This window comes from Pseudomonas sp. IT-P171 (genome assembly GCF_949767765.1).
Classification (GTDB): Bacteria; Pseudomonadota; Gammaproteobacteria; order Pseudomonadales; family Pseudomonadaceae; genus Aquipseudomonas; species Aquipseudomonas fluorescens_B.
Window position 1 is genome coordinate 1 of the sequence record NZ_CATKQN010000033.1, and the last position, 55,240, is coordinate 55,240.

Sequence of the window (55,240 nt, forward strand, 5' to 3'; positions counted from 1 at the left end):
CCGAATATCAAGATCAAAAGATCGCAGCCTTCGGCAGCTCCTGCATGAGTTTTGTATTCCCTTGCAGGAGCTGCCGAGTGAAACGAGGCTGCGATCTTTTGCTTTTTGCTTTATTTCAGGTGTTGCTTGAGCTCTTCAGACGCTTGCAACATCGCCGAACGCACCGCAGGCACCTGGCTCACCACATTCAACAAGCCGTAGTCGTGAATCATGCCGTTGTAGCGAACCGCCGTCACCGGCACGCCGGCCTCGTCGAGTTTGCGGGCGTAGGCCTCACCTTCATCGCGCAGCACATCGGCGCCGGCTGTTTGCACCAGCGCAGGTGGCAAGCCTTTGAGCTGGGCAGTGGTCGCGCGCAGTGGCGAAGCGTAGATCTCGTTACGTTGCTTGGCGTCAGTGGTGTAGTTGTCCCAGAACCACTTCATCATGTTCTTGGTGAGGAAGTGCCCCTCGGCAAACTGGTTGTAAGACGCCGTTTCAAAGTTTGCGTCCGTCACCGGCCACAGCAGCACCTGGAACCTGATCGCCGGGGTGCCTTTGTCTTTGGCCATCAGCGCAACCACGGCCGCCATGTTGCCGCCGACGCTGTTGCCGGCCACGGCCAGGCGCTTGCCGTCGACATTGATTTCTTTACCGTGCTCAGCCACCCACTGGGTCGCGGCATAAGCCTGGTTGATCGCCACCGGGTAATGCGCTTCCGGCGAAGGGGTGTAATTTACGAACACCGCGGCCGCACCCGAGCCCGTGACCAGATCCCGAACCAGGCGTTCGTGGGTCGGGAAATCCCCCAGCACCCAGCCGCCGCCGTGGAAGAACATGAACACCGGCAGCTCGCCTTTGACCCCGGCCGGACGGACGATGGTCAAGCTGATGGGTTGGCCGTCGACTTGAATGGTCTTCTGGCTGACATCCGCTTTTGGCAGCGTCAATTTCACCCCGGCTTGCGCGCCGACCAAGATGGCCCGGGCATCTTTCGGGGAAAGCTGTTCCATCGGTTTGCCGGTGCCGGCATTCAGAACATCGAGGAACGCCTGGGTGTTGTGCTCAACCCCGTCGCCCGCGAATGCACTGTGGATGGACAGGGCGAGAAGGGTACCGGTCAAGACTTTGCTGAAAGTGTTCATGTTCGTTTCCTGTTCGGTCTAGGAATCAGCAGTTAGACGGTAACGTGCAGGCGCACATCGACGTTGCCACGGGTGGCGTTGGAGTACGGGCAGACCTGGTGGGCAGCATCGACCAGGGATTGCGCATCGGCTTGTTCAAGACCTGGCAGGCTGACGTGCAGATCGATGTCCAGACCGAAACCACCAGGAATCTGGCCGATACCGACATGGGCGGTGATCGATGCGTCGGCCGGGATGCTGCGTTTGGTCTGGCTGGCGACGAATTTCAGCGCGCCGATGAAGCAGGCCGAGTAACCGGCGGCGAACAGTTGTTCAGGGTTGGTGGCTGCGCCGCCAGCACCGCCGAGTTCTTTCGGGGTAGCGAGTTTGACGTCGAGGATGTTATCGCTGGAAACCGCACGACCGTCACGGCCACCAGTGGAAGTTGCGATTGCGGTGTAGAGAGTTTGCATGGTGTACGCCTCGTTTGGATTTGTTTGTTTGCGCTAAATGTTTGCGCGCTAAGTAAGTGCGAAGTGAATGTATCGCGCTAATATCTTGCGCGCAAGATAAATTTTGAAAAAAGTTTGGCAAGCATGGTGAGGCCCACGAGTGATTGCCGGCAAGACTATGGAATTAGAGCGGTTCAGGCAGGATTTTCGGGCAGTAAATTTTTTCGAGGCGAGGGGCAGATGAAGCGGAGTCCCGAGGTCACCACAAAAAAATGTGGGAGCGGGCTTGCTCGCGAATGCGGTGTGTCAGTCAACACATGTGCTGAATGTCACACCGCATTCGCGAGCAAGCCCGCTCCCACAGTGGATGTGTGATGGTTTGAAGATTACAGGCTGTCTTGCAGATTGCTCCGCAGCACTTGCAGCTCTGCCTGCAGTTTCTGCAGTCTCTCCAGTGTCATCCCGCTGGCGCCGAGGATGCACTGGGGAACTCCGCGAGCCTTGTCCCGCAAGGCGCGACCCTGTTCGGTGAGTTCGACAATCACAACTCGCTCGTCTTCGCGGCTGCGGGTGCGGCTGAGCAAGCCTTCGGCTTCCAGGCGTTTGAGCAGTGGCGTCAGTGAGCCAGGATCGGTCAGCAGGCGCGTGCTGATTTCGCCTACGGTCAAACCGTCCTGTTCCCACAACACCATCATCGCCAGGTATTGCGGATAGGTCAGGCCCAGCGCTTGCAACAGCGGCTTGTAGACCTTGGTCATCAGCAGCGAGGTGGAATGCAGGGCGAAGCAGGCCTGATTATCCAGCAGCAGGGCGTCGCAGTTATCGGAGGTGTTGCGCTCGGTGTTCATTTCGAAGCCTTGATCAGTGATCGTCATAAATCTAGCGGGCGAATCTTTAATGCGCCAGACAATTCTGGACTAGTGCCGGTCCAGGTCGGTTTGCAGCGCCAGGTCCCATGGCGGAATCGGACTGAATCGGGTTTTCAGGTATTCCAGCAACAAACGACTGCGGGAATTGGGCTGCTGCTCCAGGCGCAAGGCATAGATGCCGGTGGTGTCCGAAGGTGGCAGACCATTTTCGCAAAACAGGGGCAGTAGCTCACCACGCAACAAATATTCGCTGGTCAGCCAGGTCGGCAGATGCGCGACACCCAACCCGGCCAATGCCCCGCAGGCCAGCGCCTCGGCATTGTTGGCGCTCATGCGGATGCGCGACGGGCGGTGCGTTTGCATTTGCCCATCCCGCTCGAAACGCCAGGCGAAGGGTGGGGCGAGGCCATCCCAGTCGAGGCCGTCGTGTTCAATCAACTGCGCCGGGTCGGTCGGTACGCCGCGACGCTTCAGATAGTCGGGGCTGGCGCAGGCGATGCGCACCATGCTCGCCAGCGGTGTGGCCACCAGGCGGGTGTCGGCCATTTGCCCGGTACGCAGCACCAGATCAACCTTGCCCAGGTTCAAACCCTGCATGTCGACAAAACTGTCGATCAAGTGCAGTTGCACATCGAGACCGGGGTAGAGCACCAGAAAATCAGCGATCACCGGCGCCAGGTGCCGCCGGCCGAACGCGGCGGGGGCGTCGATCCGTATCAGGCCTTCCGGCGCACTGCTCAGGGACACCGCTTCGGCCCGCGCCAGTTGCAGTTCGGCCACAATCCGCCGCGCTCGTTCGGCGAATGCCAACCCGGCCGGCGTCGCGCGCACGGCATGGGTACTGCGGATAAACAACTGGCTGCCGACGGCGTTTTCCAGGCTGTCGATGCGCCGCGCCACGGCCGACGGTGTCAGCGGATAACGGCGGGATGCGCCGGAGAAACTGCCGGTTTCCAGTACATCGAGGAACAGGCCCAGTTGTTCGGTTAACTGATTGGGGTTCATGGCGTAGTCAGTGCTTATGCAAAGTTGGCACAGCCATTGTGCGTTGCTATGCGTTTCCCCGCCAGCGCCGACTGCGTAGGATGGATCGCCTGAGATGAGAGGACATTGGCCGTGATTGAATTTTTGATGTATCTGGTATTCGGTGCCGCCCTGGGAACCCTGGGCGGGTTGTTTGGGATTGGCGGAGGGCTGATCGCCATTCCGTTGCTGGGGGTGTTGTTCGGGCTCGATCAGCAGATTGCCCAAGGCACTGCGCTGGTCATGGTGGTGCCGAATGTGATGCTGGCGCTGTGGCGCTATCACCAGCGCAATAAAATCGAGTTGCGTCACGCGCTGCCGCTGGCGTCGATGGGTTTTTGCTTTGCGTGGATCGGGTCGATCTGGGCGGTGGGCATCGATGCGGAAACCATGCGCGTAGGATTTGTCGCATTCCTGATCGCACTGTCGGCCTACAACCTGGTGCGAATGTTCTACGCCAATGTGTCGGTCAGTTCGCAGATGAATTACTCATGGCCATGGCTGGGCGTGCTCGGCGCGGCTTCCGGGACCACGGGTGGATTGTTCGGTGTGGGTGGGGCGGTAGTGGCAACGCCCGTGCTGACCAGCCTGTTCGGCACCAGCCAGGTGGTTGCCCAAGGCTTGTCGCTGGCACTGGCGTTACCCAGCACGGGCGTCACGCTGGTGACTTATGCCGTGCATCATCAAGTGGACTGGATGATCGGTGTGCCGTTGGCCATCGGCGGTCTGCTGAGCATCAGTTGGGGCGTGAAGATCGCCCACACCATACCGGAGCGGCTGCTGCGCGCGCTGTTCTGTGGCTTCCTGGTGCTGTGTGCGGTGATGCTCGCCTTTAAAGTTTGAACCCTTCGACGATGTGTTCGGCCAGGCACTCGGTAATCGGCGACGGGTTGTGCAGGTTGCGCACCAGCATGATGCTCGCCTCGGGCAAAATCGGCAGATCTTCGGCTTCACCGAGAATGCGCATGTCGGGGGTGATCAGGCTTTCCAGTTGTGCGGTCACGGCCAGGCCGGCACTCACCACCGCCATGATCGCCGACAGGCTTGAACTGTTGTAGGCCACGCGATAATCGCGGCCCATGGCATCGAGGGCATTGCAGGCCCATAAACGGCAGAAGCAATCGCTGTTGAACATCGCCAGCGGCAGCGGCGTTTGCTCATGGGCACTGAAGCATTGCGCTTCGGCCCAGACAAAACGTTCCTTGCGCAGCAGTTGCCCGATCTCGTTGCCCGGCTCACGGGTGACGATGGACAGGTCCAGGTCCTGGCGCAGCAGCAATTGTTTTGATGATTCACAGTGGACTTCGATCTGGATCAGCGGATACGACTGGGCAAATCGCCGCAGGATGCCCGGCAAAAAACGCATCACGTAATCGTCGGGTGTGCCGATGCGTACCATGCCGACCATGTGCGGTTCGCGCAACGTGTTGAACACTTCGCTGTGCAGCTTGAGGATGCGCCGCGCGTAGCCCAGCAACACCTGGCCTTCAGCGGTGAGGCGCACCTGACGGCCGTCGCGCTGAAACAACTGGCGCTGCAACACATCCTCTTCCAGCCGTTTCATCTGCATGCTCACGGCGGACTGCGTGCGATTCACCAGCTCGCCGGCGCGGGTAAAGCCGCCCTGATCGGCGATGGCAACGAAGGTGCGCAGCACTTCGGTATCGATACTTGGGAAGGCGGACATTGATCAATCTCCGAGATGTATTGCATCAGAAACATTCGTTGGATTGATCTTAGCTCCGGCGCGACACTTGAGCCATCCCAAACGGAGGGCAACAAGATGAAAGGTCAAAAAGGCTATGTCGAAGTAGAAAAACATTCCATCCATGTGGTGACAGATCTGTTGCACAAAATCAGTCGCTGGTACGAATTGCACCGTGAACGCGAGTTGTTGGCGGGCATGAGCGACGAAGCACTGAAGGACATAGGGCTCAGTCGTGCGGATGTCGAGCACGAAACCATCCGCCCATTCTGGGATGACCCGATGCACAAATGAGTAACCCACAACTACACAAACCGTCTCCCGGTAAGGTAGGTTGCGAGCAGACAAGGAGATGTTCATGCCCGCAACGCTGTCCTTTTCCATCAAACAGGCTCGACGCCTGGCGCTGGCCGCCCAAGGGTTCAACGGGCGCCAGCCGCCGGCGACGATCAAAGCGGTCCAGCTCAATCGCCTGATCGAGCGGCTGGGCATTTTGCAGATCGACTCGGTCAATGCGTTGGTGCGTTCGCACTACCTTCCTTTGTTTTCCCGCCTCGGCAACTACTCATCCGACTTGCTCGACCAGGCTGCCTGGAGTTCGGGCCGTCGACGCACGTTGTTCGAATACTGGGGCCATGAAGCCTCGTTGCTGCCCCTGTCGATGTACCCGTTGATGCGCTGGCGCATGCGGCGGGCGACCCGGGGTGAAGATATCTATCAGCAACTGGCGCGATTCGGGCGTGAGCAGCAGGACACCATTCGCCGTGTGCTGGCCTCGGTTCAGGAACTCGGCGCGCTGGGTGCCGGGAGTCTGTCGACGCGCCAGGAGCGGGCAGGACCTTGGTGGGACTGGAGCGCGGAAAAGCATGCGCTGGAGTGGTTGTTCGCCGCCGGTGAGGTGACCGTGGCTGGACGACGTGGATTCGAGCGGCTTTATGATTTGCCGGAGCGGGTCATTCCCTCCGCGATTCTGCAGCAGCCGTTGCTCTCGGAGGACGAGGCCCAGCGCGGGCTGTTGCTGCATGCCGCGAATGCCTTGGGGGTGGCGACGGAGAAGGACTTGCGCGACTACTTTCGCCTGAGCCCCGGTGATGCGCGTCCACGCTTGGCAGAATTGGTGGAAACGGGGCAATTGCTGACTTGCGAGGTTCAGGGTTGGCGGCAACCGGCATTTTGTCTGCCGGAGCCCAAAGTGCCGCGCAAGGTCGAAGCCAGCGCCTTGCTTTCACCGTTCGACTCGCTGATCTGGGAGCGCAGTCGCACTGAGCGCTTGTTCGATTTTCGCTATCGGTTGGAGATCTACACGCCGCCGGACAAGCGGGTCTACGGCTATTACGTACTGCCTTTTTTACACAACGAGCGGATTGCCGCACGGGTGGATTTGCGCGCGGAACGGGCATTGGGGCGGCTCGCAGTGCATGCCGTGCATGAGGAAGAAGCGGGGCTGGACGAGGAGGGGATGCTGGCGTTGGCGGTCAATTTGCGGCGGATGGCGGATTGGTTGGGGTTGGAGCGGGTTCAGTTGAATTGTCCGCGGGCGAGTGCGGCGCGGTTGCGGGTGGCATTGGCACAGATAGATGGGTGACTAATCTGGGCTAATCGCCAGCAGGCTGGCTCCCACATGGTTTTGTGTACGACACAGATCCATTGTGGGAGCCAGCCTGCTAGCGATAGCGGTACATCAGGCGATCAAAAACTACCGTCGAACCTGCTTTAAAGTTTCGGCAATCAAAAACGCCAGCTCCAGTGACTGATCAGCATTCATTCGCGGATCACAATGGGTGTGATACCGGTCCGACAACCCGTCCTCGGTAATCGGCCGCGCACCACCAATGCACTCGGTGACATTCTGCCCGGTCATCTCGATATGGATGCCACCGGCATAACTGCCTTCCGCTTCGTGAACCTGGAAGAACTGCTTCACCTCGCCAAGAATCTGCGCAAAGTCGCGGGTCTTGTAGCCGCTGCTGGCCTTGATGGTGTTGCCGTGCATCGGGTCGGAACTCCAGAGCACCTGTTTGCCTTCACGTTGCACTGCGCGGATCAGTGCCGGCAAGTGATCGCCGACCTTGTTTGCGCCCATTCGCGCGATCAGGTTCAAGCGGCCTGGATCGTTGTCCGGGTTGAGCACGTCGATCAGGCGGATCAGGTCTTCCGGGTTCATGCTCGGGCCGACCTTGACCCCGATCGGGTTGTTCACTCCACGCAGGAATTCGACGTGCGCACCGTCCAGTTGGCGGGTACGGTCGCCGATCCACAGCATGTGCGCCGAGCAGTCGTAGTAATCGTTGGTCAGGCTGTCGCGACGCACGAAGGCTTCTTCGTAGTTCAGCAGCAGCGCTTCGTGGGCGGTGAAGAAACTGGTTTCGCGCAATTGCGGCGAACTGTCCATGCCACAGGCGCGCATGAAGGCCAGGGTTTCATCGATGCGGTCGGCGAGGTGGCTGTATTTTTCCGCCAGCGCCGAGTTGGCGATGAAGTCCAGGTTCCACTTGTGAACTTGATGCAGGTCGGCAAAACCGCCCTGGGCAAAGGCGCGCAGCAGGTTCAGGGTGGCGGTGGACTGGTGGTATGACTGGAGTAGCCGCTCCGGATCCGGAACGCGGCTTTTTTCGTCGAAACCGATGCCGTTGACGATATCGCCCCGGTAGGCCGGCAGGGTCACGCCGTCGATGGTTTCGTCGTTGGCCGAGCGCGGCTTGGCGAACTGGCCGGCCATGCGCCCGACCTTGACCACCGGGCAACCGGCCGCGAAGGTCATGACGATCGCCATTTGCAGCAGCACTTTGAAGGTGTCGCGGATTTTCGCGGCGGAGAACTCGGCGAAGCTTTCGGCGCAGTCGCCGCCCTGCAACAGAAATGCGCGACCCTGTGTCACTTCGGCAAACTGACGGCGCAATTCCCGGGCTTCACCGGCAAACACCAGCGGCGGATAGCTGGCCAGGGTTTGCTCGACGTGCAGCAAATGCGCCGCGTCGGGATAAACAGGTTGTTGCTGGATCGGCAGGGCGCGCCAGCTGTCAGGGCTCCAGGGTTGGCTCATCACGGTCTCGGTTGTTTTACGCTCGGGTGTTCATGTTATCAGCAAATTAGTGCGTGACCTGTTCCCGTCGCTTCGCGGACAATCGCGCTTTTGCCGCCTCATGTTGCGGTGTACTACGTTGCCGGGCCTGGTAACGATCAGGAGACGAAATGACTGAGGAGCGCGTCGAGCATCTGCTCGCCGAGGTACAGGACGAGTTCGGTGTGATTCGTGTGCTGGAAGTGGCCGATTACCGTTTTCTCGAGTTCGGTGATGCCATCGAACAAAGCTGTGTGTTCACCGCCGACCCGAGCTGGCTCGAATACGATTACACCCGGGCGATGCTTGTTGGTGCGTTGTGTCACGGGCAGCCGGAAAGTGCGCTGTTTCTCGGCCTCGGTGCCGGCACGTTGACCCAGGCCTGCCTGAAATTCCTGCCGCTGGAAGATGTCGAGGCCATCGAACTGCGCCCCGACGTGCCGCGCCTGGCCATCGAATACCTTGGGCTGGATGACGATCCTCGACTCTACATCCGGGTTGGCGATGCACTGGAATTGCTGGCGACGGCAGAGCCGGCGGACCTGATTTTCGTCGACCTCTATACCGATGTCGGGCCGGGGGTCGGGCACCTGGCCTGGAGTTTTCTGGAAAACTGTCAGAAACGCCTGAATCCGGGCGGTTGGCTGGTGATCAATCAATGGGCCACCGACGACGGCAAACCCTTGGGCGCGGCGTTGTTGCGCGGGCTTTATCATCGGCATTACTGGGAGCTGCCGGTGAAGGAGGGCAATGTGATTCTGATTGTGCCTTCGGAACTGGATCAGGACCTGGACATGGACGGATTGGTTGCGCGGGCCGAAGAGCTGGCGCCGCGGTTGGGGTATTCGTTGCAGTCGCTGATCAAGGCGATTCGCCCGGCGAGCTGATGCGGGTGTGATCACTTGTGGCGAGGGGATTTATCCCCGTCCGACCGCGAAGCGGTCGCAAAGTCGGCGAATGTGGTCTGCCTGAATGGCCATGGCGCTGGTTTTGGGGCTGCTTCGCAGCCCAACGGGGATAAATCCCCTCACCACAGAAGCTCCCTAGCCACAAAAGCCGTCTTGTCAGCAGCCTTTGAACACGCCGGGCCGCTTCTCGATCATCGACCGCACACCTTCCTTCGCATCCTCACTCGCCAACAGCTTCTTCACCAGCGCCGGCAATCCCTGCGCCGCCGCGGTTTCCCCTTCATAACGTGCCTGCCGCGCCGACATCAGCGTCGCCTGAACCCCCAGCGGTGCCTGCCGGGCAATCCGCTCAGCCAGTTCAATCGCCCGCGGCAACAAATCCTCGCTGGCCATGACTTCCTGCACCAGGCCCAAGTGCAGCGCATCATGGGCATCGAACTCATCGCCGGTCAGCAGCCAGCGCATGGCGTTGCCCCAGCCTGCAACCTGATGCAGGCGCAACGTCGCGCCGCCAAACGGGAAGATCCCGCGTTGGACTTCTTTCTGGGCGAATCGGGTGTTGCTGGCACACAGGTTGATATCGGCGGCCAGCATCAGCTCGATACCGATGGTCAGGCAATAACCTTGTGCGGCGACGATCACCGGTTTGCTGACGCGCGGACCTGCAAACACCCCCCACGGATCGCACCCTCCGGGCGGCACCTGCCAACCTTCGGCCAGCGCTGCGCTGGCATTGACCAGGTCGAGCCCGGCAGTGAAATGCTCGCCATGGCCGAACACCACCGCCACCCGCGCCTCGATGTCGGCCTCGAATTCGCCGTAGGCCAGGCTGAGGGCATTGAGCAGGTCGAGATCGAAAGCGTTGCGCTTGGCCACCCGATCCAGGCCGATCAACAGGACATGGCCGTGCCGTTCGCAGGTCACACGGCTGGTAACGGGTTGATTCATCACGCAATTCCTCGAGCGGGAAGGGGTTTGAGACTGCAGGACTGCGTCACAAGGGGGAACCGTTTTAGCGCCATCGCCAGCAGGGCCGGGCCTTTGAAAAATAGACTGCTGCACGATTATCTGCAAAGCCTGTGACATAACGGTGTATGCGTCAGATTTCCGACAAATAATGCTCCCTTTTTGGGCGAATTCCGGTATAGTGCGCGCCGGCCTTTAACCGGGCCGCGTTTAGGTAGCGCAATTCCCCGAAGTCAGCTTCGGCTGCACGTCCGCACAGCGGACTCTCCCTTGACGAATCTTTTTCATTCATTCGTTTTCGCAAATCCCCGCCGACAAAGCAGCCAGGGCGACTCTTGAGTCTTACACGGCATGCGCAGCTTTGGAGCATGGGTCTTTGCGGATGCACTTAGAGGCAGACCCATGACCCAGGAAACCGGCGGCTTCGCCGCTTTTAATCTTAATCCGAATATTCTTGCAGCCGTCATCGCGACTGGCTACGAAGAGCCTTCGGCTATTCAGCAGCAATCGATCCCGATCATCATGGCCGGTCACGACATGATTGGTCAGGCGCAAACCGGTACGGGTAAAACCGCCGCGTTCGCCCTGCCGATCCTGCATTGCATCGATCCTGCCAAGCGCGAGCCGCAAGCCCTGATCCTGGCGCCAACCCGTGAGTTGGCGCTGCAAGTAGCAACCGCTTTCGAAACCTACGCCAAGCAAATGCCGGGCGTAACCGTTGTGGCCGTTTACGGCGGCGCGCCTATGGGCCCACAACTGAAAGCAATCCGTAACGGCGCACAGATCGTTGTCGCCACCCCGGGCCGTCTGTGCGACCACCTGCGTCGCGACGAAAAAGTCCTGTCGACCGTGAACCACCTGGTTCTGGACGAAGCTGACGAAATGCTCAAGCTGGGCTTCATGGACGACCTGGAAGTCATCTTCAAGGCTCTGCCAGCGACCCGTCAGACCGTATTGTTCTCGGCCACCCTGCCACAGTCGATCCGTGCCATTGCCGAACGCCACCTGCGCGATCCGCAACACGTGAAGATCCAGACCAAGACTCAGACCGTTACCGCGATCGAACAGGCTCACCTGTTGGTTCACGCTGACCAGAAGACCTCGGCTGTATTGAGCCTGCTGGAAGTCGAAGACTTCGACGCCCTGATCATGTTCGTGCGCACCAAGCAAGCGACCCTGGACCTGGCCAGCGCCCTGGAAGCCAAAGGCTACAAAGCCGCTGCGCTGAACGGTGACATTGCCCAGAACCAACGTGAGCGCGTCATCGATTCCCTCAAGGATGGCCGTCTGGACATCGTTGTGGCGACCGACGTTGCTGCTCGTGGCCTGGACGTTCCGCGCATCACTCACGTATTCAACGTTGACATGCCGTACGACCCTGAGTCCTACGTTCACCGTATCGGCCGTACCGGCCGTGCCGGTCGCGAAGGTCGTGCACTGCTGCTGGTGACTCCGCGTGAGCGCCGCATGCTGCAAGTGATCGAGCGTGTAACCGGTCAGAAAGTTGCCGAAGTCCGCCTGCCGGACGCTCAGGCAGTTCTCGATGCGCGCATCAAGAAACTGACCAACAGCCTGTCGCCGCTGGTTGGCGATGCCGAGTCGACTCACGGTGATCTGCTGGATCGCCTGACTGCCGATATCGGTTGCACTCCGCGTGCATTGGCCGCTGCTCTGCTGCGCAAGGCCACCAATGCTCAGGCGTTGACCCTGGCTGCGATCGAGAAAGAACGTCCACTGGTGCCGAACAACGCACCGCGTGGCGATCGTCCAGAGCGTACCGGTGATCGTCCGGACCGTGGTGATCGTGAGCGTCGCGCTCCGGTTCCATTGGCCGAAGGTCGTGCCCGTTGCCGTACCGCGCTGGGTGCGCGTGACGGTATCGCTGCCAAGAACCTGCTGGGCGCCATCCTCAACGAGGGTGGTCTGGCGCGTGAAGCCATCGGTCGCATCCAGGTGCGTGACAGCTTCAGCCTCGTCGAGCTGCCGGAAGATGGTCTGGAGCGTCTGCTGACCAAGCTGAAGGACACTCGCGTTGCTGGTAAGCAGTTGAAGCTGCGTCGCTATCGCGAAGATTGATCCGCCTTCGGGTTGATTGATCGAACATAAAAAATCCCCGACTGGTTCGGGGATTTTTTTATGCCTGAGATTAGCTCTGTGGTGAGGGAGCAAGCTCCCTCGCCACAGGTTTGCTTCGCAGGCTCGGCAGCTGCTACAGGCGATCGGGTCGCGGCGGTTATTCTGTTGCCGGGCCGCCACCCGCCGTCACCACTTGCACGGTCATGCGCGGCATCGCCAGGTCGAGCCCGGCTTCGTCCAGGTGACGTTTCAGGGACAGGTTGAAGGCGCGGGAGACTTCCCACTGCTTGATCGGCGCGGTCTTGAATCGTGCCCGAAGTATCGCGTTGCCGGACTCGAAACTCTCGACCCCTTGAATCTCCAGCGGCGACCAGATGTTGCGCCGTTGCAGCGGATCGTTGCGCATCTTCTGGCCGACGTCGCGCATCAGTTTGATTGCGTTATCGATGTCCATGTTCGAGGGGATCGCCACGCGGAAGATCGCGTAGCCGAACTCCCGGGAGTAATTCTTGATGCTTTTGATCTCGCTGAACGGAATCGTGTGGACGATGCCGTCGATGTCCCGCAGGCGAACGGTGCGAATGGTCAGGCCTTCGACAGTGCCGAGGTGGCCGCCGACATCCACGTAGTCGTCGATGGCCAGGGAATCTTCGATGATGATAAACAGCCCGGTGATCAGGTCGGCGACCAGTGACTGTGCACCGAAACCGATGGCCAGACCGATGACGCCGGCGCCGGCCAGCAATGGCGTGACGTTCATGCCCATGTTCGCCAGGGCGACGATCAACGCCACGATGAAGATCGCCACGAACAGCACATTGCGGATCAGCGGCATCATTGTCTGCGCGCGGGCATTGGCCAGGCCTTTGCGCGAGCGGGTGAGGGCGTGGTGCACCGCGGTGTCGCTGAGAATCCAGATCAGCCAGGCAAAAATCAGCGTGCCGCCGAGGCTGAACAGTTTCACGCTGACTTCATGGCCTTCACCTTCGGTGAACGCAATCAGCGACATGCCCCAGACGCGCAGGCCCAGTTCGATGAATGCCAGCCACACCAGCAAATGGGCAAGGGTATAGAAGAAGCTTTTCAGGCGTTCGGAATACAGCGCATGACGCTTCACGCCACGTTGCGGTTTCAGCGCATGGCGACGCACCAGCCCATTGATGACCATGCACAACACCAGCAGCACGGTGCAGATCAGCGACTGACGCAGTGCGGTACTGGTGTCGCCGGCCGAGACGAATGTGGCGAACAGCGAGATGGCCACCAGTACCAGCGCCGGCACGTACCAGAAGGTCCCGAGAATATCGATGGTGTCGCTCAGGGCGCGGCGGGTCAGGCGCCGGGACAGCGGCTGGTTGCGGATCAGGTGGGCGATGGGGCGACGGAAGCGCAGGATGAACAGGCCGGTAGACAGCGCGGCCAGCACATTGGCGATGGTGGCGGCGGTGTGCGCCAGGTGGCTGCCCAGGCTGGTCACCAGTCGCGGATCGCTCAGGGCTTCACCGAACGCGGCGAAACTGCCGATCAGCCACAACGGCCGAAAGGCCTGATGCCGCAGGATGTACAAGGCGCGGTGACGGTGCGGACCGTCGAGCAGGGAAAAAGCGATCACGCAGATCGCCGAAAAACACGTGCCGACCACCAACGCATAGGCCAGCACCATGGCCAGGCTTTTGCCCAATGACGAGGGCAAGGCGTAACTCATGTACACCGTGATGACCAGGGCGATCAGCCAAGGGCCAAGTTTGCGCAGGGCAAACCGCAGCATGTCGAGGGCCTTGGGGTGTTGCGGCAATTCCTCGGTCAGGCCGAAGCGCATCCGCACCCGGTGCCCGAGCCAGATCAGTGCGGCGGCCAGCAGGCTCCAGATCATCAGGATCATGGCGAAGGCAAAAATGATCGGCAGCCATTCATTGACCGGTAGCGCCAGTGCTATCAGTTCGTCTTTGGCCAGATTGAATTCTTCGGACCAGCGCGTAAGCGGGCTGTCGGCGCCGGAGAACTGTTTTTCGAAATTGGCCAGCGTTCCGCCGATCAGGCCCAGCACGCCTTCTTCTTTGGTCGGTTGGGCTTTTTTGGTGGCGTCACGCAGCTTCTTCAGGTCGGCCAGCAACTTGCTGCGTTGCTGATCGTTCTCCAGCGACTTGATGACTTCGTCGAGTGATTGCCCCAGAGGTTCTTGCGCCTCCGGCTGGGTTTTCGCGGAGCCGTTGAGCAGGCTCGGCAAACCGGCGGCCTCGGCAGGCGTGATCGGCAGCAGCGTCATGAGGCAGACGAGGAAAAGACAGGGCAGGGCAAAAAGACGAGCGAACACTAGGCGGTCAACCTTGAAAGGAGCAGATCGACCGAGTGTACGAGCCCGCCAAAATCAATGCGAGCGAGGGGCGAGGATTTATTCGTTGAGTTTGGCGAGGATCTTGAAGACGACGGTGGCGAGGATGGTCAGCATGCCGATCCACATCGCGAACACGCCGACATTCTTGTCACGGAAATTGAAGCCGATGGCCAGCAGGATCATCCCGGCAAGAATCGGGATCAGCATGGCGTGGAATGAAGACATCGAGATCATGGGCGACTGCCTTGTCTAAGGGGGTATTTCAAGTCTAGGTGGGTTTTGGGTGGCCGGTAGTGATGTGTATCAGAATGAGCCGCGAGAACCGCGGGATTATTGTGGCGAGGGAGCGTGCTCCCGCTGGGCTGCGGAGCAGCCCCAACACCAGCCATCGCGTTCTTCCTGGCAGACCGCATTCGTCGGTTTTGCGACTGCTTGGCAGTCGAGCGGGAGCAAGCTCCCTCGCCACAGAGGATTCTCTGCAGATTTCCTTTGCTTGGTGATTACGGCAATTCCTGGCAGGCGTAAAACGCGCTCAGCACTTTCACCAGGTGCGCCAGGTCGTGGCTGCCGCACAACTCGCGGATCGAGTGCATGGCGAACGTCGGCAAGCCGATGTCCACGGTGCGCACGCCCAGGTGGCTGGCGGTGATCGGACCGATGGTCGAGCCACAGCCCATGTCGCTGCGTACCACGAAGCTTTGCACCGGCACTTCCTCGGCCATGCACAGATGGCGGAAGAACCCGGCGGTTTCGCTGTTGGTGGCGTAACGCTGGTTGCTGTTGACCTTGATCACCGGGCCGGCGTTGAGTTTCGGGCCGTGGTTGGCGTCGTGCTTGTCGGCGTAGTTGGGGTGCACGCCGTGGGCGTTGTCGGCCGAGACCAGCAGGGACTTCTGAATGGTGCGTACGAATTCATCACCATCAGGCAGCAGGCGACGCAGGGTCTGCTCAAGCATCGGGCCGTCGGCGCCGCACGCGGAGCAGGAACCGACTTCTTCGTGGTCATTGCAGACCAGCACGCAGGTTTCGTCGGTTTCAGCCGTCAGCAAGGCCTGCAGGCCGGCGTAGCACGACAGCAGGTTGTCCAGGCGCGCGCCGGCAATGAAATCGCCATGCAGGCCGATGACCGCCGCGCTTTGGGTGTCATAGAAACTCAGCTCGTAATCGAGCACCACGTCGGCGTTCAAGCCATGCTCCAGCGCCAGCTGGTTGGTGAGCACGGCGCGGAAGTCCACGCGCTCATCGCCGGCAAACTGCGCAAGGATCGGCGGCAGCTCGGTCTGGGCGTTGATGGCCCAACCCATGTTGGCTTCACGATTGAGGTGAATGGCCAGGTTCGGAATGATCGCTATCGGTGCCTTGAAGTCGATCAGCTGGCTCTCGACCTTGCCGTCGCGGCGGAAGGTCACGCGGCCGGCCAGGGAAAGGTCGCGGTCGAACCAGGGGGCGAGCAGCGCGCCGCCGTAGACTTCGACGCCCAGTTGCCAGAAACCCTGGCGTTGCAGTTCCGGTTGGGGTTTGACCCGCAGGCACGGGCTGTCGGTGTGGGCGCCGACCAGGCGAATGCCGCCGTGCAGCGCTGAATGACGGCCCATCTTGATGGCGACGATTGAAGAGTCATTGCGGGTGACGTAGTAACGGCCGTTGGCCTCGGTGGACCAGGGCTCGCGTTCATCGAGACGCTGATAACCCGCCGCTTCCAGACGCTGAACAAGGCTGGCGGTGGCATGGAACGGGGTAGGGGAGGCCTTGAGGAAATCGATCAGGCCTTGGTTCAACTCTTCGCGCATAAGTAGCTCCAGACAGCAATGGCGCCAGTTTAACGTATTGGCTTGGGGCTTTGGGCGTGACGTTCGCCACAGTCGTCAACCCGCTGCTGCGACCCGTTTTTTCAGGTAGGACATGATGATCTGCTCGTCTTCAGGCTTGTCCGGTTTGGGCAATTGTTTCGGCCAGCCCTTGTGATGAGTACCCAAGAGTGCCTCCCGACGGGCTTCGTCCCAGCGAAAAATTTCCCGCGAGGCGGATTCCCACCATTCGTGTCGGCATGCCGTGTAGTAGGGGTGATCGGGTGCAGCGCTTCCATATAGTAGGTCGCGACCGATCTTTTTCAGCGCACCTTTATGGTTGCGCAGCTTCCATTTGATTTTCAGTCGCTGCCAGGCGGACGGGTACGGCTTGACCCGTGGTACATCGCGGCACCACTCCACCAGCTCGGGGCTGAACGCCTCCCCATGCTGTGCAAAGAAAAACGCCTGCATCCCATGGAAAAAGCGTTTTTCCGCGAAGTAGTGGTAGATGTACTTTCTCGCTTCGCGCACCGGCTTGTCGCGCATCGCGAACGACAGGGCGATTTGCTCGATCGTGTGAATATCGAAGCTGTCACGGGTCCATTCGTCGATGAATTCGATCGACGCTGCCAGCAGGGGCGCGTCGCGGTCGGTCAGGCCGCAGAGTCCGCTGTTGTACAGCTTGAAACCGTCGTCTGCGGTGATGCCGTGAGTGCGCAGGTATTCGCCGAGCTTCACGTATTCGTCGCGTTTGCAGACATCCCGCCAGCAGTATTCGAGGCGATCCATCAGGTAGTGCCCGGGCTTGATCTGATTGAAGATCTGGTTCGGGTCGCTGGTGAACAGCGTGTCAGTGTCGACGAACAGGGTTTTTTCCGCGAGCTTGAGGCCCTCCGCCATGGCGCAGGCCTTGCGGCGATGGTGGTAGCCGTTTTCACCCTGCCACAGGGTCAGTGTTTCCTGGGTCAGCATGACGGTTTCAACCGGCCAGCCGGCGTAGTCCTCGGGGCGGTCGGTGAGGATTCTGATGCTCGGAAGCTTGCCGTTTTTCGAATGGGACAGCGCAGTCAAAATACTGAATTTGGCTTCGCGTCGGTAAACATCCTGATTGCCGTAGATCAGATAAAGCAGTTGATGTCGGGTTTTCTTGACAGGTGCTGCAGGGGAAACAGTACAACTCATCGGGATAAAATCCTTTTGCTAAAACGGGCGACTGCCTGTCAGCCAGTGCTTAAAACGGTGCCGGGCACTCGAAGCGCAAGCGTTCGCCGCTCTGCGGGTGAGTAAAGCTGAGCATGCTCGCATGCAGGCACAACCGTGGCCAGGCGGCCAGCGCCTGCTCATGGGCATAGAGGCCGTCGCCCAGCAGCGGATGGCCGATGGAGAGCATGTGCACGCGCAACTGATGGGAGCGGCCGGTGATCGGTGTCAGTTCGACCCGGCACCAGTCGCCGCAACGTTCGAGTACGCGCCAGAACGTCAGGGCGTTTTTGCCGAACTCGTGGTCCACCACGTGGCGCGGTTTGGTCGGCGGATCGTAGCGCAACGGCAGATCGATGCTACCGCTGTCCAGCTCCGGTTGACCCCAGCACAGGGCTGTGTAGGCCTTCTCGGTTTCGCGGTCGTGAAATTGCCGAGACAGTTCGCGATGGGTGTCCGGGTCACGGGCCAGCAGAATGATGCCGGACGTTTCCCAGTCCAGGCGATGGACGATGCGGGCTTCCGGGTAGCCGTTTTCTTGCAGGCGGGTGATCAGGCAATCCTTGTTGTCATCGGCCCGGCCGGGGACGGACAGCAACAGGGTCGGTTTATCCACCACCAGTACGGCGGCGTCCTGATGGATGATACGGATGTTGGACAGCGGCATTAAAACAGCCTCGTAACAAACGCCAACGGCGACTCAGGCCCCCTCCATTGGCAGAGGGGGCCTGAGTCGCCGTGGCTCCTGCCGGATCGACTCAGCGATCTGGCAGGGTGATATTGAGTTCCAGAATCGAGCAGCTACCCTGGTTTTCCAGGGCGACGTGCACGTCATCGGACCCGATATTGACGTACTTGCGGATCACCTCGACCAATTCCTTCTGCAAGGCGGGCAGGTAGTCCGGCGTACTGCGTTGGCCGCGTTCATGCGCCACGATGATCTGTAGACGCTCTTTCGCTACCGAGGCGGTACTTGGCTTCTTGTTAGCACGAAAGAAGTCAAAAATGTTCATTACCGGCCTCCAAACAGACGCTCAAAGAATCCTTTCTTCGTCACATCGAGAAACCGATGCTCCACGGTTTTACCCAGCAGGCGTTCAACGGCATCGCTGTACGCCTGACCGGCGTCGCTCTGGTCGTCGAGGATCACCGGCACGCCGGAGTTGGACGCCTTGAGTACCGCTTGGGACTCAGGGATCACACCCAGCAGGGTCACGGCGAGAATTTCCTTGACGTCTTCGACGCCGAGCATTTCGCCGTCGCTGACGCGTTGCGGGTTGTAACGGGTCAGCAGCAAATGTTCCTTGATCGGCTCTTCGCCGTTTTCAGCGCGACGCGACTTGCTGGCCAACAGGCCCAGCATGCGGTCCGAGTCACGAACCGAGGAGACTTCCGGGTTGGTCACGACAATCGCTTCATCGGCGAAGTACATGGCCAGGTGAGCACCTTTCTCGATGCCGGCCGGGGAGTCGCAGACCACGAATTCGAAGTCTTCCTTCAACGCCATCAGGACTTTTTCCACGCCTTCGACGGTCAGCGCGTCTTTGTCGCGGGTCTGACTGGCGGCCAGTACGTAGAGGTTTTCCAGGCGTTTGTCTTTGATCAGGGCCTGTTGCAGGTTGGCTTCGCCGTTGACCACGTTGACGAAGTCGTACACGACGCGACGCTCGCAACCCATGATCAGGTCGAGGTTACGCAAACCGACGTCGAAGTCGACGATAACTGTTTTGTGACCGCGCAGTGCGAGGCCGGTACCGATAGCAGCACTGGTGGTGGTCTTACCCACACCACCCTTGCCGGATGTAACCACGAGAATCTTGGCCAAGGTGTTTCACCCCTAAGGAAAAAGGACATTTAGCCCCTGAAAAACATCTCTAGAAAAACTACTGCAGTCGGACAGCCTTGGCTGGAATCCGGTCCAGAACGGCGCTTACCTTCGATAAACACTGCTTTTGGCCTTTTTCCTACTTCGTTTGAGCCGTATTCGCTACGTTTTAGAGATGCTTGGAAAATGCGGCAGTATCCGTTAAAGCCGAATGATGTTCAACACATCGCCCGACAGGCTGACCTGTACGCCGGCACCCCATAAAGGGTCGCGCCGCAGATCCTCCGAAACCTTGTAGTGGCCTGCGATGGAGACCAGTTCAGCGCTCATTTGCTGACAGAAAATCCTGGCTTTCGTGTCGCCTTTGACCCCGGCCAGTACGCGACCGCGCATCGGGCCGTATACATGGATGTTCCCGTCGGCGAGAAGTTCCGCCCCCGGGCTGACCGACGAGATTACGACGAGGTCGCAACCCTGTGCATAAATCTGCTGGCCGCCGCGCACGGGCGAAGTGATGATTTTCGTCGGTTTGATCGTCGGTTCCGGCGGTTTTTCCGGTTTTTTCGCAACGGCCCCGTCAAGCGGGTCCAGCGGCCGCTCGCGGGCGCCGGACGGTGGCAGCACCGGCAGGTCGACCGCGATGGCGGCAGCGATGTCTTCGATGCGGCTGGCGCGGATCGCCAACGTACGCAGACCGTGCTGGCGACAGACGCGCATCAGGCCTGGCAGATCGACCGCGCCTTCGCTGGCCGGAAGCTTGTCCAGCGCCAGTACCAACGGTGCGTTGCTGAAGAAGCCAGGCGCCTGGGCGACCTTGGCGGCCAGTTGCCGATCGAGGCTCTCGAGGTCGTTGCGGGCCAGCTCCAGCACCGTAATGGCGAGCATGCTGCCCTTCAACTGGAACACGGGATCTTGGTCTAGCAGGTCGGTTTGGCTCATGGTGGGCATACAACGGCTTGTCACTAAAAGTGCCGAGACTTATAACGAGAACGCTCGCCAGCCGCAAGCCGGGTCGAACGATGTAGAATGCGCGGCCATCGTCTTTCCGGAAGCTTTAATGGATCGCCCGCGTTTTCGAAAAACATTTCTTATGCCGCGTTTCTGGCCGCTGTGGTGTGGGCTGGGGCTGTTGTGGCTGATTGTTCAATTGCCGTATCCGGCGTTGCTGTCAATCGGCCGCGCCCTCGGCGCATTGATGTATCGCGCGGCGGGCGACCGACGGCGCATTGCCAGGCGCAATCTGGAACTTTGCTTCCCGGAAAAGTCTGCTGCCGAGCGCAAACGCCTGCTCAAGGAAAACTTTGCCTCCACCGGCATCGCTTTCTTTGAAATGGCCATGAGCTGGTGGTGGTCCCGGGAGCGCCTGGCGAAGCTGGCCCACGTCGAAGGGCTGGAACATCTGAAGAAAGCCCAGCGCGACGGCAAGGGCGTGATTCTGATGGCGGTGCATTTCACCACGCTGGAAATCGGCGCGGCGTTGCTCGGTCAGCAGCACACCATTGATGGCATGTACCGCGAGCACAAGAATCCGTTGTTCGATTACATCCAGCGCTGTGGCCGCGAACGGCATAACCTCGATTCGCTGGCCGTGGAGCGCGAAGACGTGCGCGGCATGCTCAAGTTGCTACGGGCCGGCCGTGCGATCTGGTACGCACCGGATCAGGACTACGGCGCCAAGCAAAGCATCTTCGTGCCACTGTTCGGCATTCAGGCGGCGACCGTCACCGCCACCAGCAAATTTGCGCGGCTGGGCAAGGCGCTGGTGGTGCCGTTCACCCAGGAGCGTCTGGCGGACGGCAGCGGTTATCGACTGGTGATCCATGCGCCGCTTGAGGGTTTCCCCGGCGAGACCGAAGAAGCCGATTGCCTGCGGATCAACCAATGGATCGAAGGCGTGCTGCGCGACTGCCCGGAGCAATACCTCTGGGCCCATCGCCGCTTCAAGAGCCGTCCGCCGGGCGAGCCCAAGCTGTACGCAAAACGCGGTTGAACCCCTATCCCATCAAGCACCATGGAGCGTTGCGATGAGTCCTGCTGAACCGGTTACAGGGTTGATTCTTTCCGGCGGCGGGGCTCGGGCGGCTTATCAGGTCGGCGTATTGGCGGCGATTGCCGAACTGCTGCCGCTGGGGGCAGACAATCCGTTCCCGGTAATCGTCGGCACCTCGGCCGGGGCGATCAACGCCGTCAGTCTGGCCAGCGGTGCGATGGATTTCCGGGGCGCGATCGAGCGTCTGACAGCCTTCTGGCAGGGTTTCCGCAGTCACCTGGTGTTGCGCAGCGATTGGCCGGGGGTGATTCATCAGGCCAGTCGGTTTGTCAGCCACAGTTTGCTCGGCATCGGCGCTCAGGTGCCGGTGGCCTTGCTCAACAGCTCGCCGCTGCGCGGGTTGCTCAACGACAAACTGCAAATGACCGGCATCGCCGACGCCATCGCGCACAAGCAGTTGCAGGCCGTCGCGGTCACCGCGTTTGGCTATGAATCCGGACAAGCCGTGACGTTCTATGAGGGCGGGGGCACCATCGACGCCTGGTTGCGTCATCGGCGAATCGGCGTGCCGACGCAATTGACCGTCGACCATTTGCTCGCCAGCTCCGCCATCCCATTACTGTTTGCCCCGGTGAAAATCGGCGAAGAATATTTCGGCGACGGCGCGGTACGCCAATCCGCGCCGATCAGCCCGGCCCTGCACCTGGGCGCCAATCGCGTGCTGGTGGTGGGCGTCAGCGGCAACCCACGCGGCGTTGACCCCGAGCAACCGCTGCAACGCGCCTACACCGGCCAGCAACCGACGCTCGCGCAGATCGGCGGGCACATGCTCAACAGTACGTTCATTGACAGCCTGGAAAGCGACATCGAGTTGCTGCAGCGCCTGAACCAGTTCAGTCACCTGATGCCCGATGGCACGCCGACCCGTGCGCTCGGCGTAGCGCCGGTGGAGGTGTTGGTGATTTCGCCGAGCCAGCCGATTGATGAAATTGCTGCGCGTCACCGTCAGGAGTTACCGGCGGCGTTGCGTCTGTTCCTGCGCGGGCCGGGGGCGACCAAGACCAGCGGGGCGGGGGTGTTGAGTTACTTGCTGTTCGAGGCGGGGTATTGCAGCGAGTTGATTGATCTGGGGCGGCGGGATGCATTGGCCAAGCGGGATGAGTTGAGTCGGTTTCTTGGGCTAACGGTGCCTGAAGTCGCTTGAGCTGTCAGGCGTGACAGTAGACATTTACTTGCCTCTACGATCAGATTGAAGCCCTCCGGCAGAGGGTTGCAAGATGGCTGCTGCGCAATGGATCGATGCTCACACGCCAACAGTGACGGTGACGGACCCGCGCGTGTTGGCGGTGCGAAATGTCGCTTATTGTCGTCATCCGCTGAACACATCGATTGATACGCGCATTACCCGTAACCACTTCGATCCTGCCGGGCGGCCATTCGCTGCCTGGGACCCACGGCTGTGGTTAACAGCACCCAAACCCAATCTTCAATCCGGATTCGATTTGCAGGGCCGGCCATTGTTGGTGGACAGCGTCGATGCCGGTTGGCGACTGAGTTTGTTTAATCAGGCGGATGCGGTTTGCTCGTCCTGGGATGGTCGCGGCGGTCAACGTCACACTGAATTCGATCAGCTTCAGCGTGCAATAACTGTTACTGAGCAGATGGCAGACGAGCTGCCGCGGGTATCTGATCGGTTCACCTATGGTGCTGCCGATGACGAGTTCGCCGTTCATAACCAATGCGGACAACTGATCTGCCATGACCACCCGGCCGGCAGTCGGCGCCTCTGCGAATACGGTGTGGGTGGTTTGCTGCTGTCGGAGCGAATGCGTTTCCTGCGCGATCTGGAGCCGCCGGATTGGTCGTCCGCGTTCGCCGATGCCGGACTGGAAGACGAAGTGTTCGAGACGACGCAGCTGTACGGTCCTTTGGGGGAGATGCGCAGTCAGACTGATGCCATGGATAACGTCAGATCGTTCACTTACGACCGGGCAGGGCAATTACGTGAGGCCCGACTGAAGCTGGCAGGGCCCTTGGAAGAGCCGCGTTTGCTGGTCAGTGAGATCCGCTACGACGCCTTGGGCGGGGTCGTCAGCGAATGCGCTGGAAATGGCGTCACCACCACCGCCCGTTACGCAGGTGAAGACGGGCGCCTCCTGCAATTGCAATCTTGCAATGTCGAGGGCAAGCCGCTTCAGGATTTTAATTATGCATATGATCCGATGGGCAACATCACCAGCATCGAAGACAAGGCTCAACTGACGCGTCATTTCAACAATCAGCGAATCGATCCGGTCTGTAGCTATACCTACGACAGCCTTCACCAACTGATCGAAGCCACCGGCAGCGAAGTCAGTCAGCCGAGCTACGGCCCAGCGTTGCCGTCGTGGCAAACCACGCCGCTGGATCCCAGCCAGTTGCGCAATTACATCCAGACCTTCAACTACGACGCAGCAGGTAATCTGCAAACCCGCCATCACAGCGGTGCAGAAACCTTCGAGATGTTTACCTCGCCAGACAGCAATCGCAGTGTTGCGGATAAAGCCAATCTGGTCGATGGCTTCGACGCCAATGGCAATCAACTGGCGTTGTTGCGCGGCCAAAAGATGGGTTGGGACATTCGCAATCAGTTAAGCCGGGTCACGCTGGTCAGGCGTGGCGACGGCCCTGACGATACCGAATGTTATTGCTACGACAGTCCCGGGCATCGACTGCGAAAGGTCCGACTGACCCAGGCTGCGAGTCGTACGTTGCGGGCGGAAGTTCTCTACTTGCCGGGGCTGGAAATTCATCGTGATTCGGCGACTGGCGAAGAACGGCACGTCGTGAGTGTCGAAACCGGGCGCAGTCAGGTTCGAGCCTTGCACTGGGTTACGAAGTTGCCTCGCGATGTTCCTGATAACCAGCTGCGGTTTTGCCTGAGCAATCACCTGAATTCCAGCACGCTGGAGTTGGATGAACAGGGTGGCGTGCTGAGTCGGGAGGTTTATTACGCGTTTGGCGGGACGGCGTTGTGGGCGGGGGCAAGCGAGACGGAAGGCAAGTACAAGACGATTCGTTATTCGGGTAAAGAGCGGGATGCGACGGGGCTTTATTATTATGGGTATCGGTACTGCGCACCGTGGTTGCAGCGGTGGGTGAGTCCAGATCCTGCCTGGTTTGTAAACGGTTTGAATTTATTTGGATATGTCTTAAATAACCCGCTGACGCTCAAGGACGTGGATGGTTTGTCGGGGACAGATTTTAATGATCTTCTTCTTGTAAGCAATCATGAAAAAGCAAGGGAAACTAAAGGGGCGGCTGTAAGTGCACGACAGACAATTTTGCTAAAGGAGTCAAATATAGTTCCGGATAAGCATGAGCGTACTTATCTGGAGGCTTATGCTGCGGACTCAGGGTACTTTGTCAATGACTACCTAAGGTTAGGGGAAGAGAGAGAGTATTCCGAGAGTTATTTTCCTAAAGATGCTCGCGTGGCAAGCGACAATGTATCTCGCGTTTATGACTTGGCTGATATAGTTAGCGCGCTTCCTCACACCGGTGATGTAACACTGTATCGGGGGGGATCAGGGCGCAGAGGGACGTCGGGTGCTTTTTTCAGGCAAGGTCGATTGGGGGTCGGGAATATATTGATCAATACTGATTTCGCCTCTTTTACCGAAAATCCTATCGTTGCCGCAGAATTTGCGGGATTTCACTCAAATGATGAAAATCGTAAGTTTGACGAGACTTCTGTGATTTTTGAAGTCAATCAGCATTTTAGTCCTAAGCCCATATCTCCTTTATCCCCGCGAAGCGGTTATCCTTTCTATGAATCTGAGTCACTGGCAAATCCCGGTGCAGCGTTTGAAATTATGTCCGTAGAACTATTGGATGTATTGCTTGAGGGGCAGAAGCAAAGCTATGTAAAGGTTTCAATGAAAGAAGTGACCCCTCCGAAGATAGCGGTGGGTAATGGAACTTTTGGGTCAACGATCGTTTTACCGGACAATGTCTTCGATATGCGTACGGGAGAACCTATTGATTTTGATGTTTTTGAGCAACGCTTAGGGAATTCATCGAAGCGGCTTCTAAGCGCTTACTACTAAGGTCGGCGACGTCGAAGATGTTCGCCCGGTATCTTGGCTGCCGGGCGATATCTATTAATCAGTTTTGATCAGAAGTGAAACTTCACCAAGAAACTCGTCGTGCTCTGATCAGTCTTGAAGTACTGGCTGTCTTCAATTCCGTACTTGTTTTTCCAGTAGTCGTATTCCACCCCCACATACAACTGCTTCTCGCCAATGTTCAGTGCTTTACCCAAGTCGTACTTAACCTGCGGATTAAAGTGCAGGTTGGCGTGGTAGTCGCCTTTTGAGTTCGAATCGTTGTCGACCACCCAGTCCATGAAACCGTCGATCAGGATGTTCGAGTCACCCACGGGAATGGTGTAGGACCAGACCGGGGTGATCTGCCAGACGTTATCCCCGGCGCGTGGGCCTTCGGTCTGACGGTTGTAGAAGTTCAGCTGGAAGTAATCGAAGCCCGGGATCGCCAGGTCGAAACCCGGACCGATCAGGTAGGACTCGGTATCGCCTTCACCGAACTCGTAGGTCATGGCCAGCAGCACGTCTTTGACCGGACCGAACCCTATCTTCTGGTCCAGGACCTTGCCCAGGGAAATACGTGGGCTGAATTCCCCGTAATAGGTGTTCGGGCCGACGTTGAAATCCTTTTCGCCGTTGTAGAAGATCTTGTCGACGAAGAAGAAGTTATCCCCGTATTTCCATCCATCGGCGTGTTCGAAAGTCACGGTCTGCTGAATGCGCGGGTTGACCTGGAAGTCCTTGCCATACAGGTAGGTCAGGCTGTTGTTCTGCCATTGCAGCAAGTCGCCGGCCATGGCCTGGCCTCCGGCCAGCAAGGATCCCGCCAGCATCAGGCTAGTGCACGTACGTTTCATTCGGTTGCTCCCAAAAGTAGGTGTTTCACGTTGTTTTTTTAAGATCGGCGCTCTGGTGTGGCGCCTTTATCTGTAGCGTTAAAAAATCATCCAATCGGTGAGCTTCAGTGCTGTCGGCAAGCGCTGCGCCAAGGCTTTCGAAAAGCAAAAAAACTCCCGTTCGGCGGCTCAAGAGCCGTCGATTGAGAGGGGGGTTGGAATGCCTTGTTACCGTCCAGGGCCGGGATAAGTTGGCTTTCTGGTCAGGAATTAAATCCGGGCTTTTTTTTAAAGCGGATTCGGGCGGCCGCGGAGAATACTGACTCCTTGGCCAGGTCTCAAGTGCCCCGCAACAGCGCACCGACGACAGGTTTGGAGCACGGTTGCGGGTCATCTTAAAAGTGCACCTTCACCAGCAGGCTGGTGGTGTTCTCATTCGTGTCGAAGTTGGCGTTGTTTTCGATGCCGTATTTGTCTTTCCAGTAGCTGTATTCGACGCCGACGTACACTTGTTTCTCCCGCCAGCCCAAGGACTTCCCCAGGTCATATTTGATCTGTGGGTTCAAGTGCAGGTTGGCGTGGTAGGTGCCATGTGAGTTCTGGTCGTTATCCACGACCCAGTCGATATAGCCGTCGATCAACAGGCTCGAATTGCCCACTGGCAGGGTGTAGGACCAGGCCGGCGTGATCTGCCAGACATCGTCGCCGGGGCGCGAGCCTTCGGTCTGGCGGTTATAGAAGTTCAAGGTGAAATAGTTGAAACCCGGTACCGCGAGGTCGAAACCGGGGCCGATCAGATAGGCCTCGGTGTCGTCTTCGCCATTCTCGTAGGTCATGGCCAGCAACACGTCCTTGATCGGGCCGAATTCGAAACGGCGGTCGAGGATTTTGCCCAAAGACAGGCGTGGACTGAACTCGCCGTAATAGGCGTGCACCCCTTTATTCCGGTCTTTCTCGCCGTTGTAGTAAGTGCTGTCGACGAACAGGAAGTTGTCGCCGTACTTCCAGCGGTCGGCGTGTTCGAAAGTTATCGTCTGCTGGATCGACGGGTTGACCGCGAAATCCTTGCCATACAGATAGCTCAGGCTGTTGGTCTGCCACAGCAGCAGATCGCCGGCCATGGCTTGGCTCGCGGCCAACAGGCCGCCGGCCAACAGCATGTTTTTTTGTGTCCGAATCATCTGTTGCTCCCTCTTGTTTTTATTGTTCGTGGCGAGGGGATTTATCCCCGTTCGGCTGCGAAGCAGCCGTAAAACAGGCGAATGCGGTTTGCTTGAGAGAATGCTGGGGCCGCTTCGCGACCCAGCGGGGATAAATCCCCTCGCCACAGAGTTCGATCAGTGCGGGTGCGCGTGGCAGTCGTTGATCGCCGCGCGTTCGCGGCCGCCGAGGATGTTGAACAGCAGGTTCAGCGCCAGCGCGCTCAACGTCGCCATGGCGATGCCGCTGTGAGTGATCGGACTCATCCACAGTGGCAGGTGCGCAAAAAACTCCGGACGCACCACCGGTATCAATCCCATGCCGATGCTCACCGCCACCAGCAACTGGTTTCGACGGTCACCGATGTCGGCTTCCTGAAGAATCTTGATTCCGGTGGCGGCGACCATGCCGAACATCGCAATGGCTGCACCGCCCAATACCGCTGGCGGAATCGAGGCCACGAGGAACGCTGCCTTGGGCAGCAGGCTCAGCACGATCAGCAAGCCGCCGGCAACGATGGTCACCGAGCGGCAGCGCACGCCGGTCATCTGCACCAGGCCGATGTTCTGCGCGAACGAGGAGTGGGTGAAGGTGTTGAAGAACCCGGCGAAAAACGACGCGCCGGCATCACACAACAAGCCGCGACGCAGCATCCGTGGGCAGACGTCCTGGCCGGTGATTTTGCCCAGTGCGAGGAACATCCCGGTGGACTCGACGAAGATGATCACCACCACCAGGCACATCGACAGGATCGGTGCGAGTTCAAACTTCGGCATACCGAAATGCAGCGGTGTGACGATCTGCACCCATGGCGCCTGTGCCATGCCGCTGAGGTCGACCATGCCGATCACACCACAGATCGCATAGCCGAGGCACATGCCGATCAACACCGAAATATTGACCCAGAAACCGCGCATGAAACGATGGACCAACAGGATGGTGGCCAGCACCAGTGCGGCGATGGCCAGGTAAATCGGTGAACCGAACTGAGCGGCACCCGCACCGCCGCCTGCCCAGTTGACGGCCACGGGGAACAGCGACAAGCCGATCGAGGTGATGACGGTGCCCGTTACCAGAGGGGGAAAGAAACGCACGACTTTGGACATGAACGGCGCGATTATCATGCCGAAGAAGCCGGCGGCAATGGTCGCGCCGAAGATCCCCTGCAGACCGATGCCGGGCATGCCGGCCATGGCGACCATGCTGCCGACCGCGGCGAAACTGGCGCCCATCATCACCGGCATGCGAATGCCCATCGGGCCGATGCCCAGCGACTGGACGATGGTGGCGATGCCGGCCACCAGCAGGTCGGCATTGATCAGGAAGGCTATTTCTTCACGACTCAGGCCTGCGGCCTGCCCGATGATCAGCGGCACCGCGATGGCGCCGCCGTACATCAGCAAAACATGTTGCAGACCGACCAGGATCAGTTGCAAAAGGGGCAAACGCTGAATGGCGGGTGCGTCGGGGATGCGCGCTTCGGATAGCTCGGACATGCAACACCTCGGATCTTTTTTATTCTTGTGATTTTGTGCATCAGGGTTGACCGCGGCGCGGTCATTCGCGGGCAAGTCGGATCGCCCGCGAAGCTTTTCAACGCTTAGTTGGTCGGAGCTCCCTGAACAATCCACGCGCCGATCAGGTCACGTTCCTGCTGGGTCATCTGGGTGATGTTGCCCAGTGGCATGATCTGGCTGGTGACGGCTTGTGCCTGGATGCGCGCCGCGTTCTGGCGGATCTGCTCGGGGGTGTCGAACATCACGCCGGCCGGTGCTGCACTGAACAGCGGGCTGGTCGGTTTGGCCGAGTGGCAGACCGAGCAACGTTCCTGGATCACGCTGTGCACCTTGTCGAAACTCGGGCCGGCGTTTGACGCCTGTACCGGTGCTTCAGCAGGTTTCGCGACTGCGGGTTTGGCCCCCCCGCCGACGGCGGTTTCCGGCAACGGCTGGTACTCGATGGTGCCAGGAGCCTTCGCCACTTCCGGTGCGCTCGGCATCTGCGCCGGGCCGGTGACGTAAGCCAGGCAGATCATGCCCACGGCAGCGACGGGCAGGGTCCAGGCAAACTTGTGGCTGTCATGACGGGTGTTGAAGTAGTGACGCACCAACACTGCCAGCACCGCGATCCCGGCCAGGATCAGCCAGTTGTACTGGCTGCCGTAGGTGCTCGGGAAGTGGTTGCTGATCATGATGAACAGCACCGGCAAGGTGAAGTAGTTGTTGTGCCGTGAACGCAGCAAGCCTTTGGCCGGCAGCGCCGGATCCGGCGTGCGGTTCTCGGCGATCGCCGCCACCAGTGCGCGTTGCGCCGGCATGATGATGCGGAACACGTTGCCGACCATGATGGTGCCGATGATCGCGCCGACGTGCAGATACGCACCACGACCGCTGAACACTTTGCTGAAGCCGTAGGCGGCGCCAATGATCAGCACGAACAGGATGAAACCGAGCAGGGCAGGGCGTTTGCCCAGGGCCGAGTCGCAGAGGAAGGAGTAGACGAACCAGCCGACGAACAACGAAGCGATGCCCAGGGCAACACCTTCAGGGCCGGTCAGGCTGCTGCCTGGTGCCAAGAGATATAGCGTCGGGTTGGAGTAGAACACCACGCACAGCAGCGCGATCCCCGACAGCCAGGTGAAGTAGGCCTCCCATTTGAACCAGTGCAGGTTGTCCGGCATGGTCGGTGGGGCCAGTTTGTATTTTTCCAGGTGGTAGATACCGCCGCCGTGGATCGCCCACAAATCTCCAGCCAGACCGCTTTTCGGGTTGACCCGGTTGAGGTTGTTCTCCAGCCAGACGAAGTAGAACGACGCACCGATCCAGGCCACGCCAGTAATCATGTGAACCCAGCGCACGCTCAGGTTCAGCCATTCCAACAGATGTGCTTCCACAGTCTTTACCTCTCGCCTGTCACTCTGTTGTCGAGTGATCAGACCTTCTCTTATTGGTGGGGGGCGAGGATCAAACGTTCATCCTCTTTGAAAAAATGCTCATCGCAGTTATTGCCTGTGCCACTGCGATCAACCACCAGGAAGTCATCCCGCTTTTCGATCGTCAGCACCGGATGGTGCCAAACGCCGCGATGGTAATTAATGCCCTGCCTGCCGTTGGTGACGAAGGCGCGGACCAAGCCTGATACAGGTTCATCGCCAAGTGGCGCGACCACGATCAGAAAGGGGTTGCCGAGCAGCGGAATGAAAGCCTGGCTGCCCAGCGGGTGACGCTCCAGCATGCAGACGGTCAACGGCATGTCCTGCGCGTCGGCGCGGAAAATGCTGATGATCGCCTTGTCCTCTGGCGTGGCGGTTTCCACCGTCGCCAGTTTGTGAAAGCGCATGGTCGAACCGTTGTTGATCATGAAGTGATCGCTGCCGTCGGTTTCGATCACGTCACCGAAAGGGGCGAAGGCTTCTTTGGTCAGCGGTTCAATCGTCAGTGTGCGCATGCTGTTTTTATCCGGATTCTGTGTTGTTGGTTCTGTTGCTATCGCCAGCAGGCTGGCTCCCACAGGGGAACGCATTCCAAATGTGGGAGCCAGCCCGCTGGCGATGGGTTTGCGCTTATTTAGCGACCTTGCCCAATACGCGCAGGCGACTCACACCGCCGTCCGGGAACACGTTCAGGCGGATATGGGTGATCGGGCCCAGTGCCTTGATCTGCTCGGCGAAGGTGTGTTCGGCGTGCATTTCCAGTTTCTGCGCCGGCAGCAGTTCACGCCAGAACAGCGATTGGGTTTCGATCTGGCTGTCGGTGCCGCCCTTGACGAACGCGCCCTGGATCGAGCACGTGTCCGGGTAGTTGCCCTTGAAGTGCAGGGTGTCGACGATGACTTTTTCGATCTCGCCGGCATGACCCAGCGCGACGATCACCCAGTCATTGCCCGGCGTACGGCGACGTGCGGTTTCCCAGCCGTCGCCCATGTTGATGCCACGGCCCGGGTTGAGGATGTTGCTCATGCGGCCGAAGTGTTCGTCGGAGCAGGCGAGGGCGCGGCCACCGTTCAGGGCTGCGGCCAGGTCGACCTGCTCGTTGTCGCCGACAGCGGACCAGTCGCGGAACGGAATGCCGTACACACGCAGACGGGCCACGCCACCATCCGGATAGATGTTGAAGCGCAGGTGGCTGAAGGCCTGGTCGTTATTGATTTCGTGATAGTGATGGCTGTTGCCTTGGAGCTCGACGGCCGACAGTACTTCAGTCCACTGAGTGTTTTCGTCCGGTTCGCCCGAAGCGAGGAAGCAGGCTTCCAGGGAGGCCGACGGCGGGAAGTTGCCGGTGAAGAATGAAGTGTCGATGTCCACGCCTTTGATCGAGCCGGGCACGCCCAGGCGGATCACGGCGCTGTCGTAGCCTTCGAAGCGCTTGCGGCGCGACTCCCAGCCGTCCATCCACTTGCCGTTGTCATCGAACACGCCCTCCTTCCACACGGCCGGGGTCGGTTGGAACAGACGGTTGGCGTCTGCGAACCAGTCATCGGTGACCGAGATGATTTTGGTGCCCAGGCGGGCGTCGGCCAGGTTGACGAACTTCTCGAAAGGTACGGCGTAAGCTTTCATTCTTCTTGTCTGCCTTTAATTAGTTGGCTTGGGATGCTCTCAGGGCCCTGGGCGATGTATGCGTTCAGTGTCGCTCGGGCCAAGGTCGCTATAGGGTCAGTAATCGGAACAGGGCGATCTTGTTGATCTCCGCCAGCGCGCATTTGAATTCGGTATCTGCCGAGTTGTGAATGCGCGTTTCGAACGCCGCGAGGATCTGATGCCGGTTGCTGCCTTTTACCGCCATGATGAAGGGAAACTTGAACTTGGCCTTGTAGGCGTCGTTCAGCTCGGTGAAGCGCTGGAACTCTTCGGCCGTGCATTGGTGAATACCGGCGCCAGCCTGTTCATTGGTGCTGGCTTCGGTGAGTTGGCCCTGAACGGCAGCTTTGCCGGCCAGGTCCGGGTGAGCGTTGATCAGGGCCAGTTGGCTTTGCTGATCGGCGCTCAACAGGATGTCGCTCATGCGCTGGTGCAGGGTTTCGATCTCGTCGATCGAGGCGTCCTGGCCCAGGTCGAAGGCCTTCTCGGCCACCCATGGCGAATGTTCGTAGATGTCGGCGAAAGCGGCGACGAATGCGTCGCGGCTCAGGGTCGAGGGTTTCAGTGTCTGGAACTGGCTCATTTTGCAGCCCCTTGGTACGGGTGGGTTTCGTGCCAGTGGCGAGCGATGTCGACGCGGCGGCTGAACCACACCTGTTCATGACTTTTAGCGTATTCGATAAAGCGCTTGAGCGAGGCCAGTCGGGCTGGACGGCCGATCAGGCGGCAGTGCAGACCGATCGAGAGCATTTTCGGCGCTTCGGCGCCTTCGGCGTACAGCACGTCGAACGCGTCTTTCAGGTATTCGAAGAAATCGTCGCCCTTGTTGAACCCCTGGACCTGGGTGAAGCGCATGTCGTTGGTGTCCAGGGTGTAGGGGATCACCAGGTGCGGCTTGCCGGTCGGGTTGTTCGGTTCCCAGTAGGGCAGGTCATCGTCGTAGGTGTCGCTGTCGTAGAGGAAACCGCCTTCTTCCATCACCAGGCGACGGGTGTTCGGGCCGGTGCGACCGGTGTACCAGCCCAGTGGGCGTTCGCCGGTGATTTCGGTGAGGACGCGGATCGCTTCGAGCATGTGCTCGCGTTCCTGCGCTTCGTCCATGTACTGGTAGTCGATCCAGCGGTAACCGTGGCTGCAGATTTCATGGCCGGCATCGACCATCGCACGGATCACGTCCGGGTGACGCTGGGCGGCCATGGCCACGGCGAAGATGGTCAGCGGAATGTCGAATTCCTTGAACAGTTTCAGAACCCGCCAGACGCCGGCACGGCTGCCATACTCGTAAAGGGATTCCATGCTCATGTTGCGCTCGCCTTGCAGCGGCTGCGCCGAGACCATCTCCGACAGGAAGGCTTCGGATTCTTTATCGCCGTGCAGGATGTTGCGCTCGCCACCTTCTTCGTAATTCAGGACGAAGGACAGGGCGATGCGGGCATTGCCCGGCCAGTGTGGGTGAGGAGGGTTACTGCCGTAACCGATCAGGTCGCGTGGGTAGTCAGCGCTCACTGCAGTCTTCCTTCTTGTTCGTTGACAGTTTGTGTGGCGTGCCTGCAAGTGGGAAGTCAGGCTGGCGTCACAGCGATGGGCTGATTGTATACAACTTTATATCCACTTTGTAAGCCTGAATTTTCGCATTTTTCATCAACTGTCATCTTCACAGGTTATTGCAAGAAACCTGCCTGATTGGTCAGCTAATGGATGGAAGGTCCTCGGGTCGCATGGTTTACCCGCGGATTCGCTGGCAAATCCGGAATGGCGGTAGTCAGGCGAAAAATGTCGTTTTTATTGTGTACAATTTTTATGAAAAGTGTCTTAATCAGTCGCTCGCCGCAGCTTTTCGTGCTCCGAATCGGTGCGGTCTCCTTTTCAACTGACTTCAGGAGGCGCGAGGTCTGACTGCTCCACGCAGGCAGGCGCGCAGAATCAATGGGACGTTTGACTACACACGTTTTGGACGCTGCACACGGTTGCCCGGGCAGCTCGATCAAGGTCGAGCTGTACCGCGTTGAGGGCTCGCAACTGGAATTGGTCGCCAGCGCGATCACCAACAGCGATGGCCGTGTCGATGCTCCGTTGCTGCAGGGCGATGACTACCGCAGCGGGGTCTATCAGGTTCAGTTTCATGCGGGCGATTACTACCGCGCCCGTGGCGTTCAGTTGCCTACGCCTGCGTTCCTGGATGTGGTGGTGCTGCGTTTCGGCATCTCTGCGGAGCAGGATCACTATCACGTGCCGCTGCTGATTTCGCCCTACAGCTATTCCACGTACCGCGGCAGCTGATCCCCCAAGCAGCTGCCTCCTCCGAGAAGCGACTGCGCATATAGCTTCTTTGGTCTTTCGCCCGCTCACACTGCGGGCTTTTTTTTGCCTGTAGAAAAAATCTCGCAGCCTCCTTGCACTCGACAGTGCCTACATGGAAACGCATTCCTCTTGTAGGAGCTGTCGAGTGCAAGGAGGCTGCGAGCTTTGGTCTTTAACGGCTCAACAGCGACGCAGCCCCTGCACCACTGAACAACCCCGCACTCACCCGGTTAAACCAGCTCTGCCCCTTGCCACTGCGCAGATACCGCGCCGCACCATGCGCACCGAGCCCGTAAGCCAATTTGCACAGCAGATCCAGCACGGTCCAGGTCGCGATCATTACCAGCAACTGCGGAAGGAACGGTTGCTCGGCGCTCAAGAACTGCGGCAGGAAAGCGGCAAAGAACAGAATGTCTTTCGGATTACTGGCACCCAACATGAACGCGCGCCCGAACAGGGCACGGAAGCGTGGAACCGGCGCAGCCTGAGGCACTTCAGCGCCGACCGATGGCAGGCGCGACTGCTGCCAGCTCTGCCAGGCGAGGTAGAACAGGTACAACGCACCGACGATTTTCAGCGCGCTGAACAGCTGTTCCGACGCCAGCAACAACGCGCCCAACCCCAGTGCCGACGCACTGAGCAAACAGATCGAAGCAAACACGCCACCCAGAAACGCCGGGTAAGAACGACGCAAGCCGTAATTCAGACTGTTGCTGATCATCAGCAAAGACAGGGGCCCCGGGATCAGGATCACCACCAGCGCAGCGCCGCTGAACAGCAGCCAGGTTTCCAGACTCATCACTTTCCTCCATTTGCACAAAAGCCTCACCCGACGGGGTGAGGCTGTTTTGAATCACTGTTTTTGAATCGTGTACGGCTTACAAGAAAATGAACTTGGCAATGAAGATCGCGCAAAGCACCCACAGACTGACGGAAATTTCCTTGTACTTGCCGGTGCCGGCCTTCAGCGCCACATAGGTGATGAAGCCCAGCGCAATTCCGTCGGCGACCGAGAAGGTCAGCGGCATCATGATCGCGGTGACGATCGCCGGAATGCTGTCGGTCGCTTCGTCCCATTCAATGTGCGCCATGCCACCCATCATCAGCATTGCTACATAAATCAGCGCGCCGGCGGTGGCATAGGCAGGGATCATGCCAGCCAGCGGGGCGAAAAACATGGCTGCAATAAATAGCACACCTACGGTCACTGCGGTAAGACCAGTCCGACCACCCGCGGCGACGCCCGCGGCACTCTCCACATAGCTTGTTACCGGAGGAACACCCACTACCGCCCCGAATACGCTGGAGGCGCTATCGGCTTTCATGGCACGGGAAAGGTTTTCAATCCGGCCGTCCGCATTCACCAGGTTGGCGCGCTGGGCGACGCCCATCAGGGTGCCGGCGGTGTCGAACATGTGCACGAAGAGGAAGGCCAGCACCACGCTGATCATGCTGACGTTGAACACGCCGGCGACGTTCATGGCCATCCAGGTCGGTGCCAGGCTCGGCGGTGCCGACATGATCCCTTCGTAATGCACCAGGCCCAGGCCCCAACCGGCCAGCGTCACGGTGATGATGCTGATGAGGATCGCACCGAACACCTTGTGGTAGCTGAGCACGGCGATCATCAGGAAGCAGATGGCGGCCAGCAGCGGTCCAGGTTCGCGCAACGAGCCAAGCTTGATCAGGGTGGCCGGGCTATCGACGACGATACCGGCGGTTTTCAAGCCGATCAGCCCGAGAAACAAACCGACCCCCGCGCCCATCGCATAGCGCAGGCTCACCGGAATGCTGTTGAGCAGCCATTCACGGATCTTGGAAAAGGTCAGGATCATGAACAACACCCCGGAAACAAACACCGCGCCAAGGGCGGTCTCCCAGTTGTAGCCCATGGTGCCGACCACGGTGTAGGTGAAGAAGGCGTTCAAGCCCATCCCCGGCGCCAGGCCGACCGGCCAGTTGGCGTACAGGCCCATCAGCAGGCAGCCCAGCGCGGCGGCGATACAGGTAGCTACGAACGCGGCGCCGTGATCGATCCCGGCGTCAGCCATGATGTTGGGGTTGACGAAGATGATGTAAGCCATGGTGATAAAGGTTGTCAGACCGGCAATCAGCTCGGTCTTCACCGTGGTGCCGTGCAAGCTGAGTTTGAAGATGCGCTCCAGCCAGCCATTGCGTAATGGCGGCGAGAGTTCGAGCGTCGGGGCTTCGGATTTGCGGCTTTCCACAGCGAGTACTCCTCAAGAGTTTTATTGTTATTTCCAGGGCCGGACCCATGAGGGTGGCAGCGGCCCTTTGAGGCATTCGCGAATTTGTTGACCTGTTGGTCAGGAACTCGCACGCAGTGGATTATGCTTTTGTATACAAATAATGCAAATAATGTTTTTGATTTTGTAGACGAAAAGTTCGCTGATAGGGATATATGGGCTTCGAGGGCCTCATCGCCAGCAGGCTGGCTCCCACAGGTTCTGTGTAAACCACAGATCACTGTGGGAGCAGCCTGCTGGCGATGGGGGCAGAACAGTCAATCAACAACAGCCTGACTTTTCCCAAGAGCCAGATTCACCGCCAACCACCCATTCACCGCCACCTCCCCAGCCTCGGCGAACACCCGCTCCAGCAATTTCACTTGCTCGCGCCGCAACGACTGCTCAAACCGTGCGCCATCCTCGGTCAGTTGCAGCAACCGTTTACGCTTGTCGGTCTCGGACGCAACGCTGTCCACCAGATGCATTTCCACCAACTGCCGCAACGGAATGTTCAACGCCTGCTTGCTCACACCCAACAACGCCAGCAATTCCTTGACGCTCAGGTTCGGGTAGCGGGCGATGAAAAACACGATGCGTTGATGCACCCGGCTCAAGCCGCGACGCTCGAGCATTTCGTCGGCCTTGGCGGTAAACGCCTGGTAGCCGAAGAAAAACGCTTCCATGGCCTGCTGTTGGGAAATTGGATTTTTAAGGTCAAGCATGTTGACGTATCCGTTCGGGTTATCGTAATTTCGGTCAACCAGTTTGACTTATTTCCCTCTGGCCTCGCTACCGGTGACCCCCATGGCTTTTTCCGAACGTGTCTCGCGCCTTAAAAGTTCTCTGATCCGTGAAATCCTTGCCGCAGCCCAACGGCCGGAAGTGATGTCGTTCGCCGGCGGCCTGCCGGCCGAAGCCATGTTGCCAGCCGTCGAATGGGCCGACATGCCGCTGTCCATGGGCCAATACGGCATGAGCGAAGGCGAGCCAGCGCTGCGTGAAGCGTTGGCGGCGCAGGCTCGAGCATTGGGTGTGCCGTGTGAGGCCAGCCAGGTGCTGGTGGTCAGCGGTTCCCAGCAGACCCTCGATCTGGCGGCCAAGCTCTACATCGACAAAGGCACCGAGATCCTGCTTGAAGCGCCGACATACCTGGCCGCGTTGCAGATCTTTCAACTGTTCGGTGCCGACTGCATCACCGTGCCATTGGAGGCCGATGGTCCGAATCTGGTGGAACTGCGCGCGCGCCTGGAAAAGCACCGCCCTGCGTTCATCTACTTGATCCCGACCTTTCAGAACCCATCGGCGGTGCGCTACAGCGAAGCCAAGCGCGACGCCGTGGCAGCCTTGCTGGATGAGTTCGGTGTCACCCTGATCGAAGACGAGCCGTACCGCGAGCTGACATTCGACGGCGGCAGTGCCACGCCGATCGTCAGTCGTTTGAAAAAGACCAGCTGGATCTACACCGGCACCGTGTCGAAAACCCTGTTGCCGGGGTTGCGCGTCGGTTACCTGATTGCCAGTCCTGACCTGTTTCCGCACTTGCTGAAGCTCAAGCAATCCGCCGACTTGCACACCAATCGCGTTGGCCAGTGGCAAGCGCTGCAATGGATCGGTACAGAGAAATTCCAGCAGCATCTGAGTGAGTTGCGGGACTTCTACCGGGTTCGGCGGGACGCGTTTCAGTCGGCGCTGGAAACCCATTTCTCTGATCTGGCCGATTGGAACGTGCCGCAGGGTGGGCTGTTTTTCTGGCTGACATTGAAGCAACCGCTGGATACGCGGACGTTGCTCAAGGCAGCGTTGGTCGCGGATGTGGCGTTCATGCCGGGTGAGCCGTTTTTTCCCGAGCCGGATAACCATCCGGGGCATCTACGGCTGAACTTCAGCCATATCGATCCGGCGCGGCTGGATGAAGGGCTGCAGCGATTGGCGGCGGTGGTGCGTCAGGCGCAGGCGGCGAACGCAGCTTGAGGGGAGGGTAGAAACAAATAAACCGGCCATTGGGCCGGTTTTTATTTGTCTGGATTTTGTGGCGTCCCTAAGGACACCGCCAAAACCTCAGGCTGCCGCAAACCGCTTATCCAGATAATCAATGATCACCTTGGATTCATACATCCAGGTGGTCTGGCCATTCTCTTCAATGCGCAGGCACGGCACCTTGATCTTGCCACCCTGTTCCAGCAGGGCCTGGCGATCCTGCTCGTTGTTCTTCGCATCACGCAGCGCCACTGGCACGTTCAAGCGACGCAAGGTGCGGCGGGTTTTCACGCAGAACGGGCAGGCGTGGAACTGATACAGGGTCAGGCTTTTGGCGGCCGTTTCGATCTGGGCCTGAGCAGCAGCGGGGCGCTGCTTCTTGCCGGGGCGGGTGATGAAGTCGATGAAGATGATCAGTTGGCCAAGGCCGACACGAAGCGCTTTTACGAACACGGTATAAGCCTCACGGGGCGAAAGAAGGCGCGCAGCTTACCTGATTTTTCACAGACGAAAAAAAACCGGCGATGAATGCCGGTTTTCCTTGTGTTGCCAATTATTTGATCAGGCTGAGAAACTCGCTGCGGGTAGCCGCATTTTCGCGGAACTCACCCAACATCACCGAAGTGATCATCGACGAATTCTGCTTCTCCACACCGCGCATCATCATGCACATGTGCTTGGCCTCGATCACCACCGCAACGCCCAGGGCGCCGGTGACTTGCTGGACCGCATCGGCGATCTGGCGGCTGAGGTTTTCCTGGATCTGCAGACGGCGGGCGTACATATCGACGATCCGCGCGACTTTCGACAGCCCCAGCACCTTGCCGCTCGGGATGTAGGCAACGTGGGCCTTGCCGATAAACGGCAGCAGGTGGTGTTCGCACAACGAGTACAGCTCGATGTCTTTCACCAGCACCATTTCGCTGTTGTCAGAGCTGAACAAGGCACCGTTGGTGACTTCTTCGAGTGTCTGTTCATAGCCGCGGCAGAGGTACTGCATGGCTTTGGCGGCACGCTTGGGCGTGTCGAGCAGGCCCTCGCGGGAGACGTCCTCGCCCAATTGGCCGAGAATCGCGGTGTAATTCTGTTCCAGTGTCACAGAGGCTGATTCCATAAGGGTTTCAGAGGGGTACTGTTTCTGTCTGTACCAATTGTGTGCCAATCAAGCTCTTTTCAGGCTTCCCGGGTTCACTCCAATCGCTGCTGGAGTTGCTCCATCGGGGGCAGGTCGATAGCAATATCTGAACGCCAAGACCGAGTTGAGTGGCAATAAACGCAGGGTTCATCCCCGACATGGGGCACATGGTAGCGTATGTGTGACGGCAGTTGTATTGCCAGCGGGCGCGAAGCCCAAAATCGGTCATTGCGGTCCGTAGGTGTTTTGTCGCTCACGCGGGCCTGTCGGATTTTATCCGCATCCCGCTACAACCTGTCGCCAGGCTGCAGCAGTGATGATTCCCTGAACCTTGTTTTGCTCATCTGGCCGAGCAGGTGGTATCAGGCGTGGGTGATCGACAGGTCGCTGATGATGCAGACAGAACCGTCTAGCGGGTCAGTGGTGTCGGAGTAATCGATCTGGTTATACACACCGCCGTGAAAGGCGAGAGTTTTCGTGTCCCAGGTGTTGTCCAGACGCATGATCGCGGACGTGGATTTGACGCCGTTACAGCTGGCCGATACAGAAACGGCGCCACTCGAGTTGGCGTGAATGTTGATTTTGAAAAGTGCGCCGAGCGGTACGTTCTCCAACACCGTCGAGTTGACCGGATCGTCCTGGAGGTAGCTTGATCGGAAACCCATGGTGATTTTTCCTTTGTTCCAGAACACCTTTACCGGAGGTCGTTCTGAACCCTTCACATGAATCTGGCCAATCACGACTTTCTGCAGCGAGTTGACTTTGGTCAGTCGCATTTCCTGGCGGTTCCAGTGGTCCGCCGCGCTGGAGAACAGCCAGTAACCTGGCTCCTTCCACTCACAGCGAGTTCGATGCGTGCTCTTGCTCGAGGCTCCAAGTGTCGGCGCCGTCATCTGCAGCGAACCATCATCAAGCATCGAGATGACGTCGGGGCATTCGATCAGCGCGCGCCAGCCGATGAGCTCAAGTGCAATCGGGTTGGTGTCGGAGATTGGCAGCGGGGTAGCGATGGTGAAGTTGCTGATGTCTACAGTCATGGTTTTTGCCTCAGTCCATTGATGTCGCTTTTGGCTCTGGTGAGCCTTGTGTTTGATGCAGGCCTACATCCCACTGCCCACTCAGTGAATGGGCAGAAGTGATAGTTGGCAGCCTCCGATCGATTTCCCGTTGGCTTGAAAACAAATATAGGCTTTCCCATATTCCAAGTAAACGGGTATTCCCATATTTTATTCCGTGCCTATATTTCAGGTGCAAAAAAAAGCCCGCACTTGGCGGGCTACTTGTTGGCGTCGATTTGCCGTATTGAGTGTCATGGCACTGAACGTCACGCATCACCGCAATCCGGTTCACCGCGAATACATTGCCCACCAAAAGACATGGCCCAGGATCGCAATCTGCTGTTCCTGGATCTCGGCGAAGGTGTAGTCCTCGTCCGGATGCTCGTCACGGTTGAAGCTGCGCAAGCGGATGCCGGTGGGCAGTCGGTAGACTTGTTTCACGCGCAGTTGGCCGTTGTGGTTGATCGCATACATGTCGCCGTCGACGATGTCGCCCAATGAGTTCTTACCGATGTTCATGCCAACGGTGGCGCCGTCGCGCAGAACCGGGAGCATGCTGTTCCCGCTCACCACCACGCACTTGGCGTTGTCGAACTGCACGTTATTGTGACGCAGGTCTTTCTTGAAGAAGCGCAGCCTGGTGCTGTCGTTCTCTGCGATCACGAAACGGCCTGAACCAGCCGCCAGCTCGACTTCACGCAGGAAGGGGACATACACCTCATCGTCATCCAGGGGGGTGTTGTCGTCCCAAGGCTCGATGTCTGACATCGAAATGCCTGGAGGGGGGCGATTCAACGGAGCGGCATCGGACACGCCTTTAAGCATGTCACCGACACCTTCAGCCAGCCACATTGGTGAAACGCCACACACTGAAGCGATCTGGGCAACAAAGGCTGTTGCCTTCGATTTCCCGCGCTCGAGGTCGGAGATTGAGGTTTGCGTCAGCCCTGCGCGCTCGGCCAGCTCGGTCTGATTGAGCCTGGCGTGTTGGCGGGCTGTTTTGAGTCTATCTTTGAATTCCATCTGCGAAGTATTACGGGAGCTCCCATATCATTGCAAGCCGGGATCCCTGTACTGAGTGGTCAGCCTAAGCCAAACCAGCGTGGCGCAACGACTTTACTCGTCGCGACCTTCCATCATCGTTCGTTTAAGCATCACATAAACCGCTCCGGCGCCGCCGTGTCTGGCCTGGCACGAGGTGAAGCCGAGCACTTGTGAATGCTGGCGCAGCCAAGTGTTGACGTGGCTTTTGATCATTGGCCGCTTGCCGTCCAGGCGCACGGCTTTGCCGTGGGTGACGCGCACGCAGCGGATTTCGAATTTGGTCGCTTCGGCCAGGAACGCCCAGAGGGTTTCCCGGGCCTTCTCCACACTCATGCCGTGTAGGTCGAGGCTGCCTTCGAACGGGATCTGCCCGATCTTGAGCTTGCGCATCTGGCTTTCCTGAACGCCGTCGCGCGCCCACATCAGTTCGTCTTCCGGGCCCACGTCGATCACGAACTGATCGGACAGACCGTCAACGGTGGTGGCGTCTGTGCGCACGGTGGCAGCCTGGCGCAGCTTGGCGATCTGCGCGCGGTCAGCCTTGGGTTTGCCGGTTTCGGCGCGGTCGTGCTTGATCGGCTTGACGCCTTGGATCGCGCTTTTGAACAGGGAAAAATCGTCGTCTTGCATGTCAGCCTCCGCGAAGGGCGGCCAGTTTACCCAAGTCGAGACACGATCGATAACAATTGGGGCCCGAAGCGGGCCGAGCCATCAATTCAGTCGTGTTTTTTCATCAAATGCGGGGACATGTTCAGCTCTCGCGACTGGCGCGCGCGGCGACGGCAACGCCGCCACAGCCAGACGCCCAGGTAGAGCAGGAACAGACCGACCGCCAGAATGATTGCCGAGCCCAACGGGCTGGCGTTCAGTTCGCCGAGTGCCGGCGGGCGCCCCAGCAGGCTGGCGGCGCCGGCCATCGCCAGCAACACACCGCAGGTCGCCAGCAAGGCAGCAAAGGCTGCGCCGAATCGAAAACGCCAGTTGCTTTGGCCTTTGGGCCGCAAGCGGCGTGCGTCAAAACCATCGGATAACTTCATTCCGACCTTCCTCAATGGGTATCGGCCCTTCGACCGGGAGTTGACCGGGATGTTCCTGAGGCTATGACATTTACAGCTAATGAGAGGCTTTTGCGGATGAGCGGCGGCATGAACCGCTCATCAAGCGTCGATCAGATCAGATCTTGAGTCAGGGCAAGGGTGGCGAAGTTATCCGCCATGATCGCCATTTCGGTCTGCTGAACGTGGTCTGCGCTCAACACGCCGCCCTTGTAAGGCAAATCGCGGGTTGCGCAGGCGTCTTCAACCAAGGTGCAACGAAAGCCCAGGTTTTTCGCGGCGCGCACAGTGGTGCTGACGCTGGAATGACTCATGAAACCACACACGATCAGGTCCAGCGAACCCAGGTTCTGCAAGCGCTCCAGCAGCTCGGTGCCGTGAAACGCACTCGGCAGCAGTTTGCCGATGATGGTTTCGTCGGCCTGTGGTTCCAGGCCCGGGATGAACTCACCGCGTTCGCCTTGTGGGTCGAACAACCCGCCGACGGTGCCGAGGTGGCGTACATGCACAATGGGCCGGCCGGCTGCGCGGGCAGCGCTCACCAGTTGCTTGATGTTCGCGACGGCAGCATCCATGCCGACCAGGGCCAGGGGGCCGCTGAGGTATTCTTTCTGGGCATCGATGATGACAAGGGTCGCGTGACCCAGTTTGGCTGCTGCGTAACCGCGGCCGCTGAGTTGAAACATCGTTTGTGGAACGGACATTCTGGGGCTCCTTCGGGTGGGGCTTTTGCGACATTGTCCTCTGGCTGAGCGCTTCTGTGAATCGCTTCCATCGCAGGGGCCGTCGTTGCTGGCCCGCAGCGTTGTCAAGATACTCGTTTTGTTCAATAGCAAACGCGAAAAATGGAAGTGTCCTACCTCTGAGCCGATGTTTTTCCTGCGTCGTCGTGGCGCGTTTTGGCTGGTAGAATCGCCCGTCGTTTTTTCTGGAGTTTGCCCCCGTGATCACTTCCCGTCTTCGTACCCTGCGCGACCATATCCGTTGGGCCGTCAGCCACTTCCATGGGGAGGATCTGTTTTTCGGCCATGGGACCGACAACGCCTGGGACGAAGCCCGTCAACTGGTGTTGGGCGCGTTACACCTGCCGTGGGAAATTGCTGACAGTTACCTCGACTGCAACCTCGAAGAGGACGAGATCGTCAAACTGCAGCGCATGCTCAAGCGCCGTATCGAGGAACGCATCCCGACTGCTTACCTGCTGGGCGAGGCCTGGTTCTGCGGCATGTCGTTCATTGTCGACGAGCGTGTGTTGGTCCCGCGTTCACCGATTGGCGAGCTGATCGAAAAGCGTTTCGAACCGTGGCTCGGCGCCGAACCTGCGCGGATTCTCGACCTGTGCACCGGGTCCGGTTGCATCGGTATCGCGTGTGCCTATGAGTTCCAGAACGCCGAAGTGGTGCTGGCCGACCTGTCGTTCGAAGCGCTGGAAGTGGCCAACAAGAACATCGAGCGTCATGGCGCCGATGAGCGGGTATACACGGTTCAGGGCGATGGGTTCGACGGTTTGCCGGGGCAGCGCTTTGACTTGATCGTGTCGAATCCGCCTTACGTCGATGCCGAGGATTTCGCCGACATGCCGCAGGAGTACCAGCACGAACCCGAGCTGGGCCTGGCCTGTGGCGACGATGGTTTGAACCTGGTGCGCCGCATGCTCGCCGAAGCGGCGGATCACCTGACCGAGAAGGGCTTGCTGATTGTCGAAGTGGGCAATAGCCAGGTTCACGTCGAGGCGCTATACCCGGAGGTCGACTTCGCCTGGCTCGATTTCGAGCGCGGCGGTCATGGCGTGTTCATGTTGACGGCGCAGCAGTGCCGCGATCATCAGGCGTTGTTCGCTTCCCGCGTTTAATCGTCTGAAGCTTCGCGAGCAAGCCCGCTCCCACACTGGATTTGCGTTGTTCACAAATCCCCTGTGAGAGCGGGCTTGCTCGCGAATGGTCGCGCCACGGTCTCACGCCTTCAACGGTGCGTCGCAATCCAGATCAGCAACCCCGCCTGAAACACCGCAAACGCCACCAGGCACGTAATGGTGAAACGCAGCCCCGCGTCTTCACGCTTGTACTTGCTGACCTTTTCCTCGTGCTTCTTCAGCTTCACTTCCTGCTCGGCCAGATTCTGCTCGGCCTGCTGGAGCATCTGCGCCGCTTCGAGAATTTCCACCTGCTGCAGTTTCTCGCTGTTCCAGTCGGCCAGCAGGTCGCCTACCTGCACTTCTTTGACGCTGCCCTTCAAATGCTGGGCATCGGCATACGCCACCTCAAAACCATGCGCTTTCAGAAAGCGATCGCGGCGCAGGCGCGTGTCTTCGTTCAGCGCATCCTTGTTGTTCAGGTCAGTGCCGTCGACGGTGTAGCCAGGCCAGCGCTTTTTCGCCCAGGTAATGCCCTGGGCCGCCATGTAGCGCCCGATGCCACGGTTCATCGGTTCGATCTGCAAACCGCTGTCCGGCCCGAAATGCACGCGCTTGGTGGTGTGATCGACCCACACGTCGAGGTGATTCTGTTCCTTGCGCACCCGCTGGCCGGGCAGCGAAATGGTCATGCGCAACAGGCTGCGCTGCTTGTCGTTGCGTTCGGCATAGCCGAATTCAACAAAGCGCAATGGCCGCCCGCCGGTATTGCGATCGGTCTGCAACGGCGCCAGGCGGAGCATCTTGTGGTGCTCGACGTGGACGTCCGCCCACGGCAGCTCAACCACTGGCGGTGCGTCTTTTTCAGCGGTGGTGTCGGGTGAAGTCGGGGTATCAGTCATAACGGCGAGATCCTGTCCAAGCTCAGCTTGTCGCCAGTCTTGGCGCTGGCGACAAAGGCTTATCGGCCGTTTTTTTCAGGACTGGAGGGCAAAAGAGCTTAACTGGAGCGAAGTCCGTCAATAAAGCCGAGGATTCGCGTGCCGAGCTCGGCCGCCAGCGGCAATTGCGGATCTTTATAAGAGGCCAATTGCCGTTTGACGTCGTTGGGCACGATGCGCAAGACGTGGTTCATGCCGTCGATCAGTGCCAGTTCGGCGTCGGGTTTCGCCGCCTTGAGCAACCTGGCATCGTCGACACCGACCTGAATGTCGTTGCTGCCCTGGATGATCAGCGCCGGCATTTTCAGTTTGGCAAACGCCGCCGCCGGGTCCTGGCGGAACAGCGAAATCAGGTACGGCTGCACACTCGGGCGGAAAATCACTTGCAACTGCGGCGGCACGTTGTCGTCGGTTTTCCCGGCCTTGAGGCTGTCGAGCAACTCATTGCTGCGCAGCATCAGCGGCGGTGGCAGGCGATTGCTCAACTGTTGGCGCAGCACTTGATCGATGGGGCGAGCACTGCCGGACATGGAAATCACCGCCGCGGCATCGACGCTCGGCGCGGCGAGGCTGGCGATCAACGCGCCTTCGCTGTGGCCCAGCAGGATCAACTGGCCGAATCGCGGATCGGTCTTGAGCTTCCGGCCCCAGGCTTCGGCGTCGGCCACATAGGCTTCCACCGACAGGTTGCGTTCGTCCGGGGTCGCCGCGAGGCTCGCCGCTACGCCGCGCTTGTCGTAACGCACGCTGGCAATGTTGTGTTTGGCCAGCACCCAGGCGAGGCGCTTGAGGCTGTCATTGCGCCCACCGTCGGGGTTATTGCCGTCACGATCCGTAGGACCGGAGCCGGAAATGATCAGGACAACCGGCACGGGGTTGTCGGATTTCGGCAGCAACAGCGAGCCGAAAAGCTCCCCGGTGCCGGTATCCAGCGTGATTGGCCGTTGCAGGACAGTGGCCTGTACAAAGCCGGTAAACAAGGTAAGGCTCAAGGCTAAAACTCGCAGCATCATCACGCCATCATTTACAAAGGTGCCGGTTGGACTCGCGAGCACCCATAAGGTTCGAGGATGAACTACTTGGGTAGCCTGCGTATACTGGCGCGCATTAAGTATTCAGGTTCATTTCACGGAGCGTCCTGCATGTCCGGCAATACCTACGGCAAGCTGTTCACTGTCACCACCGCTGGCGAAAGCCATGGTCCGGCGTTGGTCGCCATTGTCGACGGCTGCCCGCCGGGTCTGGAGATTTCCCTGGAGGATTTGCAGCGCGACCTCGACCGCCGCAAGCCCGGCACCAGCCGCCACACCACCCAGCGTCAGGAGGCGGACGAAGTCGAAATCCTCTCCGGCGTTTTCGAAGGCCGCACCACCGGTTGCTCGATCGGCCTGTTGATCCGCAACACCGACCAGAAGTCCAAGGACTACTCGGCGATCAAGGATCTGTTCCGTCCGGCCCACGCCGACTACACCTATCACCACAAGTACGGCGAACGCGATTACCGCGGCGGTGGTCGCAGCTCGGCGCGGGAAACCGCCATGCGCGTGGCGGCCGGCGCGATTGCCAAGAAATACCTGGCCACCCAGGGCATCGTCATTCGTGGCTACATGAGCCAGCTCGGCCCGATCGAAATCCCGTTCAAGACTTGGGACTCGGTGGAAGAGAACGCGTTTTTCAGCCCTGACCCGGACAAAGTGCCGGAGCTGGAAGCCTATATGGACCAGCTGCGCCGCGACCAGGATTCGGTCGGCGCGAAGATCACCGTGGTCGCCGAAGGCGTGATGCCGGGCCTCGGCGAGCCGATCTTCGACCGCCTGGACGCCGAACTGGCCCATGCGCTGATGAGCATCAACGCGGTCAAAGGTGTGGAAATCGGCGCCGGTTTCGCCAGCGTTGCCCAGCGTGGCACCGAACATCGCGATGAAATGACCCCGGAAGGTTTCCTCAGCAACAACGCCGGCGGCATTTTGGGCGGTATCTCGTCCGGTCAGCCGATCGTCGCGCACCTGGCGCTGAAGCCCACCTCGAGCATCACCACGCCGGGCCGTTCCATCGACATCCATGGCAACCCGGTGGACGTCATCACCAAGGGGCGCCACGATCCATGCGTCGGCATCCGCGCAACACCGATTGCCGAAGCGATGATGGCCATCGTGCTGATGGATCACCTGTTGCGTCACCGTGGGCAGAATGCCGATGTGCGCGTTAGCACGCCGGTGCTGGGTCAGCTTTAATGGCTGACCTCACAGTCGCTGCGGTCTGATGACCGTGGCGGCGCTGCCGTACTGGCGGCTCTCCAGTTTCTATCTGTTCTATTTCGCCTTGCTCGGTTCGACAGCGCCGTTTCTGGCGCTGTACTTCGATCACCTGGGTTTTTCCAGCGCACGCATCGGCGAGCTGGTGGCGATCCCGATGCTGATGCGTTGCGTCGCGCCGAACATCTGGGGCTGGCTCGGTGACTACACCGGCCGGCGCCTGGCCATCGTGCGTTTCGGCGCGGTCTGCACGTTGCTGACGTTTTCGCTGATTTTCGTCAGCAAGTCCTACGCCTGGCTGGCGATGGTCATGGCGTTACATGCATTTTTCTGGCACGCCGTGTTGCCGCAGTTCGAAGTCATCACCCTCGCGCATTTGAAGGGCCAGACGCAGCGCTACAGCCAGATTCGGTTGTGGGGCTCCATCGGTTTCATCATCACTGTGGTGGCGCTGGGCCGTTTGTTCGAGTGGCTCAGCCTAGACATTTACCCGGTGGCGCTGGTGCTGATCATGGCGGGGATCGTGGTCAGCAGCCTGTGGGTGCCGAACGCCCAGCCCGTTCAGGGCGAACGGATTGCCGGTGACGGCTTTCTCAAGCAATTGCGCCATCCCGGGGTGTTGGCATTCTACGGTTGCGTGGCGCTGATGCAGATGAGCCACGGCCCGTATTACACCTTTCTGACCTTGCACCTTGAGCGATTGGGTTACAGCCGTGGCCTGATCGGCATGCTCTGGGCGCTCGGCGTAGTCGCCGAAGTCTTGATGTTCCTGGCCATGAGCAAGATCCTTGCGCGCTTCTCGGTGCGCCGCGTATTGCTGGCGAGTTTTCTGCTGGCGGCCCTGCGTTGGCTGTTGCTGGGTTCGTTCGCTGAATTTGTCTGGGTGCTGCTGTTTGCCCAAGTGCTGCACGCCGCCACATTCGGCAGCTTTCACGCCGCTGCCATCCAGTTCGTGCAACGTAGCTTCGGTGCGCGCCAGCAAGGGCAGGGCCAGGCGTTGTATGCCGCGCTGGCCGGCACCGGCGGCGCACTGGGCGCGTTGTACTCCGGGTACAGCTGGAATGCCCTCGGGGCCACGTTCACCTTTAGTATTGCCAGTCTCGCAGCCTTCGCCGCTGCCGTTATCATTGCCACACGTATGCAAGAGGACAGGCCATGAGCCTTACCCGTGAACACCTCGCCCAGGAAATCATCGACGCCGGGCGTTTTCTGTATGGCCGCGGCTGGTCACCGGCCACCAGCAGCAACTATTCGACCCGGCTGTCGCCCACCGAAGCCTTGCTGACCGTATCCGGCAAGCACAAAGGTCAGTTGGGCCTTGATGATGTGCTGGCCACGGATCTGTCCGGCAACAGCCTGGAGCCGGGCAAGAAACCGTCCGCCGAAACCTTGCTGCACACCCAGCTCTACAACTGGCGCCCGGAAATCGGTGCGGTGCTGCACACCCATTCGGTGAACGCCACGGTGCTGTCGCGCCTGACGCCTGAAGATTTCATCGAGTTCGAAGACTACGAACTGCAAAAAGCCTTCAGCGGCGTATCCACGCACGAATCCCAGGTGCGCGTGCCGATTTTCGACAACGATCAGGATATTGCGCGGCTCGCCGCCGAGGTGCAGCCTTGGCTGGAAGCCCATCCCGATTGCGTCGGCTATCTGATCCGCGGTCATGGCCTCTACACCTGGGGTGCGCGCATGAGCGATGCGCTGCGGCAGATCGAAGCCTTTGAATTTTTGTTCGAGTGCGAGTTGAAGACCCGCTCGGTTTTAAACCGCAAAGCATGAACCGTTAAGGAGTTGCCCTGATGAGCAGCCTGTCCGTCTACCACGTCTCAAGCCCTGACATCCCGAACAAGGTGCTGACCCATTTCGAAGACATCGCCTCGACCCTGGCCGAGCAGGGCGTGCGCTTCGACCGTTGGCAAGCGGCGGCGAAAATCCAGCCCGGCGCCAGCCAGGAAGAGGTGATCGCCGCGTATCAGGAGCAAATCGACAAACTCATGACCGAACGCGGCTACATCACCGTCGATGTGATCAGCCTGAACAGCGACCACCCGCAAAAAGCCGAGTTGCGCGCCAAGTTTCTCGACGAACACCGCCATGGTGAAGACGAAGTAAGATTTTTCGTCGCCGGCCGTGGCTTGTTCACCCTGCACATCGACGATTACGTTTACGCCGTGCTGTGCGAGAAGAACGACCTGATCTCGGTGCCGGCCGGCACGCCGCACTGGTTCGACATGGGCGAGCATCCGCATTTCGTCGCCATTCGCCTGTTCAACAATCCCGAAGGCTGGGTGGCCAATTTCACCGGCGAAGACATCGCCAACCGCTTCCCGCGTCTTGAGGACTGAGTCGATGCCGATCAAAGCGATTCTCACCGACATCGAAGGCACCACCAGCGCGGTGAGTTTTGTGTTCGACGTGCTGTTCCCGTATGCCGCCAGACACCTGCCGGACTTTGTTCGCCAGCACGCCACGCGCGCCGATGTGGCCGAGCAACTGGCCGCCGTTCGCCGGGACAACAATGAGCCGGACGCGGACGTTGAGCGCGTTATCGAGATCCTCCTGGGCTGGATCGCCGAAGACCGCAAAGCCACGCCGCTCAAGGCGTTGCAGGGCATGGTCTGGGCGCAGGGCTATCAGGCCGGGCAGTTGAAAGGCCATGTATACCCGGACGCCGTCGAGGCGCTGAAGCGCTGGCATCAGGAAGGTTTCCAACTGTTTGTTTATTCCTCCGGTTCGATTCAGGCGCAGAAACTGATTTTCGGCTGCTCGGAGGCGGGGGACTTGTCGCCACTGTTCAGCGGTTATTTCGACACGACGTCGGGGCCCAAGCGTGAGGCGCAGTCTTACCAGCGCATTACCCAGGCGATTGGCTTTGACGCGACGCAGATTCTGTTTCTGTCCGATATCGTCGAAGAGCTGGACGCGGCGCGGGCGGCGGGTATGGCGACGTGTGGGCTGGCCCGTGAAGGCGGGGAGTTGGCGGGGCACGTGACCGTGGACAGCTTCGCCAAAATCGATCCCTCCACGTTTTAACTGTCGGAACACCGCCCACAGGGGAATGCTGTAGTTCCAGAAACAACTCAGGCCGTGCAGCGAAAGCTGTCACGGCCTGTTTGTTTACAGCGAGAGCGCGTTTATGCCGAATGATAAGTCGGCAATGCAAACCGCTGCTGGCTCTGCAGCATGGAAATCTGCGGCAGTTCGCTGGCTTGTTCAGCCAGGTCGCGGCGGATGGCGCTGATCACCCACGACAGCTGATCACCGGCGTGCAATTGCTGGTAGGAAATGGAACGTTTGAACACTTTACCTTCGGTGCTGCGCAAGGTCAGCAGAATGCCGCCGTCCGGACGAGGCTGGGTGGTGACTTCGAAGTTGGAGAACAGGGACGAAAATTTTTCTTGGATCAGGTTCATGTCTATCAGCTCCGTAGGCTCTTGAGTGGCAAGCATGCAGAGGTAGTTGCAGTGATTGTGCCAGCACCTGAATTTTTAAAACTCGTTATAAATCAAATAGTTAAATTTATGCCCATTTTTTGTTTTCGTGCAATCTGCATGAATGGCCATCGTGCATCCTGCATTTTGCGAGGTTGCCGACGATTCCATTGAACCAATCGAGGCATGGGCGATCACGATGCCGGCGCGGATACAAAACATTTCAAAAACCGCGTGTACAGCTCAAGAACCGTTGACGTATTTTCGGGCTCAATCACCGTCGCCCGACAATAAAAAATCGCACGGGAACCACCATGAGCCGCACGACGAACGACACGATCACCTGGGGCATGATGCTCCGCAAGCTGCCTTCGATCGCCAAAGCCATCCCGCGGGTGGTGAAGGGCATGAAGGCCGCCAACGTCAAGGACCCGACCCAACCGTGTGGCCTGGGCTGGAGCTTCGAGCAGGCAACGCTGCGCAATCCCGAGGGCCCCGCATTGCTGCAGGGCGCCGTGAAACTCAGCTATTCACAAGTCAATCAGTGGGCCAACCGCATTGCCCATCACTTGATCGCCCAAGGCATCAGCAAGGGCGACGTGGTGGCGGTCTTCATCGAGAACCGCCCGGAATTGCTGGTGACGATCCTGGCGGTGGCCAAGGTCGGCGCGATCAGCGCCTTGCTCAACACCTCGCAGACGCGCGATACCCTGGCCCATAGCCTGAACCTGGTGGCGCCTGCGGCGATCATTGTCGGTGAGGAGTTGGTGCCGGCGTTTTGCGCGGTGCGCGAGCGGGTTTCGATCGACGCGGCGCGGACCTGGTTTGTCGCCGACCGAGACACTTACAACCAACCGGGCATTGCGCCCGACGGTTTCATCAACCTGATGTCGGCGACGGCGGACAGCCCCTGCGACAACCCTGCCAGCAGCCAGCAGGTTTTTCTCGATGACCCGTGCTTCTACATCTACACCTCGGGCACCACCGGATTGCCCAAGGCCGGCGTGTTCAAGCATGGCCGCTGGATGCGCAGCTCCGCGAGCTTTGGCTTGATCGCGCTGGACATGCGCCCCGAAGACATCGTCTATTGCACGTTGCCGCTCTATCACGCCACGGGGCTATGCGTATGCTGGGGCTCGGCCATCAGCGGGGCGTCGGGGTTTGCCATTCGCCGCAAGTTCAGCGCCAGCCAGTTCTGGAGCGATGTGCGCAACTACCGGGCGACCACCCTCGGTTACGTCGGTGAATTGTGCCGCTACCTCGTCGATCAACCACCGAGTGCCGACGACAGCCAGCACAGCGTGACGAAAATGATCGGCAACGGCCTGCGCCCCGGTGCGTGGCGCGAATTCAAGACGCGCTTTGGCGTGAACCACATCTGCGAGTTGTACGCCGCCAGCGACGGCAATATCGGGTTCACCAACATTCTCAACTTCGACAACACCGTCGGTTTTTCCCTGATGTCCTGGGAACTGGCAGCCTACGACCACGACAGCGGCGCGCCGACGCGGGATGCCTCGGGTTTCATGCGCAAGGTGGCCAAGGGCGAGCAGGGGCTGTTGCTGGCGAAGATCGATGACAAGGCGCCCCTGGACGGCTACACCGATCCACAGAAGACCGAAAAAGTCGTGCTCCACGACGTATTCGAAAAGGGTGACCGTTACTTCAACACCGGCGACCTGCTGCGCAATATCGGTTTTGGTCACGCGCAATTCGTCGATCGCCTCGGTGACACCTACCGCTGGAAAGGCGAAAACGTCTCGACCACCGAGGTCGAGAACATCTTGCTGCAGCACCCGAACATTTCCGAAGCCGTGGCCTATGGCGTGGAAGTGCGCAACACCAACGGGCGCGCCGGGATGGCGGCGATCACGCCGGCCGAATCCCTGGCGACCCTGGATTTCAGCGAACTGCTGGCCTTCGCCCGCGAGCACATGCCGGCGTATGCGGTGCCGTTGTTTCTGCGGGTGAAAGTGAAAATGGAGACCACCGGCACCTTCAAATACCAGAAGACCCGGCTCAAGGACGAAGCCTTCGACCCAGGCAAAACCGGGGATGATCCGATCTACGCCTGGTTGCCGGGGACCGAGACCTATGTGCAGGTCACTGAACAATTGCTGGCGGACATTCACGGTGGCAAGTACCGCTATTGAATGTGGCTATGGCGCGACTTGAGAAAAAAGAAGTGACAGTGTCGGGGCCGCTCGGGAAACTGTCGGCTTTGCGAATAACTGTAAGTGGAGTCTCCAATGTCCGATCAAAGCCGCCAGATGACCCCCGAAGAAGCTGCCGAGTTTGCTGAACAGGTCTTCAACAAGGCGCGCGAGGGCGATGCGGCCATGATGGCTGCGCTGCTGACCAAAGGCCTGCCGCCGAACCTGCGCAACCACAAGGGCGACACCTTGCTGATGCTGGCCGCCTACCACGGCCATGTGGAAACCGTGAAGGTCCTGTTCGAGCACAAGGCTGACCCGGAGATCCGCAACGACAACGGCCAGAGCCCGATTGCCGGGGCGGCGTTCAAGGGTGACCTGGCCGTGGTCAAGGCGCTGGTCGAAGGTGGCGCGCAAGTGGAAGGCTCGTCGTTTGACGGTCGCACGGCGTTGATGATGGCGGCGATGTTCAACCGCGTGGAAATCGTTGATTACCTGATCAGCAAAGGCGCCGATCCGAAAGCCAAGGATGCCAATGGCGTGTCCGCGCTGGATGCCGCTAAAACGCTGGGCGCGGTGGATACCACGGCGCAGCTTGAGAAATTGCTCGGCTGATTGGCGAAAACCTGTGGCGAGGGAGCATGCTCCCGCTTGAGTGCGCAGCATTCACAAAAATCTGCATGAACTTAAGGTTTTTGGGGCTGCTACGCAGCCCGGCGCGAGCAAGCTCGCTCGCCACAGGGTTTGTTACACATTCAAAGTCTCTTTGAATCAGTACACCCAAACCTCAACCCGCCGATTCTTGATCCGCCCTTCATCCGCACTGTTGGCCGCCACTGGCATCTCGGCGCCAAAGCCGCGAATCTCGCGAAACACCACGCCGCTTTTCACCAGTTCCCGCCGCACCGCCATGGCCCGCAGTTTCGACAGCAGGTCGGCCCGCGCCGGATCGCTTTTGGCATCGCCAAACCCCACCAGCGTCACCTGCCGGTTGGTCTTCTGATTCTGCCGGATGTAATCGAGCACCCGCGTCAGGTCCTGCCGGGCCTTGTTATCCAGCGTCGCGCTGCCTTCCTCAAAGCGGAAATTCACCGTCAGGCGCTGGGCGTGGCGGCTGAGTGCCTGATAACCCTCGGGCATCAGCGCATTCGGCGTGACGGCCATGGCCTGGACGGTCTGGGCAATAAACCCGTTGGCCGCGACGATGGCCTGGCCTTTGCTGCTTTGGGTGAACGCCACCAAGGCTTCGGCCCAAGGATTTTTGCTATTGGGCGGCAGGTAAAAGAACAGCCGGCGTGACAGCGGATAGTCTTCGGTGGCAATCAGGCTGTTGAGCGGCATCATGGCCTGGGATTGGCCATCGACAATTGCTACGGCTTTGGCTTGACGCACGTACGGCAGGCCAATGAAGCCAATGCCTTGCGGGTCGAGGCTGACCGCGTCGGACAATTGCTCGCTGGATTCGTAACGTTTCGCTGCGCTGTTCAGCGTTTTCCCACGACGGCTGAGCACCACTTCCTTGAAGGTGTCGTAAGTACCCGATTGGTCATCCCGCGCGTACAGGTGAATCGGCCCGCCAATGCCTCCGAGTTCTTCCCAAGTGCGGGCTTCGCCGCTGAAGATGCGCGCCAGTTGCTCGGTGTTGAGTTGATTCAGCGGGTTTTGCGGATGAAGGATGATTGCCAGGCCGTCGATGGCGATGACCTGCTCGGCGCCGGGACTTTTCAGATCACCGAGGGATTGCAGGGCCAGCAGTTCGCTGTCCTTGATCGGGCGCGAAGAG

Annotated in this window: 54 protein-coding genes and 1 pseudogene (1 of these 55 cut by a window edge); 18 read left to right on the forward strand and 37 right to left on the reverse strand. The window is 59.4% G+C overall.

Annotation, left to right across the window (positions count from 1 at the left end):
- Positions 1-110: 110 nt before the first annotated feature.
- The 4 genes from ACM6I5_RS17345 to ACM6I5_RS17360 form a co-directional block, all read right to left on the reverse strand.
- Positions 111-1,124, reverse strand: a complete 1,014-nt coding sequence (locus ACM6I5_RS17345) for an alpha/beta hydrolase (protein WP_017339802.1) — start codon at positions 1,122-1,124, stop codon at positions 111-113.
- A 32-nt stretch (positions 1,125-1,156) separates the two neighbouring features.
- Entirely contained in the window at positions 1,157-1,576 is a 420-nt protein-coding gene (locus ACM6I5_RS17350; protein WP_017339801.1) for an organic hydroperoxide resistance protein, read from the reverse strand.
- A gap of 365 nt (positions 1,577-1,941) precedes the next feature.
- Entirely contained in the window at positions 1,942-2,403 is a 462-nt protein-coding gene (locus ACM6I5_RS17355) for a MarR family winged helix-turn-helix transcriptional regulator (protein WP_031319036.1), read from the reverse strand.
- Between the two features lie 69 nt (positions 2,404-2,472).
- Positions 2,473-3,429 (reverse strand): LysR family transcriptional regulator, encoded by a 957-nt coding sequence (locus ACM6I5_RS17360; RefSeq protein ID WP_017339799.1) that lies wholly within the window; start codon positions 3,427-3,429, stop codon positions 2,473-2,475.
- Between the two features lie 111 nt (positions 3,430-3,540).
- Between ACM6I5_RS17360 and ACM6I5_RS17365 the strand changes: the two genes are divergently transcribed.
- Positions 3,541-4,290, forward strand: coding sequence for a sulfite exporter TauE/SafE family protein (locus ACM6I5_RS17365; protein WP_414884282.1), 750 nt, complete (start codon positions 3,541-3,543; stop codon positions 4,288-4,290).
- Here the strand turns inward: ACM6I5_RS17365 and ACM6I5_RS17370 are convergent.
- Positions 4,280-5,134, reverse strand: coding sequence for a LysR substrate-binding domain-containing protein (locus ACM6I5_RS17370; RefSeq protein ID WP_414880095.1), 855 nt, complete (start codon positions 5,132-5,134; stop codon positions 4,280-4,282). The genes ACM6I5_RS17365 and ACM6I5_RS17370 overlap by 11 nt on opposite strands.
- A 96-nt stretch (positions 5,135-5,230) precedes the next feature.
- On the opposite strand from ACM6I5_RS17370, the gene ACM6I5_RS17375 reads away from it, so the two are divergent.
- On the forward strand, positions 5,231-5,446 hold the full coding sequence (locus ACM6I5_RS17375; RefSeq protein ID WP_017339796.1) for a DUF1127 domain-containing protein: 216 nt from the start codon (positions 5,231-5,233) through the stop codon (positions 5,444-5,446).
- 64 nt (positions 5,447-5,510) lie between these two features.
- Positions 5,511-6,737, forward strand: coding sequence for a winged helix-turn-helix domain-containing protein (locus ACM6I5_RS17380; protein ID WP_414880094.1), 1,227 nt, complete (start codon positions 5,511-5,513; stop codon positions 6,735-6,737).
- A gap of 111 nt (positions 6,738-6,848) precedes the next feature.
- Here ACM6I5_RS17380 and ACM6I5_RS17385 read toward each other — a convergent pair whose 3' ends face one another.
- On the reverse strand, positions 6,849-8,195 hold the full coding sequence (locus ACM6I5_RS17385; protein ID WP_017339794.1) for a class II 3-deoxy-7-phosphoheptulonate synthase: 1,347 nt from the start codon (positions 8,193-8,195) through the stop codon (positions 6,849-6,851).
- Positions 8,196-8,344: 149 nt separating this feature from the next.
- Between ACM6I5_RS17385 and ACM6I5_RS17390 the strand changes: the two genes are divergently transcribed.
- On the forward strand, positions 8,345-9,100 hold the full coding sequence (locus ACM6I5_RS17390) for a spermidine synthase (protein ID WP_414880093.1): 756 nt from the start codon (positions 8,345-8,347) through the stop codon (positions 9,098-9,100).
- 177 nt (positions 9,101-9,277) lie between these two features.
- Here the strand turns inward: ACM6I5_RS17390 and ACM6I5_RS17395 are convergent, their stop codons facing one another.
- Positions 9,278-10,069, reverse strand: a complete 792-nt coding sequence (locus ACM6I5_RS17395; RefSeq protein WP_414884283.1) for a crotonase/enoyl-CoA hydratase family protein — start codon at positions 10,067-10,069, stop codon at positions 9,278-9,280.
- Between the two features lie 420 nt (positions 10,070-10,489).
- Here ACM6I5_RS17395 and ACM6I5_RS17400 point away from each other — a divergent pair, with 420 nt between their 5' ends.
- Positions 10,490-12,163, forward strand: coding sequence for a DEAD/DEAH box helicase (locus ACM6I5_RS17400; protein ID WP_017339791.1), 1,674 nt, complete (start codon positions 10,490-10,492; stop codon positions 12,161-12,163).
- A 157-nt stretch (positions 12,164-12,320) separates the two neighbouring features.
- On the opposite strand, the gene ACM6I5_RS17405 is transcribed toward ACM6I5_RS17400, so the two are convergent.
- From ACM6I5_RS17405 to minC, 8 genes are all read right to left on the reverse strand, one after another.
- Complete coding sequence (locus ACM6I5_RS17405) at positions 12,321-14,477, reverse strand: mechanosensitive ion channel family protein (protein ID WP_031319034.1); 2,157 nt, start codon at positions 14,475-14,477, stop codon at positions 12,321-12,323.
- A gap of 78 nt (positions 14,478-14,555) precedes the next feature.
- Positions 14,556-14,732, reverse strand: coding sequence for a hypothetical protein (locus ACM6I5_RS17410; protein WP_017339789.1), 177 nt, complete (start codon positions 14,730-14,732; stop codon positions 14,556-14,558).
- A gap of 266 nt (positions 14,733-14,998) precedes the next feature.
- Positions 14,999-16,288 (reverse strand): M18 family aminopeptidase, encoded by a 1,290-nt coding sequence (locus ACM6I5_RS17415; RefSeq protein WP_017339788.1) that lies wholly within the window; start codon positions 16,286-16,288, stop codon positions 14,999-15,001.
- A 75-nt stretch (positions 16,289-16,363) separates the two neighbouring features.
- Complete coding sequence (locus ACM6I5_RS17420) at positions 16,364-17,470, reverse strand: hypothetical protein (protein ID WP_414880092.1); 1,107 nt, start codon at positions 17,468-17,470, stop codon at positions 16,364-16,366.
- A 49-nt stretch (positions 17,471-17,519) separates the two neighbouring features.
- Positions 17,520-18,155, reverse strand: coding sequence for an RluA family pseudouridine synthase (locus ACM6I5_RS17425; protein ID WP_017339786.1), 636 nt, complete (start codon positions 18,153-18,155; stop codon positions 17,520-17,522).
- A gap of 91 nt (positions 18,156-18,246) precedes the next feature.
- On the reverse strand, positions 18,247-18,501 hold the full coding sequence (minE, locus tag ACM6I5_RS17430) for a cell division topological specificity factor MinE (protein WP_007944431.1): 255 nt from the start codon (positions 18,499-18,501) through the stop codon (positions 18,247-18,249).
- Positions 18,501-19,313: a septum site-determining protein MinD gene (gene minD / locus ACM6I5_RS17435; protein ID WP_017339785.1), complete on the reverse strand. Its 813-nt coding sequence runs from the start codon at positions 19,311-19,313 to the stop codon at positions 18,501-18,503. Before minD ends, minE begins: the two co-directional genes overlap by 1 nt.
- Before the next feature lie 201 nt (positions 19,314-19,514).
- Positions 19,515-20,252, reverse strand: a complete 738-nt coding sequence (gene minC, locus ACM6I5_RS17440; RefSeq protein ID WP_414884284.1) for a septum site-determining protein MinC — start codon at positions 20,250-20,252, stop codon at positions 19,515-19,517.
- Positions 20,253-20,370: 118 nt separating this feature from the next.
- On the opposite strand from minC, the gene ACM6I5_RS17445 reads away from it, so the two are divergent.
- From ACM6I5_RS17445 to ACM6I5_RS17455, 3 genes are all read left to right on the forward strand, one after another.
- Complete coding sequence (locus tag ACM6I5_RS17445; RefSeq protein WP_017339783.1) at positions 20,371-21,303, forward strand: lipid A biosynthesis lauroyl acyltransferase; 933 nt, start codon at positions 20,371-20,373, stop codon at positions 21,301-21,303.
- 34 nt (positions 21,304-21,337) lie between these two features.
- The gene (locus tag ACM6I5_RS17450; RefSeq protein ID WP_017339782.1) at positions 21,338-22,507 is read left to right on the forward strand and encodes a patatin-like phospholipase family protein; all 1,170 of its coding nucleotides are present in this window, start codon (positions 21,338-21,340) and stop codon (positions 22,505-22,507) included.
- Positions 22,508-22,580: 73 nt separating this feature from the next.
- Entirely contained in the window at positions 22,581-25,391 is a 2,811-nt protein-coding gene (locus ACM6I5_RS17455) for an RHS repeat domain-containing protein (RefSeq protein WP_414884285.1), read from the forward strand.
- Between the two features lie 68 nt (positions 25,392-25,459).
- Here the strand turns inward: ACM6I5_RS17455 and ACM6I5_RS17460 are convergent, their stop codons facing one another.
- The 8 genes from ACM6I5_RS17460 to puuE all read right to left on the reverse strand — a co-directional run bounded on the left by ACM6I5_RS17460 (position 25,460) and on the right by puuE (position 33,509).
- The gene (locus ACM6I5_RS17460; RefSeq protein ID WP_017339779.1) at positions 25,460-26,245 is read right to left on the reverse strand and encodes an outer membrane protein OmpK; all 786 of its coding nucleotides are present in this window, start codon (positions 26,243-26,245) and stop codon (positions 25,460-25,462) included.
- A 374-nt stretch (positions 26,246-26,619) separates the two neighbouring features.
- Positions 26,620-27,405: an outer membrane protein OmpK gene (locus ACM6I5_RS17465; protein ID WP_414880089.1), complete on the reverse strand. Its 786-nt coding sequence runs from the start codon at positions 27,403-27,405 to the stop codon at positions 26,620-26,622.
- A 156-nt stretch (positions 27,406-27,561) separates the two neighbouring features.
- Positions 27,562-28,920 carry a nucleobase:cation symporter-2 family protein gene (locus tag ACM6I5_RS17470; protein ID WP_414884287.1) on the reverse strand — a complete coding sequence of 453 codons (1,359 nt, stop codon included), beginning with the start codon at positions 28,918-28,920 and terminating at the stop codon, positions 27,562-27,564.
- A gap of 104 nt (positions 28,921-29,024) precedes the next feature.
- Positions 29,025-30,317 carry a urate hydroxylase PuuD gene (locus ACM6I5_RS17475; RefSeq protein WP_414880087.1) on the reverse strand — a complete coding sequence of 431 codons (1,293 nt, stop codon included), beginning with the start codon at positions 30,315-30,317 and terminating at the stop codon, positions 29,025-29,027.
- Between the two features lie 50 nt (positions 30,318-30,367).
- Positions 30,368-30,871, reverse strand: coding sequence for an ureidoglycolate lyase (locus ACM6I5_RS17480; RefSeq protein WP_007898831.1), 504 nt, complete (start codon positions 30,869-30,871; stop codon positions 30,368-30,370).
- Positions 30,872-30,986: 115 nt separating this feature from the next.
- Positions 30,987-31,982 carry an allantoicase gene (gene alc / locus ACM6I5_RS17485; protein ID WP_017339775.1) on the reverse strand — a complete coding sequence of 332 codons (996 nt, stop codon included), beginning with the start codon at positions 31,980-31,982 and terminating at the stop codon, positions 30,987-30,989.
- Positions 31,983-32,070: 88 nt separating this feature from the next.
- Positions 32,071-32,586 (reverse strand): 2-oxo-4-hydroxy-4-carboxy-5-ureidoimidazoline decarboxylase, encoded by a 516-nt coding sequence (uraD, locus tag ACM6I5_RS17490; protein WP_017339774.1) that lies wholly within the window; start codon positions 32,584-32,586, stop codon positions 32,071-32,073.
- Positions 32,583-33,509 (reverse strand): allantoinase PuuE, encoded by a 927-nt coding sequence (gene puuE / locus ACM6I5_RS17495; RefSeq protein ID WP_017339773.1) that lies wholly within the window; start codon positions 33,507-33,509, stop codon positions 32,583-32,585. The genes uraD and puuE overlap by 4 nt, the downstream gene beginning before the upstream one ends.
- Positions 33,510-33,929: 420 nt before the next feature.
- On the opposite strand from puuE, the gene uraH reads away from it, so the two are divergent.
- The gene (gene uraH / locus ACM6I5_RS17500) at positions 33,930-34,283 is read left to right on the forward strand and encodes a hydroxyisourate hydrolase (protein WP_123409019.1); all 354 of its coding nucleotides are present in this window, start codon (positions 33,930-33,932) and stop codon (positions 34,281-34,283) included.
- A gap of 193 nt (positions 34,284-34,476) precedes the next feature.
- Here uraH and ACM6I5_RS17505 read toward each other — a convergent pair whose 3' ends face one another.
- The 3 genes from ACM6I5_RS17505 to ACM6I5_RS17515 form a co-directional block, all read right to left on the reverse strand.
- On the reverse strand, positions 34,477-35,103 hold the full coding sequence (locus tag ACM6I5_RS17505) for a LysE family translocator (RefSeq protein ID WP_017339771.1): 627 nt from the start codon (positions 35,101-35,103) through the stop codon (positions 34,477-34,479).
- Positions 35,104-35,182: 79 nt separating this feature from the next.
- A complete protein-coding gene (locus tag ACM6I5_RS17510) occupies positions 35,183-36,532 on the reverse strand; it encodes an NCS2 family permease (RefSeq protein WP_414884288.1) in 1,350 nt (449 codons plus the stop codon).
- Positions 36,533-36,828: 296 nt separating this feature from the next.
- Positions 36,829-37,275: a MarR family winged helix-turn-helix transcriptional regulator gene (locus tag ACM6I5_RS17515; RefSeq protein ID WP_414884290.1), complete on the reverse strand. Its 447-nt coding sequence runs from the start codon at positions 37,273-37,275 to the stop codon at positions 36,829-36,831.
- A gap of 82 nt (positions 37,276-37,357) precedes the next feature.
- On the opposite strand from ACM6I5_RS17515, the gene ACM6I5_RS17520 reads away from it, so the two are divergent.
- Entirely contained in the window at positions 37,358-38,524 is a 1,167-nt protein-coding gene (locus ACM6I5_RS17520; protein WP_414880084.1) for a PLP-dependent aminotransferase family protein, read from the forward strand.
- Positions 38,525-38,611: 87 nt separating this feature from the next.
- Here ACM6I5_RS17520 and ACM6I5_RS17525 read toward each other — a convergent pair whose 3' ends face one another.
- The 7 genes from ACM6I5_RS17525 to ACM6I5_RS17555 all read right to left on the reverse strand — a co-directional run bounded on the left by ACM6I5_RS17525 (position 38,612) and on the right by ACM6I5_RS17555 (position 43,526).
- Positions 38,612-38,983, reverse strand: a complete 372-nt coding sequence (locus tag ACM6I5_RS17525) for a glutathione S-transferase N-terminal domain-containing protein (protein ID WP_017339767.1) — start codon at positions 38,981-38,983, stop codon at positions 38,612-38,614.
- Between the two features lie 100 nt (positions 38,984-39,083).
- Complete coding sequence (gene folE, locus ACM6I5_RS17530) at positions 39,084-39,629, reverse strand: GTP cyclohydrolase I FolE (protein WP_010456659.1); 546 nt, start codon at positions 39,627-39,629, stop codon at positions 39,084-39,086.
- Positions 39,630-40,027: 398 nt separating this feature from the next.
- Positions 40,028-40,702 (reverse strand): polysaccharide lyase family 7 protein, encoded by a 675-nt coding sequence (locus ACM6I5_RS17535; RefSeq protein ID WP_084323848.1) that lies wholly within the window; start codon positions 40,700-40,702, stop codon positions 40,028-40,030.
- A 309-nt stretch (positions 40,703-41,011) separates the two neighbouring features.
- Entirely contained in the window at positions 41,012-41,746 is a 735-nt protein-coding gene (locus tag ACM6I5_RS17540; protein ID WP_017339765.1) for an XRE family transcriptional regulator, read from the reverse strand.
- Between the two features lie 93 nt (positions 41,747-41,839).
- Positions 41,840-42,397: a Smr/MutS family protein gene (locus ACM6I5_RS17545; protein ID WP_017339764.1), complete on the reverse strand. Its 558-nt coding sequence runs from the start codon at positions 42,395-42,397 to the stop codon at positions 41,840-41,842.
- Positions 42,398-42,483: 86 nt separating this feature from the next.
- The gene (locus tag ACM6I5_RS17550; RefSeq protein ID WP_017339763.1) at positions 42,484-42,804 is read right to left on the reverse strand and encodes a hypothetical protein; all 321 of its coding nucleotides are present in this window, start codon (positions 42,802-42,804) and stop codon (positions 42,484-42,486) included.
- Positions 42,805-42,935: 131 nt separating this feature from the next.
- Positions 42,936-43,526, reverse strand: a complete 591-nt coding sequence (locus tag ACM6I5_RS17555) for a cysteine hydrolase family protein (protein ID WP_017339762.1) — start codon at positions 43,524-43,526, stop codon at positions 42,936-42,938.
- Positions 43,527-43,765: 239 nt separating this feature from the next.
- Between ACM6I5_RS17555 and prmB the strand changes: the two genes are divergently transcribed.
- Positions 43,766-44,674 carry a 50S ribosomal protein L3 N(5)-glutamine methyltransferase gene (gene prmB, locus ACM6I5_RS17560; protein ID WP_017339761.1) on the forward strand — a complete coding sequence of 303 codons (909 nt, stop codon included), beginning with the start codon at positions 43,766-43,768 and terminating at the stop codon, positions 44,672-44,674.
- Between the two features lie 110 nt (positions 44,675-44,784).
- On the opposite strand, the gene ACM6I5_RS17565 is transcribed toward prmB, so the two are convergent.
- Together ACM6I5_RS17565 and ACM6I5_RS17570 are read right to left on the reverse strand one after the other, a co-directional pair.
- A complete protein-coding gene (locus tag ACM6I5_RS17565; protein WP_414884292.1) occupies positions 44,785-45,576 on the reverse strand; it encodes a hypothetical protein in 792 nt (263 codons plus the stop codon).
- Positions 45,577-45,674: 98 nt separating this feature from the next.
- Positions 45,675-46,674: pseudogene (locus ACM6I5_RS17570) on the reverse strand (alpha/beta hydrolase).
- 83 nt (positions 46,675-46,757) lie between these two features.
- Here ACM6I5_RS17570 and aroC point away from each other — a divergent pair.
- From aroC to mtnC, 5 genes are read left to right on the forward strand one after another with little or no spacing between them, the layout of a single operon-like run.
- Positions 46,758-47,849: a chorismate synthase gene (gene aroC, locus ACM6I5_RS17575; protein WP_007914036.1), complete on the forward strand. Its 1,092-nt coding sequence runs from the start codon at positions 46,758-46,760 to the stop codon at positions 47,847-47,849.
- 28 nt (positions 47,850-47,877) lie between these two features.
- Complete coding sequence (locus tag ACM6I5_RS17580) at positions 47,878-49,029, forward strand: MFS transporter (RefSeq protein ID WP_017339638.1); 1,152 nt, start codon at positions 47,878-47,880, stop codon at positions 49,027-49,029.
- On the forward strand, positions 49,026-49,652 hold the full coding sequence (locus ACM6I5_RS17585; RefSeq protein WP_414884294.1) for a methylthioribulose 1-phosphate dehydratase: 627 nt from the start codon (positions 49,026-49,028) through the stop codon (positions 49,650-49,652). The genes ACM6I5_RS17580 and ACM6I5_RS17585 overlap by 4 nt, the downstream gene beginning before the upstream one ends.
- A 20-nt stretch (positions 49,653-49,672) precedes the next feature.
- Positions 49,673-50,218: a 1,2-dihydroxy-3-keto-5-methylthiopentene dioxygenase gene (locus tag ACM6I5_RS17590; RefSeq protein WP_017339636.1), complete on the forward strand. Its 546-nt coding sequence runs from the start codon at positions 49,673-49,675 to the stop codon at positions 50,216-50,218.
- Positions 50,219-50,222: 4 nt separating this feature from the next.
- Complete coding sequence (gene mtnC / locus ACM6I5_RS17595; RefSeq protein WP_414880082.1) at positions 50,223-50,906, forward strand: acireductone synthase; 684 nt, start codon at positions 50,223-50,225, stop codon at positions 50,904-50,906.
- Between the two features lie 101 nt (positions 50,907-51,007).
- Here the strand turns inward: mtnC and ACM6I5_RS17600 are convergent, their stop codons facing one another.
- Positions 51,008-51,286 (reverse strand): DUF3509 domain-containing protein, encoded by a 279-nt coding sequence (locus ACM6I5_RS17600; protein ID WP_017339634.1) that lies wholly within the window; start codon positions 51,284-51,286, stop codon positions 51,008-51,010.
- A gap of 332 nt (positions 51,287-51,618) precedes the next feature.
- On the opposite strand from ACM6I5_RS17600, the gene ACM6I5_RS17605 reads away from it, so the two are divergent.
- Together ACM6I5_RS17605 and ACM6I5_RS17610 are read left to right on the forward strand one after the other, a co-directional pair.
- A complete protein-coding gene (locus ACM6I5_RS17605) occupies positions 51,619-53,457 on the forward strand; it encodes a long-chain-acyl-CoA synthetase (protein WP_414884295.1) in 1,839 nt (612 codons plus the stop codon).
- Positions 53,458-53,553: 96 nt separating this feature from the next.
- The gene (locus tag ACM6I5_RS17610; RefSeq protein WP_414884296.1) at positions 53,554-54,072 is read left to right on the forward strand and encodes an ankyrin repeat domain-containing protein; all 519 of its coding nucleotides are present in this window, start codon (positions 53,554-53,556) and stop codon (positions 54,070-54,072) included.
- Positions 54,073-54,228: 156 nt separating this feature from the next.
- On the opposite strand, the gene ACM6I5_RS17615 is transcribed toward ACM6I5_RS17610, so the two are convergent.
- Positions 54,229-55,240: the 3' portion of a substrate-binding domain-containing protein gene (locus ACM6I5_RS17615; protein WP_414884297.1), read on the reverse strand. It continues 329 nt past the right edge of the window; only the last 1,012 of its 1,341 coding nucleotides appear in the window; its start codon lies beyond the right edge, outside the window; the stop codon is at positions 54,229-54,231.

Excerpts from the sequence above, each read along its gene's own strand:
- ACM6I5_RS17345 (WP_017339802.1), bottom strand. The coding sequence starts at position 1,124 with ATGAACACTTTCAGCAAAGTCTTGACCGGTACCCTTCTCGCCCTGTCC.
- ACM6I5_RS17350 (WP_017339801.1), bottom strand. The coding sequence starts at position 1,576 with ATGCAAACTCTCTACACCGCAATCGCAACTTCCACTGGTGGCCGTGAC.
- ACM6I5_RS17355 (WP_031319036.1), bottom strand. The coding sequence starts at position 2,403 with ATGAACACCGAGCGCAACACCTCCGATAACTGCGACGCCCTGCTGCTG.
- ACM6I5_RS17360 (WP_017339799.1), bottom strand. The coding sequence starts at position 3,429 with ATGAACCCCAATCAGTTAACCGAACAACTGGGCCTGTTCCTCGATGTA.
- ACM6I5_RS17370 (WP_414880095.1), bottom strand. The coding sequence starts at position 5,134 with ATGTCCGCCTTCCCAAGTATCGATACCGAAGTGCTGCGCACCTTCGTT.
- ACM6I5_RS17375 (WP_017339796.1), top strand. The coding sequence starts at position 5,231 with ATGAAAGGTCAAAAAGGCTATGTCGAAGTAGAAAAACATTCCATCCAT.
- ACM6I5_RS17380 (WP_414880094.1), top strand. The coding sequence starts at position 5,511 with ATGCCCGCAACGCTGTCCTTTTCCATCAAACAGGCTCGACGCCTGGCG.
- ACM6I5_RS17385 (WP_017339794.1), bottom strand. The coding sequence starts at position 8,195 with ATGAGCCAACCCTGGAGCCCTGACAGCTGGCGCGCCCTGCCGATCCAG.
- ACM6I5_RS17390 (WP_414880093.1), top strand. The coding sequence starts at position 8,345 with ATGACTGAGGAGCGCGTCGAGCATCTGCTCGCCGAGGTACAGGACGAG.
- ACM6I5_RS17395 (WP_414884283.1), bottom strand. The coding sequence starts at position 10,069 with ATGAATCAACCCGTTACCAGCCGTGTGACCTGCGAACGGCACGGCCAT.
- ACM6I5_RS17400 (WP_017339791.1), top strand. The coding sequence starts at position 10,490 with ATGACCCAGGAAACCGGCGGCTTCGCCGCTTTTAATCTTAATCCGAAT.
- ACM6I5_RS17410 (WP_017339789.1), bottom strand. The coding sequence starts at position 14,732 with ATGATCTCGATGTCTTCATTCCACGCCATGCTGATCCCGATTCTTGCC.
- ACM6I5_RS17415 (WP_017339788.1), bottom strand. The coding sequence starts at position 16,288 with ATGCGCGAAGAGTTGAACCAAGGCCTGATCGATTTCCTCAAGGCCTCC.
- ACM6I5_RS17420 (WP_414880092.1), bottom strand. The coding sequence starts at position 17,470 with ATGAGTTGTACTGTTTCCCCTGCAGCACCTGTCAAGAAAACCCGACAT.
- ACM6I5_RS17425 (WP_017339786.1), bottom strand. The coding sequence starts at position 18,155 with ATGCCGCTGTCCAACATCCGTATCATCCATCAGGACGCCGCCGTACTG.
- minE (WP_007944431.1), bottom strand. The coding sequence starts at position 18,501 with ATGAACATTTTTGACTTCTTTCGTGCTAACAAGAAGCCAAGTACCGCC.
- minC (WP_414884284.1), bottom strand. The coding sequence starts at position 20,252 with ATGAGCCAAACCGACCTGCTAGACCAAGATCCCGTGTTCCAGTTGAAG.
- ACM6I5_RS17445 (WP_017339783.1), top strand. The coding sequence starts at position 20,371 with ATGGATCGCCCGCGTTTTCGAAAAACATTTCTTATGCCGCGTTTCTGG.
- ACM6I5_RS17450 (WP_017339782.1), top strand. The coding sequence starts at position 21,338 with ATGAGTCCTGCTGAACCGGTTACAGGGTTGATTCTTTCCGGCGGCGGG.
- ACM6I5_RS17455 (WP_414884285.1), top strand. The coding sequence starts at position 22,581 with ATGGCTGCTGCGCAATGGATCGATGCTCACACGCCAACAGTGACGGTG.
- ACM6I5_RS17460 (WP_017339779.1), bottom strand. The coding sequence starts at position 26,245 with ATGAAACGTACGTGCACTAGCCTGATGCTGGCGGGATCCTTGCTGGCC.
- ACM6I5_RS17465 (WP_414880089.1), bottom strand. The coding sequence starts at position 27,405 with ATGATTCGGACACAAAAAAACATGCTGTTGGCCGGCGGCCTGTTGGCC.
- ACM6I5_RS17470 (WP_414884287.1), bottom strand. The coding sequence starts at position 28,920 with ATGTCCGAGCTATCCGAAGCGCGCATCCCCGACGCACCCGCCATTCAG.
- ACM6I5_RS17480 (WP_007898831.1), bottom strand. The coding sequence starts at position 30,871 with ATGCGCACACTGACGATTGAACCGCTGACCAAAGAAGCCTTCGCCCCT.
- alc (WP_017339775.1), bottom strand. The coding sequence starts at position 31,982 with ATGAAAGCTTACGCCGTACCTTTCGAGAAGTTCGTCAACCTGGCCGAC.
- uraD (WP_017339774.1), bottom strand. The coding sequence starts at position 32,586 with ATGAGCCAGTTCCAGACACTGAAACCCTCGACCCTGAGCCGCGACGCA.
- uraH (WP_123409019.1), top strand. The coding sequence starts at position 33,930 with ATGGGACGTTTGACTACACACGTTTTGGACGCTGCACACGGTTGCCCG.
- ACM6I5_RS17505 (WP_017339771.1), bottom strand. The coding sequence starts at position 35,103 with ATGAGTCTGGAAACCTGGCTGCTGTTCAGCGGCGCTGCGCTGGTGGTG.
- ACM6I5_RS17515 (WP_414884290.1), bottom strand. The coding sequence starts at position 37,275 with ATGCTTGACCTTAAAAATCCAATTTCCCAACAGCAGGCCATGGAAGCG.
- ACM6I5_RS17520 (WP_414880084.1), top strand. The coding sequence starts at position 37,358 with ATGGCTTTTTCCGAACGTGTCTCGCGCCTTAAAAGTTCTCTGATCCGT.
- ACM6I5_RS17535 (WP_084323848.1), bottom strand. The coding sequence starts at position 40,702 with ATGACTGTAGACATCAGCAACTTCACCATCGCTACCCCGCTGCCAATC.
- ACM6I5_RS17540 (WP_017339765.1), bottom strand. The coding sequence starts at position 41,746 with ATGGAATTCAAAGATAGACTCAAAACAGCCCGCCAACACGCCAGGCTC.
- ACM6I5_RS17545 (WP_017339764.1), bottom strand. The coding sequence starts at position 42,397 with ATGCAAGACGACGATTTTTCCCTGTTCAAAAGCGCGATCCAAGGCGTC.
- ACM6I5_RS17550 (WP_017339763.1), bottom strand. The coding sequence starts at position 42,804 with ATGAAGTTATCCGATGGTTTTGACGCACGCCGCTTGCGGCCCAAAGGC.
- ACM6I5_RS17555 (WP_017339762.1), bottom strand. The coding sequence starts at position 43,526 with ATGTCCGTTCCACAAACGATGTTTCAACTCAGCGGCCGCGGTTACGCA.
- ACM6I5_RS17565 (WP_414884292.1), bottom strand. The coding sequence starts at position 45,576 with ATGACTGATACCCCGACTTCACCCGACACCACCGCTGAAAAAGACGCA.
- aroC (WP_007914036.1), top strand. The coding sequence starts at position 46,758 with ATGTCCGGCAATACCTACGGCAAGCTGTTCACTGTCACCACCGCTGGC.
- ACM6I5_RS17580 (WP_017339638.1), top strand. The coding sequence starts at position 47,878 with ATGACCGTGGCGGCGCTGCCGTACTGGCGGCTCTCCAGTTTCTATCTG.
- ACM6I5_RS17585 (WP_414884294.1), top strand. The coding sequence starts at position 49,026 with ATGAGCCTTACCCGTGAACACCTCGCCCAGGAAATCATCGACGCCGGG.
- ACM6I5_RS17590 (WP_017339636.1), top strand. The coding sequence starts at position 49,673 with ATGAGCAGCCTGTCCGTCTACCACGTCTCAAGCCCTGACATCCCGAAC.
- mtnC (WP_414880082.1), top strand. The coding sequence starts at position 50,223 with ATGCCGATCAAAGCGATTCTCACCGACATCGAAGGCACCACCAGCGCG.
- ACM6I5_RS17600 (WP_017339634.1), bottom strand. The coding sequence starts at position 51,286 with ATGAACCTGATCCAAGAAAAATTTTCGTCCCTGTTCTCCAACTTCGAA.
- ACM6I5_RS17605 (WP_414884295.1), top strand. The coding sequence starts at position 51,619 with ATGAGCCGCACGACGAACGACACGATCACCTGGGGCATGATGCTCCGC.
- ACM6I5_RS17610 (WP_414884296.1), top strand. The coding sequence starts at position 53,554 with ATGTCCGATCAAAGCCGCCAGATGACCCCCGAAGAAGCTGCCGAGTTT.